At 42.0% G+C, this 57671-nt stretch carries 58 protein-coding genes, 2 pseudogenes and 3 riboswitches (1 of these 63 running past the window's edge); of the genes and pseudogenes, 29 read left to right on the top strand and 31 right to left on the bottom strand.

From position 1 onward, the window contains the following. From Q0541_RS01485 to Q0541_RS01475, 3 genes are all read right to left on the bottom strand, one after another. Positions 1 to 1689 carry the 5' portion of a serine/threonine-protein kinase gene (locus Q0541_RS01485; RefSeq protein WP_298904534.1) on the bottom strand. The gene continues 66 nt to the left of window position 1, outside the view, so 1689 of the gene's 1755 nt are visible here — the first part of the coding sequence; the start codon lies at positions 1687 to 1689; its stop codon lies beyond the left edge, outside the window. A 123-nt stretch (positions 1690 to 1812) separates the two neighbouring features. Then, positions 1813 to 2001, bottom strand: a complete 189-nt coding sequence (gene rpsU / locus Q0541_RS01480; RefSeq protein ID WP_012407716.1) for a 30S ribosomal protein S21 — start codon at positions 1999 to 2001, stop codon at positions 1813 to 1815. 112 nt (positions 2002 to 2113) lie between these two features. Beyond that, positions 2114 to 2434, bottom strand: a complete 321-nt coding sequence (locus Q0541_RS01475; RefSeq protein WP_273762368.1) for an RNA-binding protein — start codon at positions 2432 to 2434, stop codon at positions 2114 to 2116. 622 nt (positions 2435 to 3056) lie between these two features. Between Q0541_RS01475 and Q0541_RS01470 the strand changes: the two are divergent. Beyond that, a pseudogene (locus Q0541_RS01470) lies at positions 3057 to 3801 on the top strand (IS1 family transposase). 46 nt (positions 3802 to 3847) lie between these two features. Here Q0541_RS01470 and Q0541_RS01465 read toward each other — a convergent pair. The 11 genes from Q0541_RS01465 to Q0541_RS01415 all read right to left on the bottom strand — a co-directional run bounded on the left by Q0541_RS01465 (position 3848) and on the right by Q0541_RS01415 (position 16328). Beyond that, positions 3848 to 4006 (bottom strand): hypothetical protein, encoded by a 159-nt coding sequence (locus tag Q0541_RS01465; RefSeq protein WP_298904521.1) that lies wholly within the window; start codon positions 4004 to 4006, stop codon positions 3848 to 3850. A gap of 277 nt (positions 4007 to 4283) precedes the next feature. Next, entirely contained in the window at positions 4284 to 5303 is a 1020-nt protein-coding gene (locus tag Q0541_RS01460) for an ABC transporter ATP-binding protein (protein WP_298904520.1), read from the bottom strand. Beyond that, positions 5300 to 6391: an iron ABC transporter permease gene (locus Q0541_RS01455; protein WP_298904519.1), complete on the bottom strand. Its 1092-nt coding sequence runs from the start codon at positions 6389 to 6391 to the stop codon at positions 5300 to 5302. The genes Q0541_RS01460 and Q0541_RS01455 overlap by 4 nt, the downstream gene beginning before the upstream one ends. 2 nt (positions 6392 to 6393) lie before the next feature. Next, complete coding sequence (locus tag Q0541_RS01450; protein ID WP_298904517.1) at positions 6394 to 7611, bottom strand: ABC transporter substrate-binding protein; 1218 nt, start codon at positions 7609 to 7611, stop codon at positions 6394 to 6396. 107 nt (positions 7612 to 7718) lie between these two features. Then, positions 7719 to 8591: a ferredoxin gene (locus tag Q0541_RS01445; RefSeq protein WP_298904515.1), complete on the bottom strand. Its 873-nt coding sequence runs from the start codon at positions 8589 to 8591 to the stop codon at positions 7719 to 7721. A gap of 34 nt (positions 8592 to 8625) precedes the next feature. Further along, on the bottom strand, positions 8626 to 10665 hold the full coding sequence (locus Q0541_RS01440; RefSeq protein WP_298904540.1) for a TonB-dependent receptor: 2040 nt from the start codon (positions 10663 to 10665) through the stop codon (positions 8626 to 8628). A gap of 417 nt (positions 10666 to 11082) precedes the next feature. Further along, positions 11083 to 11233: riboswitch (cobalamin riboswitch) on the bottom strand. Positions 11234 to 11458: 225 nt separating this feature from the next. Then, positions 11459 to 11917: a hypothetical protein gene (locus Q0541_RS01435; RefSeq protein WP_298904514.1), complete on the bottom strand. Its 459-nt coding sequence runs from the start codon at positions 11915 to 11917 to the stop codon at positions 11459 to 11461. Positions 11918 to 12051: 134 nt separating this feature from the next. After that, complete coding sequence (locus Q0541_RS01430; protein WP_298904512.1) at positions 12052 to 12516, bottom strand: hypothetical protein; 465 nt, start codon at positions 12514 to 12516, stop codon at positions 12052 to 12054. Beyond that, positions 12503 to 13558, bottom strand: a complete 1056-nt coding sequence (cobW, locus tag Q0541_RS01425) for a cobalamin biosynthesis protein CobW (RefSeq protein ID WP_298904510.1) — start codon at positions 13556 to 13558, stop codon at positions 12503 to 12505. Before cobW ends, Q0541_RS01430 begins: the two co-directional genes overlap by 14 nt. Positions 13559 to 13919: 361 nt before the next feature. Next, a riboswitch (cobalamin riboswitch) is annotated at positions 13920 to 14063 on the bottom strand. A gap of 997 nt (positions 14064 to 15060) precedes the next feature. Beyond that, a complete protein-coding gene (locus Q0541_RS01420; protein WP_298904508.1) occupies positions 15061 to 16062 on the bottom strand; it encodes a methyltransferase domain-containing protein in 1002 nt (333 codons plus the stop codon). Next, positions 16038 to 16328, bottom strand: a complete 291-nt coding sequence (locus Q0541_RS01415; RefSeq protein ID WP_298904506.1) for an alpha/beta fold hydrolase — start codon at positions 16326 to 16328, stop codon at positions 16038 to 16040. The genes Q0541_RS01420 and Q0541_RS01415 overlap by 25 nt, the downstream gene beginning before the upstream one ends. Positions 16329 to 16648: 320 nt before the next feature. Further along, a riboswitch (cobalamin riboswitch) is annotated at positions 16649 to 16792 on the bottom strand. Between the two features lie 236 nt (positions 16793 to 17028). On the opposite strand from Q0541_RS01415, the gene Q0541_RS01410 reads away from it, so the two are divergent. Continuing rightward, the gene (locus Q0541_RS01410) at positions 17029 to 19284 is read left to right on the top strand and encodes a ribonucleoside-diphosphate reductase subunit alpha (protein WP_298904504.1); all 2256 of its coding nucleotides are present in this window, start codon (positions 17029 to 17031) and stop codon (positions 19282 to 19284) included. Between the two features lie 35 nt (positions 19285 to 19319). Here Q0541_RS01410 and Q0541_RS01405 read toward each other — a convergent pair whose 3' ends face one another. Continuing rightward, on the bottom strand, positions 19320 to 19688 hold the full coding sequence (locus Q0541_RS01405) for a four helix bundle protein (RefSeq protein WP_298904502.1): 369 nt from the start codon (positions 19686 to 19688) through the stop codon (positions 19320 to 19322). 114 nt (positions 19689 to 19802) lie between these two features. On the opposite strand from Q0541_RS01405, the gene Q0541_RS01400 reads away from it, so the two are divergent. The 3 genes from Q0541_RS01400 (at position 19803) to Q0541_RS01390 (ending at position 21755) form a co-directional block, all read left to right on the top strand. Beyond that, on the top strand, positions 19803 to 20837 hold the full coding sequence (locus tag Q0541_RS01400; RefSeq protein WP_298904500.1) for a ribonucleotide-diphosphate reductase subunit beta: 1035 nt from the start codon (positions 19803 to 19805) through the stop codon (positions 20835 to 20837). Positions 20838 to 21090: 253 nt separating this feature from the next. Then, positions 21091 to 21405, top strand: a complete 315-nt coding sequence (locus Q0541_RS01395) for a hypothetical protein (RefSeq protein WP_298904498.1) — start codon at positions 21091 to 21093, stop codon at positions 21403 to 21405. A gap of 101 nt (positions 21406 to 21506) precedes the next feature. Next, positions 21507 to 21755 (top strand): hypothetical protein, encoded by a 249-nt coding sequence (locus Q0541_RS01390; RefSeq protein ID WP_298904496.1) that lies wholly within the window; start codon positions 21507 to 21509, stop codon positions 21753 to 21755. Positions 21756 to 21902: 147 nt separating this feature from the next. On the opposite strand, the gene Q0541_RS01385 is transcribed toward Q0541_RS01390, so the two are convergent. Both Q0541_RS01385 and Q0541_RS01380 read right to left on the bottom strand, forming a co-directional pair. Then, positions 21903 to 22028 (bottom strand): DUF4346 domain-containing protein, encoded by a 126-nt coding sequence (locus tag Q0541_RS01385; RefSeq protein WP_298904538.1) that lies wholly within the window; start codon positions 22026 to 22028, stop codon positions 21903 to 21905. A 67-nt stretch (positions 22029 to 22095) separates the two neighbouring features. Further along, entirely contained in the window at positions 22096 to 23190 is a 1095-nt protein-coding gene (locus Q0541_RS01380) for a hybrid sensor histidine kinase/response regulator (protein WP_298904493.1), read from the bottom strand. A 588-nt stretch (positions 23191 to 23778) separates the two neighbouring features. On the opposite strand from Q0541_RS01380, the gene Q0541_RS01375 reads away from it, so the two are divergent. The 6 genes from Q0541_RS01375 to Q0541_RS01345 all read left to right on the top strand — a co-directional run bounded on the left by Q0541_RS01375 (position 23779) and on the right by Q0541_RS01345 (position 29251). Then, complete coding sequence (locus Q0541_RS01375) at positions 23779 to 24498, top strand: response regulator transcription factor (protein ID WP_298904491.1); 720 nt, start codon at positions 23779 to 23781, stop codon at positions 24496 to 24498. 238 nt (positions 24499 to 24736) lie between these two features. Beyond that, positions 24737 to 26425, top strand: a complete 1689-nt coding sequence (locus Q0541_RS01370) for an NAD(P)H-quinone oxidoreductase subunit 4 (RefSeq protein WP_298904489.1) — start codon at positions 24737 to 24739, stop codon at positions 26423 to 26425. A gap of 207 nt (positions 26426 to 26632) precedes the next feature. Beyond that, positions 26633 to 26821: a hypothetical protein gene (locus Q0541_RS01365; protein WP_298904487.1), complete on the top strand. Its 189-nt coding sequence runs from the start codon at positions 26633 to 26635 to the stop codon at positions 26819 to 26821. Between the two features lie 529 nt (positions 26822 to 27350). Continuing rightward, positions 27351 to 28265: a homoserine kinase gene (thrB, locus tag Q0541_RS01355; protein WP_298904485.1), complete on the top strand. Its 915-nt coding sequence runs from the start codon at positions 27351 to 27353 to the stop codon at positions 28263 to 28265. A gap of 42 nt (positions 28266 to 28307) precedes the next feature. Beyond that, complete coding sequence (locus Q0541_RS01350; protein WP_298904483.1) at positions 28308 to 28817, top strand: hypothetical protein; 510 nt, start codon at positions 28308 to 28310, stop codon at positions 28815 to 28817. Next, positions 28790 to 29251 (top strand): hypothetical protein, encoded by a 462-nt coding sequence (locus Q0541_RS01345; protein WP_298904541.1) that lies wholly within the window; start codon positions 28790 to 28792, stop codon positions 29249 to 29251. Before Q0541_RS01350 ends, Q0541_RS01345 begins: the two co-directional genes overlap by 28 nt. Here Q0541_RS01345 and Q0541_RS01340 read toward each other — a convergent pair. Beyond that, positions 29244 to 29621, bottom strand: a pseudogene (locus tag Q0541_RS01340) (ISKra4 family transposase); the annotation flags it as partial. The gene Q0541_RS01345 and the pseudogene Q0541_RS01340 overlap by 8 nt on opposite strands. A gap of 13 nt (positions 29622 to 29634) precedes the next feature. Between Q0541_RS01340 and Q0541_RS01335 the strand changes: the two are divergent. The 3 genes from Q0541_RS01335 to Q0541_RS01325 all read left to right on the top strand — a co-directional run bounded on the left by Q0541_RS01335 (position 29635) and on the right by Q0541_RS01325 (position 30730). Further along, positions 29635 to 29784 carry a Uma2 family endonuclease gene (locus Q0541_RS01335; RefSeq protein WP_366941796.1) on the top strand — a complete coding sequence of 50 codons (150 nt, stop codon included), beginning with the start codon at positions 29635 to 29637 and terminating at the stop codon, positions 29782 to 29784. Between the two features lie 559 nt (positions 29785 to 30343). Then, positions 30344 to 30550, top strand: coding sequence for a hypothetical protein (locus tag Q0541_RS01330; RefSeq protein ID WP_298904481.1), 207 nt, complete (start codon positions 30344 to 30346; stop codon positions 30548 to 30550). Between the two features lie 9 nt (positions 30551 to 30559). Beyond that, on the top strand, positions 30560 to 30730 hold the full coding sequence (locus tag Q0541_RS01325) for a hypothetical protein (RefSeq protein ID WP_298904477.1): 171 nt from the start codon (positions 30560 to 30562) through the stop codon (positions 30728 to 30730). A 199-nt stretch (positions 30731 to 30929) separates the two neighbouring features. Here the strand turns inward: Q0541_RS01325 and Q0541_RS01320 are convergent, their stop codons facing one another. The 3 genes from Q0541_RS01320 to Q0541_RS01310 all read right to left on the bottom strand — a co-directional run bounded on the left by Q0541_RS01320 (position 30930) and on the right by Q0541_RS01310 (position 33384). Then, positions 30930 to 31280, bottom strand: coding sequence for a DUF1257 domain-containing protein (locus Q0541_RS01320; RefSeq protein ID WP_012407317.1), 351 nt, complete (start codon positions 31278 to 31280; stop codon positions 30930 to 30932). A 142-nt stretch (positions 31281 to 31422) separates the two neighbouring features. Then, positions 31423 to 32934, bottom strand: coding sequence for an AAA family ATPase (locus Q0541_RS01315; protein ID WP_273762402.1), 1512 nt, complete (start codon positions 32932 to 32934; stop codon positions 31423 to 31425). 96 nt (positions 32935 to 33030) lie between these two features. Continuing rightward, the gene (locus tag Q0541_RS01310) at positions 33031 to 33384 is read right to left on the bottom strand and encodes a hypothetical protein (protein ID WP_298904456.1); all 354 of its coding nucleotides are present in this window, start codon (positions 33382 to 33384) and stop codon (positions 33031 to 33033) included. A 395-nt stretch (positions 33385 to 33779) separates the two neighbouring features. On the opposite strand from Q0541_RS01310, the gene Q0541_RS01305 reads away from it, so the two are divergent. The 4 genes from Q0541_RS01305 to Q0541_RS01290 all read left to right on the top strand — a co-directional run bounded on the left by Q0541_RS01305 (position 33780) and on the right by Q0541_RS01290 (position 37423). Further along, positions 33780 to 34310: a hypothetical protein gene (locus tag Q0541_RS01305; RefSeq protein WP_298904454.1), complete on the top strand. Its 531-nt coding sequence runs from the start codon at positions 33780 to 33782 to the stop codon at positions 34308 to 34310. A gap of 163 nt (positions 34311 to 34473) precedes the next feature. After that, positions 34474 to 35628, top strand: coding sequence for an NAD-dependent epimerase/dehydratase family protein (locus Q0541_RS01300; protein ID WP_298904453.1), 1155 nt, complete (start codon positions 34474 to 34476; stop codon positions 35626 to 35628). 76 nt (positions 35629 to 35704) lie between these two features. Continuing rightward, a complete protein-coding gene (locus Q0541_RS01295) occupies positions 35705 to 36130 on the top strand; it encodes a DUF4291 domain-containing protein (protein WP_298904536.1) in 426 nt (141 codons plus the stop codon). Positions 36131 to 36292: 162 nt separating this feature from the next. Next, entirely contained in the window at positions 36293 to 37423 is a 1131-nt protein-coding gene (locus Q0541_RS01290; protein WP_298904450.1) for a glycosyltransferase family 1 protein, read from the top strand. A gap of 491 nt (positions 37424 to 37914) precedes the next feature. Here the strand turns inward: Q0541_RS01290 and Q0541_RS01280 are convergent, their stop codons facing one another. Then, complete coding sequence (locus Q0541_RS01280) at positions 37915 to 38190, bottom strand: hypothetical protein (protein ID WP_298904448.1); 276 nt, start codon at positions 38188 to 38190, stop codon at positions 37915 to 37917. A gap of 649 nt (positions 38191 to 38839) precedes the next feature. Between Q0541_RS01280 and purC the strand changes: the two genes are divergently transcribed. The 7 genes from purC to Q0541_RS01245 all read left to right on the top strand — a co-directional run bounded on the left by purC (position 38840) and on the right by Q0541_RS01245 (position 47895). Then, positions 38840 to 39577 carry a phosphoribosylaminoimidazolesuccinocarboxamide synthase gene (gene purC / locus Q0541_RS01275; RefSeq protein ID WP_298904446.1) on the top strand — a complete coding sequence of 246 codons (738 nt, stop codon included), beginning with the start codon at positions 38840 to 38842 and terminating at the stop codon, positions 39575 to 39577. 335 nt (positions 39578 to 39912) lie between these two features. Next, positions 39913 to 42465 carry a BamA/TamA family outer membrane protein gene (locus Q0541_RS01270; protein ID WP_298904444.1) on the top strand — a complete coding sequence of 851 codons (2553 nt, stop codon included), beginning with the start codon at positions 39913 to 39915 and terminating at the stop codon, positions 42463 to 42465. 217 nt (positions 42466 to 42682) lie between these two features. Further along, complete coding sequence (gene lpxC / locus Q0541_RS01265) at positions 42683 to 43531, top strand: UDP-3-O-acyl-N-acetylglucosamine deacetylase (protein WP_298904442.1); 849 nt, start codon at positions 42683 to 42685, stop codon at positions 43529 to 43531. 98 nt (positions 43532 to 43629) lie between these two features. Then, complete coding sequence (fabZ, locus tag Q0541_RS01260; protein ID WP_298904439.1) at positions 43630 to 44154, top strand: 3-hydroxyacyl-ACP dehydratase FabZ; 525 nt, start codon at positions 43630 to 43632, stop codon at positions 44152 to 44154. Positions 44155 to 44461: 307 nt separating this feature from the next. Further along, positions 44462 to 45280 carry an acyl-ACP--UDP-N-acetylglucosamine O-acyltransferase gene (lpxA, locus tag Q0541_RS01255; RefSeq protein WP_298904437.1) on the top strand — a complete coding sequence of 273 codons (819 nt, stop codon included), beginning with the start codon at positions 44462 to 44464 and terminating at the stop codon, positions 45278 to 45280. Positions 45281 to 45396: 116 nt separating this feature from the next. Then, entirely contained in the window at positions 45397 to 46566 is a 1170-nt protein-coding gene (gene lpxB / locus Q0541_RS01250; protein ID WP_298904435.1) for a lipid-A-disaccharide synthase, read from the top strand. A 75-nt stretch (positions 46567 to 46641) separates the two neighbouring features. Further along, positions 46642 to 47895, top strand: a complete 1254-nt coding sequence (locus Q0541_RS01245) for a DNA cytosine methyltransferase (protein ID WP_298904432.1) — start codon at positions 46642 to 46644, stop codon at positions 47893 to 47895. 34 nt (positions 47896 to 47929) lie between these two features. Here the strand turns inward: Q0541_RS01245 and Q0541_RS01240 are convergent, their stop codons facing one another. From Q0541_RS01240 to Q0541_RS01210, 7 genes are all read right to left on the bottom strand, one after another. Next, on the bottom strand, positions 47930 to 48892 hold the full coding sequence (locus Q0541_RS01240; RefSeq protein ID WP_298904430.1) for an aldo/keto reductase: 963 nt from the start codon (positions 48890 to 48892) through the stop codon (positions 47930 to 47932). Positions 48893 to 49021: 129 nt separating this feature from the next. After that, positions 49022 to 49381 carry a PIN domain-containing protein gene (locus Q0541_RS01235; RefSeq protein WP_298904428.1) on the bottom strand — a complete coding sequence of 120 codons (360 nt, stop codon included), beginning with the start codon at positions 49379 to 49381 and terminating at the stop codon, positions 49022 to 49024. Next, positions 49369 to 49602 (bottom strand): hypothetical protein, encoded by a 234-nt coding sequence (locus Q0541_RS01230; RefSeq protein WP_298904426.1) that lies wholly within the window; start codon positions 49600 to 49602, stop codon positions 49369 to 49371. The genes Q0541_RS01235 and Q0541_RS01230 overlap by 13 nt, the downstream gene beginning before the upstream one ends. Positions 49603 to 49843: 241 nt before the next feature. Next, a complete protein-coding gene (locus tag Q0541_RS01225) occupies positions 49844 to 49957 on the bottom strand; it encodes a type II toxin-antitoxin system HicA family toxin (protein WP_298904424.1) in 114 nt (37 codons plus the stop codon). Then, a complete protein-coding gene (locus tag Q0541_RS01220; protein ID WP_298904422.1) occupies positions 49950 to 50165 on the bottom strand; it encodes a type II toxin-antitoxin system HicB family antitoxin in 216 nt (71 codons plus the stop codon). The genes Q0541_RS01225 and Q0541_RS01220 overlap by 8 nt, the downstream gene beginning before the upstream one ends. Positions 50166 to 50259: 94 nt before the next feature. Continuing rightward, the gene (locus Q0541_RS01215) at positions 50260 to 51636 is read right to left on the bottom strand and encodes a hypothetical protein (protein WP_298904420.1); all 1377 of its coding nucleotides are present in this window, start codon (positions 51634 to 51636) and stop codon (positions 50260 to 50262) included. A gap of 293 nt (positions 51637 to 51929) precedes the next feature. Then, positions 51930 to 52451 carry a hypothetical protein gene (locus Q0541_RS01210; RefSeq protein WP_298904418.1) on the bottom strand — a complete coding sequence of 174 codons (522 nt, stop codon included), beginning with the start codon at positions 52449 to 52451 and terminating at the stop codon, positions 51930 to 51932. Positions 52452 to 52694: 243 nt separating this feature from the next. Between Q0541_RS01210 and nfi the strand changes: the two genes are divergently transcribed. The 3 genes from nfi (at position 52695) to Q0541_RS01195 (ending at position 56032) form a co-directional block, all read left to right on the top strand. After that, positions 52695 to 53360 carry a deoxyribonuclease V gene (gene nfi, locus Q0541_RS01205; protein ID WP_298904416.1) on the top strand — a complete coding sequence of 222 codons (666 nt, stop codon included), beginning with the start codon at positions 52695 to 52697 and terminating at the stop codon, positions 53358 to 53360. 107 nt (positions 53361 to 53467) lie between these two features. Further along, on the top strand, positions 53468 to 54016 hold the full coding sequence (locus Q0541_RS01200) for an FHA domain-containing protein (protein ID WP_298904414.1): 549 nt from the start codon (positions 53468 to 53470) through the stop codon (positions 54014 to 54016). 57 nt (positions 54017 to 54073) lie between these two features. Further along, positions 54074 to 56032 carry an FHA domain-containing protein gene (locus Q0541_RS01195; protein WP_298904412.1) on the top strand — a complete coding sequence of 653 codons (1959 nt, stop codon included), beginning with the start codon at positions 54074 to 54076 and terminating at the stop codon, positions 56030 to 56032. On the opposite strand, the gene Q0541_RS01190 is transcribed toward Q0541_RS01195, so the two are convergent. Further along, a complete protein-coding gene (locus tag Q0541_RS01190; RefSeq protein ID WP_298904410.1) occupies positions 56024 to 56383 on the bottom strand; it encodes a hypothetical protein in 360 nt (119 codons plus the stop codon). The genes Q0541_RS01195 and Q0541_RS01190 overlap by 9 nt on opposite strands. A gap of 365 nt (positions 56384 to 56748) precedes the next feature. Then, complete coding sequence (locus tag Q0541_RS01185; RefSeq protein WP_298904408.1) at positions 56749 to 56997, bottom strand: hypothetical protein; 249 nt, start codon at positions 56995 to 56997, stop codon at positions 56749 to 56751. 135 nt (positions 56998 to 57132) lie between these two features. Between Q0541_RS01185 and Q0541_RS01180 the strand changes: the two genes are divergently transcribed. Then, positions 57133 to 57671, top strand: a 539-nt coding sequence (locus Q0541_RS01180) for a tetratricopeptide repeat protein (protein ID WP_298904406.1), incomplete at its 3' end; no start/stop codon positions are given.

The raw sequence follows: 57671 nt of genomic DNA, 5'->3' as shown, positions 1-57671 counted from the left end.
GATCAAGAAGCCCACAGAACCAAAAAAAGTCAGAGGTAAGTATAACTCTGACCAGGCTGGTTGACTAGAAAATTGGAAGATCGGAGGTGCTAACTTCAAAAGAATCAAAACTGCATAGGCGATCGCACTGCCAAAGGCAGCGAACACAGCGTACACTATGTGATGGCTGCGAAGACCTAAACTCAAGGTGAGTAGGCAAACTGCCACCAAAATTACTGCCACTAAGCCCTCGCCGCTGTCTTTTGGTGTGATTAATTGCAAAATCAACCAGCCAAAGCCATAGCTAATCATGCCCATTAGCGACGCCACTAAAAAGCGCCGCCGTTGACCAAAACACCCAGATACTGTTAGTCCCCATGCGGTTCCCCAGCCTGCGGCGACGAATACCAAAATATCTGCCCCGAAGACTGGTTGAGTATTTGGCACTAATTGGTTTAGCTGACTCAAAATCAATTCCACAACCTGACGACCCAAGCTGGTGCGATATGCCAAAATAAAACCAGCGATCGCACCAAAGCAAGCGCCGATACTAGTCAGGATCATCGCCCAAATCGTCGCTAAACAAGCTTGGAAAGTTTTGATGATTGCCTGAGCAATAAAAATAACGGTTTTAGTTACAGCTTGGCTAAAGTTAGCTAAAGCTTGTTTAATAGCTTGTGTTAGTAGTCTAAATCTCTGGGAAGCTTGCGTTGAGGCTTGCTTAACGTTGTTCCGTAGTTGGGAAAATAACCCTGACGGCGGTAATGGTCGAGAAATCTTCGCCAACCGTTTTTGAATCATAGCTGCATTTGCTGGACGCGATCGCACATCCTCCTGCACCATTTCATCAAGCAAAGAAGCTAGTTGCGGGTTGACATTTACCGCAGTTCGCCAGCGCAATTTCCCCGTTTGCTGATCTTCCAACTCTAACGGGTATTTGCCTGTTAGTAGTTCAATCACCGTTCGACCGAGGGCATAAAAATCAGCACTTGGCCCGACAATACCTCCAGTCACTTGTTCTGGTGGACTGTAGCCCGAAGAAAATAATCGGGTGGAACTAGAGTGACGTAGCTTTGAGGCGCTAAACTGTTTTGCCCCTCCAAAATCAATTAGTACCACGCGATCGCCCTCTGTTTGCCCTTGAAGCGGGGTTACAGATGGCGAAGAGTCCAACATTAAATTAGAAGGTTTGATATCGCGGTGAATAATCTGACGTTTATGTAATTCCTGTAAAATCTGTACAGCTTGGGCGAACCAGTTTAAAACCAAATCCTCTGGACACCCTTGGGGAAACTTTTTTAATATCTCCTCTAAAGTCCGCCCATTGATTTTTTCCATTACCAGACAAGGCAGTTGGCGTGGTTTGGGATTAAACAATTTTACGTGAAAATACCCATCGGCATCAACTCTGGGGACGCCTGGATGCTGCAAGCTAGATAAAACTGCCGCCTCTTGGGTAAATAATTCCAGTGCCTTTGGTGAATCTTCTACCAACACTTTCAGTACTTTTTCGGTTTGAGTTTTTTCATCCCAAACCGTGTAAATTTGAGCAAATCCTCCCGACCCCAAGGGCTGAAGTGGAACATAGCGGTCTAACAACTCTAGCGGTGCGCCACAGCTGTTACAAAATTTGTTTCCCCAAGGCTGAGGATAAGGACGTTGACAATCAGGATTTATGCAGTGAACCGCACTCTGAGTGATGTGGGACACAACCGCTACAATACAAAGGCTGACTTGATTTTAGCGTTTCTTTAGGTTTCCTGATTTTAAAATAGGCAAAAGGAAAACCCTCATAAAATCTATGAGGGCATTCGTTTAGATGTATGTCAGTCCTTAATTACGAAAACTTCTCTTACTCTGCCTGTGCTTGGCAACTTCTTTGCGCTTGCGTTTTTCTAGGGGTGTTTCAAAATGACGATGCTTTCTCATGTCTGGAAAAATTCCAGCCTTGGAAACTTCTCGCTTAAATCGTCGTAAGGCTGACTCAATGTGTTCATTGTCACCTACAATTACTTGGGTCATTATTTCTCCTACTAAGTTGACTTCATCAATAGCTATGCAGGCAGTAGCAGTACAAAAAAAAGACAGACTCTTCGTCTGACCTTAAGACTCTTGGTAAATTTTTTTTCCAAGGTTAGTAGCGGGAGCGTCCGCCACCGCCACCGCCGTATCCTCCTCGGTTACCACCAAAGGAACCTCTATCACCTCTGTCTTCTTTAGGTTTAGCCTTATTCACTTTCAGGTCACGACCCATCCACTCAGCACCGTCTAGAGCTTCAATGGCAGCTGTTTCTTCGGCTTCAGTTCCCATTTCCACAAAAGCAAAGCCTCGTGGACGACCAGTTTCACGGTCAGTAGGTACTTGAACCCGCTTTACAGTACCATATTCTGCAAAAATACCACTTAAATCCTCTTGTGTAACGTCATAAGAGAGGTTACCTACATAAATTGACATCGATTCTCTCCAAAATCATCACTGTGTAGAGATTTTAATTTCTCTGAGAAGTCTGTAAATACTAAAAGGAAAAAGCCCTTCAATACTAAAACCAAAGACATCACCGAATTAACTCTCCTAAATCTAGGATGACATAGGAGCCAACTCTCTGCATCCAGTAGATAGTTAACCAGTGATGCGATCGCTTAGGTGCGATCGCCTCCCCCCACCTACCCTAAGTACAGCCCATTGCAAAAAAGGTTTGGAAATGCAAGAAGATAAATTCTGTAGGGTGATAAAGGAAATCAGACATGGAGGGGCGCATCTTTAATATCCGAATTGAACGTTTGACTGCATTAACCATGAAGCATTACTCCCAAATTTTAATATGAAAGGCAAAGTCAGGCAACAAATAAAGGCTATGTCGGCTTGTACTTCTTTGGATAACCCGCTATGAAAGCAACTGCGGTCTTCTCCCAGCTTGAAGGAGCATCGTCCAAAAGTTGCGGAGCAAGTGGCGTGAGAGGCTAAGGGTTGAACTTCTCCTATGGCCGCGGTTACGCAAACGATGATTTTGAATTTTTGGCGTTGCATAATTGAAGTATGAATTCAAGCGTAGGCGTAGCCCGTCGTAGACATCGCTATGCAATGTCCAAGGTGTGCATCAACTCATATTCGCTCATATTGGCAAAAAAGCAAGTAAACTTGCATTACATTTGTGCTCAGTGTGGTCGTCAGTTTATAGATTCTTATGAGTTGCAAGGTTATTCTGAAGAAATAAAACGTGAGTGTTTAGAAATGTATGTGAATGGTCTAGGCTTTCGAGCTATAGAACGGGTCAAGAATGTGCATCATACAACTGTAATAACTTGGGTAAAGAAAACGGGTGAGATTTTACCTAATTCACCAGAAAGGGATGAAATACCTGAAGTTACACTCTTTTGATGAATTAGAAACTTTTGTCGGTAAAAAAAACAAAGTTTGGTTGTGGACAGCAGTAAATAAAAGCTATCCAGGGATCTTAGCCTGGGTTTTAGGAGACAGAAGCTCTGAAACATTTAAATTACTGTGGTTGATTATTAAATGTTGGAATTCGGATTTTTATGTAACAGATGGTTATCCAGTTTATCCTAGTTTCATTAGTAATGAAGACCACATTGTTAGCAAAACATATATGACAAGAGTTGTTCGCGCAGCGTCTCCCTTTGGGAGAAGGTGAAAATAGTAGGTTAAGGCATTATCTTGCTCGTCTACATCGTAAAACTTTCTGCTACTCTAAAACCGAAGAAATGCTGAAATATTCAATTCGATTAGTAATATATTATCTCAAGTACGGTTCGGTGGCGCTGCGGGCGCTGTGCGCCCGCAAGCTTGAGGCGATCGCTTGATTCATACTTCGATTCAGCAACGCCGAATTTTTTTATGACATTTTGGCTATGTCTGCTTATCATCACCTTTCCAAGCCGTTTCCAATTCGGCTTTGACAACTTGAGCGGCCTCATGTTTGCCTACTGCCTGCAAGCCAAATAAAGAACGCCCATAATGGGGATACTTTTTTAAACTCTCTATAATTACCCTTAGCCAAAAGCACACTGCCTAGAGATTCCCGCGTGGGAAAGTAGAAGTCTGGTGATTCCAGGTAATCAAGTCCGGTATGATTTAGGTTACGTTTGAGAACAGATTCCAAAACAGAATTAAAACTTGTCTAAAAGTAATCTATAAAGATTGCAACGCTTTTTTAGCAAGCAATAACTAATCAACTGCAATGATTACTATTATAACATAAACTTATTTTTGCATTTACTATTGCTACTTCCTTTTATAGTCATCCACTAGTGCAACTTTTGATAACGTTTATCGGACAGCATTTTTATAAACAATCCAAAAATTTAATCATTTCATACAACGAATGATGAGTGTACACACTCTGGCTGTTTGTGATTTTCCACAAAACTTGTTTAGATTTTGTTATCACTTCTACTGAGATTGGTAAGCTATTTTTATTTTGATTAACTTGGAAACCTGCACGTTTTAAAGCACGAATAGTCCACACAGACGCGATACCCTCACCCTCACCTATCAAATTAATTTCTCCCTTGTCGGATGTATGGAGATGAAATTCGCCAGAAGCAACATCAAACTCTACACCTTCACTCTCGAAAGTATCAGCAAACGCACCACTCAACACTAAATCTTCCGGTGCACCAACGTGTAAAATGCCATTAGTTGATAATAGCCAAACTTTATCTGCAATCCGCAAAGCTAAATCTAAATCATGGGTAGAAAGGAGAATTGCTTGATTAGTTTCCCGTACTAACTGGCGCAACAATTGCATAATTTCTACGCGTCGCGGTAAATCGAGAAATGCTGTTGGCTCATCAAGTAACATAACAATAGGTGATTGAGCCAAAGCACGCGCAATCATAATTTTTTGACGTTCACCATCACTTAATTCGCTAACTTGGCGTTGTGCTAAGTGTACTGCTCCTACAGATTTAATTGCCCAATGTACTATAGCTTCATCTTGGGGTGTCAAATTTCCCCACCAGTCAGTGTAAGGATATCGCCCCAAACTCACCAAGGTGTAGGCTGATAGCATTCCCACATCAACTTTCTCAGTGAGTACCAAACTCAGACGTTTTGCTAATTCTTGTGGTTTTAAATGATATATGTTTTCTCCCAAGAGTCGCACTTGGCCTGCTATGGGTGGTTGCATTCCGGCGAGCGATCGCAGTAATGTAGATTTACCCGCACCATTGGGGCCAAGTAAACAAACCAGTTCCCCAGTTAAGAGAGATAGAGAAATATCAGACGCAACACACCGAACAGTTTTTCGGGATGTCTTGTAACCAATAGTCAGGTTGTGAGTTGTTAAAATTGCATCATTCATGAGGGAAAAGATTTTTGGGAATTACGCCGCAGAATTACCCAAGTGACAACAGGAGTTCCAATTAAAGCGGTGACAGCATTTAAAGGTAAAACCATCTGACTTACCCAAAGTTGGGAAAACAAATCTGCAATTAGCGCTAATATTGCACCCATGATTATTACACTAGGGATTAATATTCGATGGTCGGAAGTATTGAATAGACTACGACACAGATGAGGAATTGCCACACCTAAAAATGCTATAGGGCCACAAAAAGCAGTAATTCCACCTGCTAACATAGATGCACTAGTAATAATAGAAAATCTGGTTTTTTGCACCGTTAAACCTAGACTACGTGCATAAGATTCCCCAAGTAAAAGTGCATTCAAAGATTTTGATTGCAGCACTGCTAAGAATAAACTCAAAAGGATCACTGGAATTAAAACAACTAACTGTTTCCAAGTCACCCCAGCAAAACTACCAAAAGTCCACATTATATAACTTTGAATCTGTTCTTTTGAGCTAAACTGCAACAAAATACTAACAATTGCACTCGTAGCATAGCCAAACAATAAACCTAAAATCAGTAGCGTCATTGTATCTTGCACTCGGCGAGAAACAACTAACATCATTCCTAAAACTGATGCTGCACCGAGACTTGCAGCTATGACTAAACCAAAATCACCTAAATACCCCAAATTTGCTAATAATGTTGGTGTACCGATAGCACTTGCTGTCAGCATAACTAACGCTACACCTAAACTTGCACCAGAACTAATACCCAATACAAAAGGCCCTGCTAAGGGATTTTTAAATAAAGTTTGCATTTGCAAGCCACTTACACCTAAAGCTGCACCAGCTAAAGTTGCAGTTAAAGCTTTAGGTAAACGAAATTTGAGAATAATATTAGCCCATGTCGTTTTTTCTATTTCTTGTCCTAGCAAAATTTGGACTACTTCATTAATAGGAATATCAACTGAACCTAAAGCTAAGTCTAATAAAAAGGCAAATATTAAACCTATCAGTAAACTTGAGAAAATAACAATTTTTAGAGCCAGAGCTTTTTGGTTTAGTAAGGCTATTTTAAATTTAGATTTTTTAATTAACATTATTAAATAAGTTTGCCGTAATAAAATAGTTTATGATTAGGTAATATATCTGGATGCAGTATCTTAAGCAAGTCAGATAAAACGACATCTGGGTTACTAATACCATCTTCCCAGTAATCATTACCCCCATTTTCATTGACACGGGCATTATTATTATAAAGATTTCCCTGTTTCACAGCCTTAAAATCAGCATAACGATTATCTTCTGCAACTAAATCTTTTAAAGTATTCCAAGATTGACGAAAATTTAACCAGTAATCAGCATTGGCTGCACGTTCCAAAACGACTTCAAAAGATAGAGGTAAACTACCAGATGATTTATCATTACTCCAGAGGTAGTTTGCTCCTGCGTCAGCCAGATATTTGGCTACGTAACTTTTGCCCCCAGGTGTATACCAAGTTCCTTTAAAGTTAAATCCAACAAATACAGTCGGACGATTTTTTACAGACTTGGCTTTTTGAGCTATTTGTTCATATTTATTAGTAATTTGATTAAAGATTTTTTCTGCTTTTTCTTCCTTATTAAAAAACAATGCCGTAAATTTCAGCCATTCACTTCTTCCCAATGGTGTGTCTTCCATATATTCTGCATTTATCCCCACTTTCAAACCTGCCTCTGTGAGTTTGGCATAGCTATCAGTTTGGGGATTTCCACTACCATAAGTTGTTACCAAGTCAGGATTTAATTCTAATAATTTCTCTATATCCACATTTTCATTATTACCTATTTGTGATATTTTCCCAGCTTTGATTCTTTCTACCACATCAGGGGTATTTATTTGCTTACTATTACTAACGCCAATCAATTTATCAACTACTCCTAACTTTGCTAAGTGGGGTAAATGAGTAGTAGAAAGAGAGACTATAGAATTTACTGGTACTGTAATTACCTGTGTTTGATTAAATCCTTGTGGCGTAGGAGTTCCACATTGAACTAGAACATATTGAAAACCTGTCTTAGCATTTTGCCAAGGGTTTTTGATTGTGACGACTTTGTAGTGTTTATGATACTCTACTGCCAAGCCTGTTGCATGGGTAATCTTGATTTTATTGGGAAAATAATCAGTTTTTAGGTCATATTTTTGAATACAGGCGTTATTGTTGGTATTAGTAGATATATTAATTACTGTACTATTGCAGGCAATTATTAAAGTTGCTATTAAAAGTAATTGGCATAAAAAAATTATGGGTTTTGGATGAGGGTTTTTTATCAATTTCATGGGTTAAATAAAAATATTATTTTTTCCCGCAAAGAGTTAGAGTAAAAAAGGATGATATAAATTAAAAGTGCTTTATATCTTTGCGTGAGATTAAAAAAAAGGAGAAATTAGACGGAATCTGGTGGATAGCGGTATTCAGTAACTTTGTTACCTTTTACTAAATGTTCATTAACAATAGTTTCAGCTACATTTGGGTTAACACGAGTGTACCAAGTTCTATCATTTGAATAAAATACAACTGGCCCTAGTTGGCAAACTTCTAAACAGCCAGATGTCCTCACTTCCACTTCCACACCTGCTTTTTCCACCGCTGATTTTAAAGCATCAAATGTAGGTTGCCATTTGCGGGAAGGAAGACAGCGAGTTGAAGTGCAAACTGAGATATAAGAATGTTTTAGGGGATTTTTGGTAAATGGTATAGGTTTGTTTCCCAATACATAGATATCTCGCAGTTCCTGATAAAGAGCTAACTTTGATAAATTAGGCTTACCTTCTGGTAATAAATTTTCACCTTCTACATATGGATTTGGCAAGAAAATAGTCATCAGGTTTTCATCTGCACCATTCCAAAAATCGATTCCCCAACTTCTAGGGATACCTTCTGCATTAAACCGTCGATAAAATGCAGCACGATTTACTTGACGTTGTTGCCTTAATTCTAAAGGAGTCTTACAATAAGGGCCACCTAAATTAGCCTCAATACATAGGTGCAAATGCCAGCCTTCTGTGACTACTGTGAGATATCCATCATAGAGGATACAAATTTTGGGTGGAGCATTAAATTCTAATTCTAATACACCTCCTTGAACAATATGCCCTACCCCTACCTGCTGCCAATTGTGCTGAAATAAAGTGTAAAGTAACGATGACAAAACATCACTCCCACAATCAAAATATTCATATTCAATAGACCCTTCCGTAGATAAAGTCTCAGTGACAACTTGATTTAATGGTGTTACCCAAGAATTGAATTCAGCCATGAGATATTCTCCTTATATTAGTCACCTTATTCCATCAGAATGTTGAACTAAAACCAACTTGAAAAACTCTCCCCCCATCAGGAAAACCAGGGAATAATTGGTATCTCTGGTTAAAGATATTATCTACACTGCCTGTTAACACTAATGTATCACTGAGACTAACCCGCATTTTCCAATCAAAAGTAGTGTACCCAGATAAAGATTCTGTATTGGTATTGTTTATTGAATACGCACCTAAAGAATGCATTAGTATTCCAGTATATAAACCTTGGCGAGTTTCGTAAGAAAGTCCTGCATTTAAACTATCTGCACCGGCGAACCGTAATTCTTTATCAACTTCGGCAGAATTTGTACTTCTCAAAATCCGCGGATCATTTGCTGTATAATTAACAAAGGCATAAATATTCTTCGCTAGCTGCAAATTTAAAACTGCTTCGATTCCTGTAGTACGAACCTTACCAATATTTTCGTAAGTAGCTACAGGAACATCAAAGTTATAGGCGATTAAATCTGATATTGTGTTGTTGAAATAGGTCAAGCGTAACAAACCAAAATTACCTAACTTCTGGTCAATTCCGATATCATAACTATCGCCTTTTTCTGGACGGAGATTAGGATTACCAACGTAACTACCACCATTCGCATATAAACTAAAAAGATTCGGTGCGCGGAAATTCTTGATATAATTAGCTCTCACAGTGGTAGAGTCGGTAAGCGCAAATTTTGTCCCGACACTCGGTGATGTAAATGAACCATTTGTCAAGCTGCTAAAATCCTGGCGTAAACCTAAGTTGGCAGTGAAGCTAGGCGTAAAGTTAATTTCATATCTAGCAAATAGCGCCCCTTGACTAATACTATCGTCGTAAGTGACTGTTTTTGTATTAACAGAAAAGTCAAATGTACTGTTAGTAGCTGCTACATTGCGGTAATCAAAGCCATAAACTAGGGTTTGATTATTAGCAAATTTCCAACTGTGTTGTGTTTGCAATCCATAAGAAGTTTGCCCGTTATCATATCGTGCTTGGGATGAATTGCGACTATCATAGCGAGTGTTAAGGAAATCTGCGTAAACTTTTGCTGTTAGCAGTGAATCATCCCCACTTCCTAGTTTTGAGTTCCAGGTTAAATCGGTGAGAACTTGGTCTGTGTATTTGCGATCGCTATCCGTCAACGAGTTAAAATAACCTTGACCATATAATGGTTCAGGAATGGGGACTCCTCCTGGTACTCCTTGGTCTTTGCCTAAATATAGGGTTGAGAGGGTTAGGGTATTGCGAGAACCTAAATCCGCCTCTAACTTGACATTAAAGTTATTGTAGAGAGTATCATTATTTTCCCTGGTTCCCTCAAAGTTCGCTTCTGGGATGGAAAAAGGATAATTATTTTCGGCTTCGGTACGGTTGTAACCTACAACCCAAGAAATATTCCCTACTTTGCCGCTATTGTTGATAGTCTGCTGATTTAGCCCATAAGCGCCAAGGATGACTCCTACTTGTGTTGTCACTTTTTCTGTGGGACGCCGAGTGATAATGTTAATCACTCCCCCAATCGCATCAGAACCATAAAGGGTAGAACCACCACCTGGTAATACTTCCACTCTTTCAACAATATTGGTAGTAAATTCTGAAAGGTCAAAACCACCGGAACCTAGATCGTTAATCGGTCTACCATCAAGCAAAATCAAGACTTGTGCAGAGTTAGAACCTCGGATAAATTGACCGCTTAAGGCGTTTACTTCCGTGCCAACTGTACCATCAGGCAAAATACCAGGAAGAAATTTTAGTGCTTCTCTGACAGTTCTAGCACCTTGCGCTTCCATTTCTTCACCGGTAATGACGTAAACCGGACGGGTGGAATCTTTCACTGTCCCCTCGCGGCGAAAGGGTGAGTAAACGGGTTCATTCAATAGCTTGTCGATGACTGTTAATTCAATATCTGGTTCTTCTGTGGATGCTGGAGTCTTCTCAGGTGTTATTTGTGCAACTGGTTGTAAGTCTTTTGCAGTACCTTCGTGCTTGGAAAACTCAGATATTTGTGGAACTTGATTAGCGTAGGCGTAGCCCGCCCCAGGCATCGCTACATTTCCTTTACATACCATCCCATAGATTGCGGTAAAAACGAAGATTTTTGAGAAAAATTCACAATAAGTAACTATCGGGAAAGTGGACATGAAAAAAGTGGACATGAAACTCCTCGTTTTCAGTAAATTCAGGTATTTATTTGTGCTATGAGTTTTTGGGATTTAGGCTTCAACTAGCTTGCTGCAATGCTGCCATACCTAAATCATGGTGGATACTATTTGGATAGCAAAAAAGACATTGTGGTATTCTTTATGGATACCAAAATTCCTACAAGATTATCTAAAATTGAGTGTTGCTACTAACAGCGAAGCGAAGTAGTAAAACTTGCAGAGGGTACTGTCTTAAAACGATACTTGTACCCATGAAATTCATTAATTATATATATCATCTGTACCTCGCAGATAAGTGTTTTGTGTCTAGAGTGAGTCGGCGGGTATTCTGACTTTGAGACACGTTACATTCGTCTCATTACAGCTGCGGGACAGCGCCGGATTTACACCGAACTTTCCCCCTTGCACCTGATGGCTGCTCCCCATCAGAACCGACAGTTATGTGTCAGATTACCACACTTACTGTCTGCATGTAAATTCAGTTGATAACAATTTTGATTATTAATATTACTTACTGAATATAGACAAAATTTAATCAACCACTGTTTGAATAAATAATTTTGAAGTTTTTAAGGCTAAGGTATTTGAGTTTTTAACTTTGCTATTAAAACTCTATATATCACAATTGGGACAAGGTAAGAAAACCAGAAAAATTCTTTTTTATTTTGGATGAGTCTCACTGTATTTTTGTTCCTAGTGAGAGGGGATGCTGAGGTTGGAATTCTGTCCATTCTTTGCATACAGTTTGGTAACATTGCAGTGGTGTAATTGGTAGATTAGTTAAATAGAAAAACTCAGCTTGATGACCATACTCTAATAAAAATACAACATCAGTCTGCGGATTATACTTATCTACAGCTTCGAGAATAATATGAGCATTCATGAAGTGTCTTTGCAACAGTACGGTATCGGGTGCTACTAACCAAGCATTTAAGAAAGCTGCGAGATTTTTACGCGGGATAAAATGCGCTTTAAATGTTTCGCCAGCCATACTTAAATGCGGAGAGTTGGTACTGCAAATTATGACACCACGTTCTCCCCCTAAATAACCGATCCAAGCGTTGTAACCAATTGCTAATATATTGGTGGCGATAAAAGCTTGTTGCCAATCTTTGGTGTTTATTTCTGGGGTCATCTTGATTAAACTCCTTTTGATAACTGCCAGGAATTTGTGAGTCCCATGTAATAATCTATCGTCGCATTTTGGTAGTGAGTAGGTTTGGGAGTATTGCTTGATTTTGGTTTGAGCATTGGCAAATAAAGTAAGTTTTAGGGCATTAGACTTGGATTAAACTCTGACCAACGCTTGCAAACTTGTTCGTAGCAATCGGGTGGAGTAATTTTTAGTTGGTGTAAGAAATTAACCTCAAATTGAGGTTCAGCTTTTAGCACCAGAAGAATATCTTGATGGGGATTGTATGTTGCGATCGCTGGGAAAATTGATGAAATCATCGATGAGCAGATTGATTGTGATATAAATCCGCCATCCTGAAACGAACGCAAGTAAAACCTAATCAGATCGGAGGGGAGAAATTGGAGGGTGAAGGGAACTGCATCAAGACTTGTAATTGTAGGGTGAGTAACTTGAGTATCCAGATCACAAATAACAACTCCCCGCCCAAATGACTGAAATCCCTTCCATCCTGTGTAACCGATTACCAGCAGATTGTTATGGATAAAGCTGTTTTGCCAGTAACCAAAATTTCCTTCCCAGACACTCTTAGAAGGTCGCATTCACTTCCTCCCCCAACACCAATGACTCAATGCGAACCTGCTCAAGTTCCCGTCCAATCAACACTAATCGTGTTTGACGGGGTTCATGGGGTTGCCAAGTCCGGTCATAAAAGTAGTCAAATCGATTACCAACACCCTGTAATACCATACGCATGGCTTTATTCGGAACTGCCACGAATCCCTTAATTCGGTAAATTTCTTGCTGTTGTACCAATGTTTGCAAGCGTTTAACCAAGACAGCCGGCTCAAATGCTTGGTCTAGCAGTAGTTGCACTGCATTAATCCCTTCATCATGTTCGTGTTCGGCTTCGTTGTCGTGGTGACTGGGACGACTATCTAAGTTATCTTCTACCGCAGCGTTGAAACCGAGTAACAAATTGCTACTGATTTTACCGTCCTGACAAGGAATGACTTTTACACCAGGAGATAAACTCTGCTTTAGCCAATCCTGCACTCTAACTTGCGTTTGTTCATCAACGCGATCGCTCTTAGTAAGCAACACTAAATCAGCACAAGCCAACTGATCTTCAAATAGTTCCTCAATCGGTGTTTCGTGTTCTATGCTAGAGTCGGCTTGTCGCTGTGCTAAGAGGGCTGCTAAATCGCTTACATATTGATTAGTTGCCAACGCTTCACAGTCCACCACAGTGATTACGCCGTCCACTGTAGCCCCTGTACGAATCTCTGGCCAGCGAAATGCTTGCACCAATGGTTTTGGGAGTGCTAGTCCAGAGGTTTCAATTAACATACAGTCAAGGTTCGCCCGTCGCTTCAGTAATTCTTGCATTGCTGGTAAGAATTCCTCTTGCACCGTGCAGCACAAGCAACCGTTAGTGAGTTCAACAATATTACTGTTGGGGTCTTCTTCATCGTCACAAACTTGGCAATCACGCAATAGTTCGCCATCAATTCCGATTTCTCCAAATTCATTCACCAAAACAGCAATGCGTCGCCCTTCATTGTTTTGCAGTAAATGGCGAATTAGTGTCGTTTTACCTGCGCCTAGAAATCCTGTAATTACTGTGACGGGAATTTTGTGCATATAAATGTTGTTTGTTGATTAATTTTGCAATCACAAGAAAGAAGTTTCAACCGCAGATATCATGCTGTAGAGACGTGGAATTTCCCCTCTCTACTAATTTGCAGGTGATGTGGAAGGTAATTGAATTTATTCGGCGTGAACATTAGCTAAATAAATAAGCGTATCCATCTTTTTCGTGAATAGTTACGCCAAAGAGAATTAGTGCGAGCGATCGCGCAATTTATACCCAGAATTAACAACCTACCATCTCATAGAAAGCTGTAACCTGTAGCGTTTTGATATGTGTGGCTATGAGAATGTAAAGTCTAGTAGTTGTAGAAATCTTCATAAAAATACCTATCTGTGCCTCGCAGATGTACAAAATTTACAAGTCAACTTCGGCGGGCATTCTGACTCACAAGGCAAGCCTTGATTACAGCTGCGGGACAGCGCCGGATTCACACCGGACTTTCCCCGTTTCCTCTAATGGCTGTTCCCCACTAGAACCGAGATTCTTTTGCATATTAACACAAAAGTGCGCTCGTGTTGAGTCATAAATGAATAAAGAGTGCTGAGTTAAAAAATCGGGTCAATTACTCAAGACTGTGGATTCTTCACTGCAATAAGTAGTGAGTACTTTCTACTTCACTCAGCATTTCTGAAAAAATAGCGATCGCGGTAAGCTAAATTGTATCTGGGTCGATATTTAACTCCCGCAATTTTGCTGCCAAACGTTGTGCTTTTTGAGCTTGCTGTTATGCAGGCGATCGCATACGCAGCGTTACCATCCGTTGGGATGCTGAATTTTTATGAACATTTGTAGGGAGTAGTCATAGCTTACTACAACGGTTACATCCATTTTTGGAGAGCGATCGCAATTATAAATAGACATAGGAGTGAAAATTAATTCTGCGTAGACATCTAAGGCCATTTTGCACATTTGGGATCCTCCCGGTTTTAGAGAGGGCGAGAAATTAGCAATAAATTATTTTCCGTGAATTCTTGGTGGTTGCCTGAATTTAACAAACAACTACCCGAATTCAATAAACAACTGCCCGAATTCAATAAACGACTGCCCGAATTCAATAAACGACTGCCCAAATTCAATAAACAGCGGCGATAATGTTGGTTTATACCATTTTTTTGTGAGGCTGCGCCAAATTTTCTTGGCTTCTTATTTCTTTCTTTGTGTCCTTCTCTACGAGACGCTGCGCGAATGCGTCCTTTGCGGTTCGTTCCTCATTTCGTTTGCCGCATCTTCATACAGAATTGGTATTAGCCGCGTTCAGCACTAGTTCAGTCTTTTTCTCAAATTCTGCTTCTTGTTTTCCTTTACAAAATCAGAAGCTAAATGTTTAACGCTACCGTGTCATTGCTCACTTCCTCGCCAGATATAGCCTCAAGTTGTGGCTATATCTCCACAGCCCGGTCATCAGTCGCAGCAGTAGCCTTCGTGGGAAAGACCAATAAATGGAAACTCAAAATTGGTCATCATGCGTAGGCGCAGCCTGCCGCAGGCATCGCTACCCAACCAAGCTTGAGGGAGTTCCCTTAGCAAGGTTTCTATCCATCAATTCTGTACTTCCGTTCGCCCGCACAGCGCGGAACATTCCAAATCGACACAGCCCTACACCAAACGCCAAACGCATCAGCAAAAACGTTGGCACCTCGCGCACAGACTTGACGAAACCAGACAGTCCATAACGCAGAAATCCGCTCGGTCGAACCACCCCTTGCCAGAGCGAATCTAACCAAGAAGGAAGCGTTTCTTGCGTCCAGTCTGCCGTAATTACCTCTCCCTCGACTAAGGAAGTCTCTGCTAAAAGCTCAGAGAATCCCTCAATGCTAGAAAAAGCTGGATGAGACCACTGATCTAGCAGTTGTCGCATCACTGGTTTCTCCCAAAAATTTAGCGGCTTTTGGCGGTCATCCCTCTGATTCCAGTCAGCTACAACCAACACTCCACCTGGCTTTAGCACCCGGATTAATTCTTTAGCAAAAACAGCTTTATCTGGCATGTGGGGGCCTGCTTCAATTGACCAGACCACATCAAAACTGGCATCTGGAAACGACAATGCCATCGCATCATCAACCGCAAACTGGGCGTTTACCTCTTGGGGCGTTAACTCCTGGGCGCGTTTCACCTGCTGTGGGCTAATCGTAATCCCTGTGACAGCAAACCCATAATCTCGCGCTAAAATCCGGCTGCTGCCCCCAATACCACAGCCAACATCTAAAACGGTAGTACCAGGAGGTAATTTTTCTATTCCACCCCATTTAACCATTTCATGTACAAAGTCAGATTTAGCAGCCAAAAAATCCTTCTGTCGTGGCGGCGAACCGTAATGACCGAGGTGAATGTGTTCCCCCCAATAAAACTCTAAGATGCCGTCAGCAGTCCATTGATCGTAGGAATCGGCAACTGTGGCTGAGGATTGATACTTGCGGGCAGTCAGCAAATAAGTCGCAATTCCTACTACCAAAAGCAGAAGAAAACCAATTAGAAAATATAATGAAGTTGACATTGTTTTGAACGCTCCTCTACGTAAGCCGCGAGATTGTCGAACGTGTATTCAAAGTCATTCGTACTCGGCGCATCACTGTAGCCGAAACCCACATAGTCTGGTGCAATCACATGGAACCGATCTGCTAGTTGCGGAATCAGATCCCGGAACATATGCGAAGAGCTGGGGAAGCCATGCAGGAGCACAATGGTTGGCGCGTTTTTAGAACCCGCTTCGCGATAGAAAAGCTTCTGTCCCTGTACGGTGGCGTGATTATAAGTCGTCATGACAGTGTGTCCACTCTTGATTCTCGCGTTTCATCTAATGTATCTGCTTAAACCTTTAATCATATTATGGCGAAGCCATTCAAGTGGACTTATAAAGGCAAAGTATTAGCTGTTTAATGGGTGCGCTATTTCCGCCGTGTTGTACTAGTAAATTAGCAATTTCTATGGATAATTAATTTCATATTATGAATTAATCGCCTACCATCTCATAGAAAGCCGTAACCTGTAGCGTCCTGATATGTGGGGCTATGAGAATGTAAAGCCTAGTAGTTGTAGAAATATTCATAAAAATACTTAATCTGTGCCTCGCAGATGTACAGAATTTACAAGTCAACTTCGGCGGGCATTCTGACTCACAAGGCAAGCCTTGATTACAGCTGCGGGACAGCACCGGATTTACACCGGACTTTCCCCGTTTCCTCTAGTGGCTGTTCCCCACTAGAACCGAGATTCCCCTGCATGTTAACACAACAGTGATTTGCTTGCATAAAAATCAATGGTCGATCTATACTGGCATTCGTCATTAATCGGAGCAAGTTTCATTCTTTACCAAAGCTTGCTCTGGATTTTTATTGGACAATTCTTTTGCAATTTTTCAACCCAACAAACTTTTTCGGGTTGCCAGCGTTTTGTGACATAGCGCTGACAATTTTTTTCCATTTTTGCAATTATTCTTCTACAATTTATCAACACATCTTGTATGCAAGCTCCATCTACACTCTCAAACAGCTCCACAACGGATATCCATGTCATTCGTCGTGATGGAACGACTACACCGTTGGAAATTAATAAAATTCGCACAGTGGTTAATTGGGCTTGTTGTGGACTTTCAACAAATTCCATTGCTCTAGAAGCACATCTGACAACTCGATTGCGTCCCGGCATTACCACGCGAGAAATTCAAGATAATTTAATTCGCTGTGCCTTGGATTTGTGTAGTCCTGAAGAACCTGATTGGCGCTATGTAGCTGGCCGCTTACATATTTGGAGTTTGTGGAAAGAAATAACAGTTAGCCGTGGCTATCAGTACGGGTACTATGCTCGGACTGTACATTTCAAAGTTCTAGAAGGACAATACGATCGCCGCATCTTGACCTACTCTCCTGAAGAGTTAGAAATTGCTAATACTTGGATCAATCCCGACTGGGATGCCGATTATGATTATGCGGGAGCGGTATTACTGACGAAGCGATATCTTTTGGCGAATGAGTTGCCTCAAGAAGCATTTTTGACTTGTGCGCTCTTGATTGCCTCCGTGGAAACACCAAATAACCGATTAACCTGGGCAAAGCAATTTTATGAAGCGTTAGCGAATCGTCAAATATCTTTAGCAACACCCATTCTGGCGAACTTGCGGATTCCCAATGGCTCCCTTGCTAGTTGTTTCATTACGGCAATGGACGACAATTTGGAAAGCATTTTTGGCGGCATTCATGATGCGGCTCGCATTTCCAAAAATGGCGGCGGTGTGGGGGTGAATCTGTCTCGGATTCGAGCAACAGGTAGTTGGGTGATGGGCAAGGCAAATGCATCAGGTGGTGTAGTTCCCTGGATTAAGTTGTTAAATGATACAGCGATCGCAGTTAATCAAGGTGGACGCAGAGCCGGTGCTGTCACTGTGAGTCTAGATGTTTGGCATATGGACTTACCTGAATTTTTGGAAATGCAAACCGAAAGTGGGGACGGGCGACGCAAAGCTTATGACGTGTTCCCGCAATTGGTTGTCAGTGACGAATTTATGCGGCGAGTAGCAGCAGATACAGAATGGACTTTAGTTGATCCTTATGAAGTACGAACTCGTTTAGGCATTGAACTAGCAACACTATGGGGTGAAGCATTTGAACGTGCCTATCTTCAAATCGAAGCCAGTTTAGATGACTCGATTACGCTTTACAAACGGGTGAATGCGCGTCTTTTACTCAAACAAGTGATGCGAACCCAATTAGAAACCGGGATGCCTTATCTGTGGTTCAAAGATACCGCGAACCGAGCTAATCCTAATCAGCATCAGGGCTATATTCCTGGTGGAAACCTTTGTCAAGAATCATGGTCAAATGTGAAACCTGGTGAAGAAGCACATACGTGTAATCTCGTTAGTATTAATCTTGCAAATTTAGAAAATGAGCAGCGAGCAGAGATTTGTCAAATTGCAGTACGTATACTAGATAACACCATTGAACTGACCTCACCACCCTTTGCTGCTAGTGCCACTCACAACGCCAAATATCGCACAATTGGGGTAGGCTGTATGGGATTAGCCGATTGGTTAGCAAAACGTCATCTTACCTACACCCATCTTCAGGAAATCAGTGATTTATTTGAAGACATTGGTTACTATTGCACCGCAGCATCAATGGAACTGGCGAAGGAACGGGGTGCGTATCCTGCTTTTGGGGGTAGTGAATGGAGCAAGGGACGTTTAATCGGAGCAAAGCCTGTGGATTGGTTTAAGCAACACGCTAGTCAACCAGAACGCTTTTTACAACTGAGTCAGGATATCAAACAACATGGGATTCGCAATTCACATATTACTGCGATCGCACCTAACACTTCTTCATCTTTAGTTCAGGGTTGTACAGCCAGTGTTTTACCCGTTTACAGCAAATTCTTTTATGAAAAGTGGGCCAAGGGTTCAGTACCCATCGCACCGCCTTACATTCGGGATAATCTATGGTTCTATGTCGAAAATAAGACACTAGATCAGAAAAAAGTGGTGAAAGCGATCGCTACAATCCAACAATGGATTGATACAGGAATTTCAATGGAATTGCTATTTAACCTAAATACTGGAGTCTATTTCCCTGACGAACCAGAGCGCTCTCTTACCGCTGTTGATATTTTTGAAACTCTAATGCTGGCTTGGGAATTGGGTTGTAAAGCAATCTACTACATTCGCACTGTGCAGAAAGATAGTTTCAAAGAATCGAACGAGCAATGTGTTGCTTGTGCAAACTAACTAGGGAGTAGGGAGTGGGGAGTAGGGAGTAGAGATTAAGAAAGTTTTGCTTTCAAGGATTTTTGTAAACCTCGAAACATTCGTTGTATTTCGTCAGTTTTGGTTAGAATTTCTTGGAGTTTAGAATTGGTTATGTATTCCAATTGTTCGGCTACAATGAGTTGGGTTTCAAGTTCCGCCAAAGAACCGAGAGCGATCGCTATAAATCGAAGGAATTCTTGTGTTGAATCTCTAGCATGACCTTCTGCCAAATTTGATGGGATCGATACTGCCGCCCGTTGCATTTGGCTACTCAAACCATATGTTTCAGACTTAGGAAAATCTCGTGTTAATAGATAAACTTGCTTGGTCAAACTTATACCCAACTGCCAAACTTTCAAATCCCGATAACTATTAATTGTCATAGATGCTGAATCAGTGTATATATCTTTTTTAATCTTACTCCCCACTCCCCATTCCCTACTCCCTACTCCCTACTCCCTTTCAACTGAAAAATGTACCAACCAAGACAATCATTAATGCCAATTAATCCCGTTTTCAATCCGAACGGGAGTGATAATACAGCAAACCGTTTAATATGGTTCGGGGAAACTACAAATTTAATGCAACTCAATGATGTTCGCTATTCCTGGGCTGTGTCTCTCTACCGTCAAATGCGAGAGAACTTCTGGGTTCCCGAAAAAATAGACATTACTCAGGACGTAACAGATTATCTCAATCTCACACCTGGAGAACGACGTGCATTTGATGGCATTCTCAGTTATCTGACTTTTCTCGATTCGGTGCAAACCTGTAATGTACCTCATATCAAAAACAGTATTACCGCACCAGAAATTGCATTGTGCATGGCGGAACAAATTTCCCAAGAAGCAATGCACAATCAGTCTTATCAATACATCATTGAGACGGTGATACCCAGCGATCGCCGGACACACGTCTATGATTTTTGGCGGAGCGATCGCATTCTCAAACAACGATGCGAATTCATCGCCGGACTATACCAAAAGTATGTCGATAACCCGACACCAGAGAATTATTTCATATCGCTGTTAGCAGATTATTTGTTAGAAGGATTGTATTTCTACAATGGGTTTATATTTTTCTACAATTTGTCATCACGGATGCTCATGTCTGGGAGTGCCGATATCTTTAGAATGATTAACCGAGATGAACTCTCTCATGTGCGGCTATATCAAAAATTGATTCCAGAAGCGATGCAAGTTTTCCCCCACAGCCGCGAACAAATTTATGAAATGTTTGCTCTAGCTGTCGAGCATGAATGCAAGTGGACAGAACATATTGTTGGAGATGATATTCTTGGCATTACAGCTAACAGTACAGAACAGTACACAAAATATTTGGCAAATGCTCGCTTGAAGGCGATCGGTTTAGAGCCATTATTTCCAGAAGCTATCTACAAAGAAAGCCCCTATGCTCACTTGCAGCGTTTCTCAGATACTAAGAAAGAAGCTCACACAAAGGCAAACTTCTTTGAGGCAAGTGTAACTAGTTACGTCATGTCTTCAAGTATTGAAGGTTGGGATGATTTCTAAAAGGGGTTTATTATTAATTTAGATGTAGAGACGCGATATATCGCGTCTTTAAAAATGCGTCGGCTACTTTTTGGTAATCATCAAGTATGTTTGATAAAAAGACAGGTAAACTTTATATTTCTTCAAAAAGCCATGTTATGTGTTAACCTTATCGCAAGTATGGTGTCGAACTTACCATAACGATGACCGTGTACTGTATCATCATGGTCGTGTTAACATATCTACTGCTATTTTTGCTTGAATATATCCAAATATGAGTGTTCCACAAATCAATACGGGTAAGCATCCCCAACAGTTTTTGAACGTGTCACAGATATTACCTCTTCCAAGCGATACCCCTTTTGGGAACTTTGCTTTGAAGTACCTAAAGATTGTCGGTCGTATCGATCAAGTTAACTCACTGATACAAGATGTATTTTCAAGTTTCTCGCTAGCCCATCAGTCGCAGGGGTTTGATGAAAACTTTTTTCGCCATCAATTAATTGCAGAAGAGGTCATTTATTGGTTAAGAAAGACCGCTGATGAACTGATTAGTTACAATATGTTCTGTATATTCAAGAGCAAATAGGGCAGTTTCCAACCAAAGTTGAGGTTGACTGTATCGGTTTGCTTAATCACCAAAACACTTTACAGACATTCAAGGAAAATTTTGCAGCCCACCTATCATTTTTGAAAATTCTTAACGAAGTTTCAAATGCTTATAAACATTCCTTTATTAATAGTGAAATATCCTCTATAGGTACTGAAGAACCGTATGTATTTGCTCTTGCACTTAAAAAAAATGACTTAGGAAATCAACCTGAGTTTCATAGTGTCCCATTTGCAGAGTTAGTGGTAGGATTTGACAGCTTTTTTCAAGATTCGGTTGAAGAACTCAGAAAATGTAACTTACCTCACCTGAGTAATCCAACATCCTAGTTTAGCGAACGCAACCGGTAAGGAGTCGTCAAGAAATAACTTTTACAAGTTTATATCTAGGAAGCTTTGTGAGAAAGCATTTCTAACTCAATAAATGTCAAGGTTATCTCGTGACAAGCTCCAAGTTATCACAAAGCCTATTTAATCCTATACGTAGTCTTGTGCTGTCACCAATGCTAATTCTGCTCGCATAAACTCACGTCCCAAGTAAGCCGTATGATCCAATCGGCTCACCGATTTCAGGCGCAATTTTTGCGATGTTCTCGTTGCGATCGCTAACTCGCCTCACTAACTGACACAGATTGCGTAGGCGTAGCCCGTCGTAGACATCGCTGGTGTCTTAGTTTTCACCAGCTACAGGTAGACGGATAGTGAATATACTACCCTGCCCTGGCTCAGATGTCACATCGATTGTGCCTTGATGTGCTTCAATAATACAGCGAGATAGATATAGTCCCAAACCACTACCAGAACGCTGGTGTTTACCTTGACGAAATCGCTCAAATAATATTGCCTGGTCTTGTTTAGAAATTCCCGGCCCCGTATCTTGGATATCAATAGTCACATCTGCTGGAGTGAGATGGCTATGAATATCTACAGAACCTTTATCTGTAAATTTGATCGCATTGCCGATGATATTTGTTAAAACTCGCCGCAGTTCTACGCGATCGCCCATGATGGTGCTTGCAGTTTCACCTCTATCAATGTTTACAACTAATCCTTTTTCTTCAGCTAAGGGAGTTAATTCTTGGGTAACTTCACTAACTAATTCCTGAATATTGCAGGGATAAATTTTTAAGGTTTTACAGCCTGCCTCATGACGATAAACTTCTAGCAAGGTATTTACCATTTCCAGCAGGTCTTGGTTACTGCCAATCATGGTATCAATTATTTCTTGCAATTGTGGCGAAACTTCGCAAAACCTACCTGACAGCAATAATTTTAACACGCGGTTGGAGGCTACCAGCGGTATGCGTAAATCGTGAGTAAAACGCGAGACAAAATCTGTCCGCAGGTTAGCCATCTGATCTCGTTCGTCGATACTATGTTTGAGGCGCAGGAGCGATCGCACTCGTGCATGTAATTCATCAGGATCGAATGGTTTACGAATAAAGTCATCTGCACCAGCATCAAGTCCTTCAACAACGCTAGACTCATAGTGAGCTGTAAGCAGCAGAATTGGGATAAATGGCAACGCCGGATTCTGTCGGATGCGTCGAGTAAATTCATAGCCATCCACCTCCGGCATCATCACATCTAACAGAATTATGTCTGGTGGTGACTCCTCAACCATAGTCAGAGCAATTTTGCTATCTTCTACCAAGTGAATCTCATAGTCCTTATCTTCTAGGACTGCTTCTAAGACCAGTAAATTGTCAAAAACATCATCGACAACGAGAATTTTATCTTTTTTGACAGTTTTAGTTAAAGACATGGCTAAATAAAAAAGAAGTGCTTGGCTATCCCTAGCAAATCTAGTAATAGCTTACTTTACCAGCGCTGAGATTATTAAGGATTGACATTTTCCTTTAAAGTTTCCCAAATTAAATATCTGATAAGTGTACGTAATTACACTGTATCTTTAATAAAAAATGTATTTATTAAAGAATATTAATTTTTTACAAGTATCTTAGCTGTCCGATTATCCAACCAATATCTCTGCCTGGATGCTAGGGTGAGGTAGTTTAATCCTTTTTATGTGCATCATCCTAGCTACTGCAAGGGCAACTATTTAGTAGTCACCCACTCTTGCTTGCTAACTAGGGGATTTTCAGGGAGGAGTTGTTTATCATAAAACATTTATCCTCAAGTAAATGTATAAAAATATTTTTTGCTCGAATTATATTGTCATATCGAAACTCTTGCTTTAGAAAAACTTCCGAGATAAGGTTATTTATGTCCAATGGTAGATGAACTTAAGGTAATAATACCAAACGCATTGCTTTTTGTATAAAATCCCGAATAGAAGAACGAGATTATTTTAATCTGTACTTTAGATAGATAACAGTAAAATTAAGCAACTATGAGTGAAATCAAGATCCTCGTGATTGAAGATCACAACCTTACGAGAATCGGCTTACGGGCTGCTTTGCAAACCGATCCAGAGTTAAACATTGTTGGTGAAGCAGCCAATGCAGCAGAGGGCATCAAGCTTCTGAAAACTCTCAAGCCCGATGTTGCTACTATTGATATTGGCTTGCCTGACATGGATGGAATTGAGCTAACACGCACATTTAGGCAATATCAAGCCGAGAATGAAGATTATACAACAAACCTGCTAATTTTAACGATGCAGAATAGCGAACAGGCAGTTTTAGCAGCATTTGCAGCAGGCGCAGATTCTTATTGCATGAAGGATATCGAAACTGAGAAACTAGTAGAGGCTGTACGAACGACCTATGCAGGTAGCTCATGGATCGATCCAGCGATCGCAGACCTTGTACTACAACAAATACGTCAAGATTTCCCCGATGGTAGCAGAGGAGCAGCTGGAAAAAGAGTCTTGATTGAAGGTATTGACCCAGATGTTGAGAAAAATATAGTCAGCTATCCTTTAACTCATAGGGAGATGGATGTTTTAGAGTTGATTGTCGCTGGGTGTGACAATGCAGAAATTGCTAAAAGGCTCTATCTAACGGTCGGAACTGTAAAAACTCATGTTCGAGGTATTCTGAATAAACTCTGTGTTGCTGACCGTACACAGGCTGCTGTCCGGGCTTTGCGGGCTGGATTAGTACCATGAGTGAGTAAATGAACTACTCAGATTGCAATTTCCCCAGTAATTTTTAATTCCTTGAAAGCGGGTACTGAACTATCTACCTCAAAACTGCAACTTTTTGAATCGATGCTGCGCTAACAAAGTGCTTGTTCATAATTGTTTTTCGGTCAAAGCGGTTAATAGGGACTAAACTCTATGAAGATATTGTTACAAATTTGAGTAGAATGACATAATTGACAAATAAGTATTTTTTCTCATATACATGATAGCGGATCAATTTCCCTGGCTTACCGCGATTGTCTTGCTGCCACTCGTTGCTTCCTTACTCATCCCTGTGTTGCCTGATAAAGATGGCAGGCGCGTGCGGTGGTATGCACTGGGTGTAGGTATTGCAGACTTTGGTTTAATGTGCTATGCCTTTTGGAAGCATTACGATGCCAGCAGTGCTAGTTTTCAACTCGTGGAGAATTATGCCTGGATGCCTCAGTTAGGTTTGAACTGGGCGGTATCAGTCGATGGACTTTCAGTTCCCCTTGTGCTTTTAGCAGGATTTGTCACCACACTCTCAATTTTTTCGGCCTGGCAAGTTAATCACCGACCCCGCCTCTTCTATTTTCTGATGCTGGTGCTGTATTCTGCACAGGTAGGGGTGTTCGTTGCCAAAGATTTGCTGCTGTTTTTCATTATGTGGGAAGTAGAGCTGATTCCCGTCTACCTACTAGTCTGCATTTGGGGTGGACAAAGGCGTCGTTATGCGGCTACGAAATTTTTGTTGTACACCGCAGCGGCTTCTATATTTATTTTGGTGGCAGCCCTGGCAATGGGGCTATACGGCGGCGGTAACATGACATTTGATATCACCGCCCTCGCCAGGAAGGAATATCCTCTTGGTTTACAACTGCTACTTTATGCAGGGTTGCTGATTGCATTTGGTGTCAAGCTTGCTGTTTTTCCGATGCATACTTGGTTGCCTGATGCCCACGGCGAAGCATCCTCTCCTGTATCGATGATTTTGGCTGGTGTATTGCTGAAGATGGGCGGATATGGACTAATTCGCCTGAATCTTGAGTTGCTTCCCGATGCACACATTTACTTTGCGCCCGTTTTAGCCATTCTGGGTGTTGTGAATATTATCTATGGTGCATTGAACTCCTTTGCTCAGACCAATATGAAGCGGCGTTTAGCTTACTCGTCGATTTCCCACATGGGATTTGTATTGCTTGGGATTGCATCTTTCACTGATTTGGGAATCAACGGCGCGATGTTGCAAATGATTTCACATGGTTTGATTGCATCAGTGCTGTTCTTCTTAGCAGGTGTTACTTACGATCGCAGCCATACAATGGTAATGAAAGATATGGGCGGTATTGGTCAAGCCATGCCCAAAGTCTTTGCCCTGTTTACAATCGGAACGATGGCATCCCTGGCACTTCCCGGTATGAGCGGCTTTGCTGGCGAACTCTCGGTATTCGTTGGTCTGACAAGCAGTGACGTTTACAGTTCGACTTTCTGTACTGTAACGGTTTTTCTAGCAGCAGTTGGAGTCATCCTCACACCTATTTATCTACTTTCCATGCTGCGAGAGGTATTTTATGGTCAGAGTGCAGCACCCATCTGCGACATTAATAATGCAGGCTCAGAAAATCAAGAAGATGAGGGAACAGTTTGTTTTGGTACAGACTGTCTGGTGCCAGAAGAGGCAGTCTACGACGATGCTAGACCGCGTGAGGTGTTTATCGCTGCCTGCTTTCTGTTGATGATTATTGGTATTGGTTTCTATCCCAAGATGGTGATGCAGATGTACGACGTGAAGACTGTTGCAGTGAATGCTAATCTTCGCCAGTCTTATGCCATAGTCTCGCAAAGCAATCCCCAGATTTATGCCAAGGGTTTCTTGGTTCCACAAATTTCAGAGGTTGAAGTAGTACCCGTTTTGGGAACTTTGAAGTAACCTTTTTGACTAATATACTTGTTGAAAAGAGTGAGCGCTAGGTATTTTTCTGAGGAAAAACAGATTATTGATAGCCGATAACTATGGGTAGGCTATCAATGCCAGATTGGAGTTATATTGATGTTAATGGTGGACTCTACACCCGACCAGAGCGTTCAGTTGATTAATGAGCAGTACGGTAGTTAATAATAAACTAAAAATCAGTCTATGAATACCACAAAAGAAAAAGTTCAATCTCTGCTGAACCAATTGCCAGATGATTGCTCAATCGAAGATATCCAATACCATCTGTACGTAATTGAAAAAGTTAGCCGTGGATTAAAAGCGGCCGACATAGAAGGAGCGATCGCACAAGAGGAAGCTGAAGAACGTTTGAGCAAATGGCTTATCAAGTAGTTTGGTCTTCTAAAGCAATAGAAGATGTAAAAGCAATCGCCATATATATATCTTGTGACTCGACTGCTTATGCTGCGGCAGTGGTTTAGAGGATAATTGACGTAACTCGTCACTTAAGTAACTTTTTTTTCTTAGGTAGAATAGTACCAGAGTTTGGCGATGATACTATTAGGAAAAGTTTGTATATAGCTATCGAATCATCTATCGAATTCAGGGTGAAACTTTAACTATTGCAGCAGTTATTCATGGAAAAAGGCTATTGGATAAACTGGATACAGATTGACGGGAAGTCACAAGCAACATTCAAGATAAAACTAATTTGAATCATTGAGAAAGCGATGTCTACAACGGGCTACGCCTATCGCTAATATCATGTCCGCTTGATTGGTTATTAAACCGCACTACCCGCAGAATAGGGGATAAATAAAACTATACTGGGTTTTGTGACTACTTACAGACAATTGCTATAACTCATGAGCAAATCAACCACTTACATGAGATGCTGGTTGATGATTAGTGAGTTTTGCCAATGTCTGTTGTTTCTGCTATCACTGTTACCGTTCCGGCCACAACTGCTAATTTGGGGCCTGGTTTTGATTGCATCGGTGCAGCTTTAAAGCTGTACAACGAGTTCAAGTTCACTCGCCAAGAAGAGGGTGAGCTAATTATTCATGTCACTGGTACGGAAGCTGAACGAGTCCAAACTGATGAGAACAATCTCCTCTACCAAGCATTTGTCAAGTTCTATCAACATATAGAGCAAACACCGCCGATAGTGAAAATAGAGATTAAATTAGGTGTCCCACTGGCGAGGGGTTTGGGTAGTTCGGCGACAGCAATTGTTGGTGGCTTAGTTGCTGCTAATCAACTTGAGGGTGCGCCTATGAGTCAGTCGCAGATGATGGAGTTAGCGATCGCAATGGAAGGACATCCTGATAATGTAGTTCCAGCTTTGTTGGGAAGATGTCGTCTTGCTGCTACTAGTGGCGCAAGTTGGGAAATTTGTGATGTTCCCTGGCATAAAGATGTTGTACCAGTTGTGGCTATTCCTGATTTTGAACTTTCCACTTCAGAGGCGCGGGGCGTTCTCCCAACTGAGGTGAGTCGCGCCGATGCGATTTTCAATATGGCACATCTGGGGTTATTGTTGCGCGGCTTGGAAACTGGTAACGGACAATGGTTAAAGACAGGTTTGCAAGATAAGTTGCATCAGCCCTATCGCAAAGCTTTGATTCCTGGTTATGATGCCCTAAACATAGCAGCAGTTAGTGCTGGTGCTTATGGTATGGTGATTAGTGGTGCGGGGCCGACACTGTTAGCTTTGGCAGATAAGTTACACTCAGAGGCTGTGGAGGCGGCGATGTTAGCTGCTTGGCAACAAGAAGGAATTACAGCTGAGGTGCGATCGCTTTCTCTCGATACCCAAGGCGCAAAAAGCTTTTAAAAAATCAGATTACTATTTTACTCAGCACTTAAAACTCGATTTATGGAGCAAATTCAGGATGAAATGGCGGCGCTTAAATCTCAAATTCAGATTCTCCTAGAAGAACGCGCTGCACTCACTATTAATAATGTAATCTCTGCCGAAAATGATTCACCCCAGGCAATGGTTGAAGCGTACCGCCGTCAAGCCAGGGAAAATGCCCAATTATCAGTTGAACTCCAGGGCATCGATGCAGCGATCGCAGCCCTGGAAGTCCAGATAAAACAAAAACAAGGTAAGTTAGTGCGTTGGCAAGTTGAATCAAAACAACTTACTCAACAGCAGCAGCTAGAAGAAGCGAAAGAAGTGGCACAGGTTCATGCTCAACGCATTAATCAACTAGCAGGTGAACTGGCGACAGAAGTCCGTTTACTCAAGGCTTGTGCCAATCAACTGAGTCCAATGTATTGGCAGATTTATTACAAGCCCTTCATTACTGGGTTCAAGACAATCTCTGTTCCCTATGTTCGATCAGATGGGGAAGTGTGGACAATTGTCAACCGGATTGTTTAGCTCCCGACTTTTTTGATTGGCGTTCTGGAATGTTTGAATTTCCCATAGATGCAGAAACTCTAAAGCAAGAATTATCACGGATATTCCCGGCAGGAGACTATGAAAAATATACTACTTTAACAGCAGAAGAAAGAAATAAAGAAATAATAACAATTCAAGAACTAATTGCAGAACACCATCAAACAGTTAGCTTGAAAAGTAAATTACTGTTTAACCTGGGGAATTTGCTTTTGATTGAACAAGATTATAAAGGTGCATTTTACGCTTATAATGAAGCGATAAAAATTCAAAGCACTTTTTACGAAGCTTGGCATAATCGTGGTACTGTGTTATTCCTTATTTTTATAATCAACATTTTTCAGAAGAAGACTTTAAACTTTGTGAAGAAGCTCTTAGCAACGGGAGCATCCCAGTTTGGCGAAAACATCAAATAGCTAGCTTTCCATTGAGGTAAGCACAACGCACAGAAAGCACTTGATTAACATTTTTAGCTTTCCACTGTGCCCCAGTTATTTTCATCCGAGTGCCGAGAAGTTTGATAGCAGATTCTACCGCACCTGACCCCACAGAACAGATTTGCTCGGCTTGGCAATAGCTGTAGTTGACAATTCTCAGGCGGTGTCGCTCAAGATAAGTACAGAAATTCTTCGCCTGCTTACCCTTGCAATCGGCAAACAACGCCTGGGCTGCCTCGACTTGCCCTTGCCACAATAGGGTTTCGGCTTTTTTGAGCCGTTTGATGGAACCAGCAACTTTGTAGAGATTTTCTTTGAGATGAAACCAGTCTAAAATTTCCCATCTTTGGTTAGCGATCGCAATGACCGAAGACCAGTTTTACAAGTTTTGTCAGTTAAACCCCGATTTTCGCATCGAACGTAATGCTGCTGGAGAATTAGTTATTATGCCTCCAACAGATGCAGAAACTGGACAACGTAACTTTGAAATTATTGGTCTACCTAAAAAGTAAAGTAATTTACAAAAAATAATTAATTCCGAAATCTAGCAAATCTATAGAATCCCAGAGAGATTATCTCTGAGATTTTTTCACTAATATATTAATTACATCATATATACCTGATCTCAAAATTACTAATACATATATTAAAAACAAAGGTCTAAATATAAAATATAAAGTAATACCATCAGTTATTAAATTAGGCACAGCTATACGTTTAGATATACGTTTAAGCATTTTTTATAATTACAATTTTAATTATTCAGAATAACTAACATAATTAAAAATTTAATAACTCAGTAATTTTACTCGTCAATTTTATAAAAATTAGGAGTATAACAGTTAATGAAATTAATCTAATTTATATGTTTATAAAAACAATCTTATTTTTACCTAATTTTATCATCTCATTATTCTTATTACTTATACTTAATAGTTGTAGTCCAAAATCTGAAATGGTTTGTTACGATTCAGCAGCTACAGATTGTGTATGCTATCCAAAAAATGTTTACAAAATGTGTTACCCAGAGTCGCTTGATGGATATGGAGATTGTGAATACAGAAATAAATCTTGTTCAGAATAATTGTCACTTGCAAATTGATAAAATGCGATCGCTGGGAAGCCATACCACCAGAACTGCGAAAAAAAAAAGCAAAAGAAAATTATCAACAAGCGATTATGTTGTGTAAAAAAAATCAATTAATAGATTCTGATGTTTACAGAATTAGCAAGGGACACTTACAAGAAATTAACAGTTATTTGCAACTTAATAATTGAAATCAACAGATGAAAACTAGTGTTGATGTTGAAGCTTTTTACGGAAATCGCTATCAAAGTGATTTTATAAACTGGTGCTATAAAACAGACTACGAACCAGATGATGCTGGTGCTTACGATGCTTGGATAGAAGAAAAACGGGAAGAAAGAAGCAGCTACTTTACTGATGATGATGACTAGTACAATTTAACAATGATCCTAATCAATTGTCTTGCTAGAAAAATGAGAGACTGTAACTCTTCAGATAAGATTGGAGGTTAACTAGACTCATAAATAAAAAATCGGGACTGAGAAATAAATCTCAGTCCCGATAAAAAAGCGGGCTAACCGCTATTTATATGGTTAACCCGTGCAGCTTTGGGAACGCGCAGAGAAATTGTTATTGCAATACCAACTTCACATTGGCGTTTTGCAGACCGCGTTGTTTTACTTCAGCCAAAGTTTTGTTAACGGCATACTTTTGGTTGATAGAGTTGATCAACTCGGTTTGATTGTGCTTCTTAGCAACTCCCCACAGGTCAGCGATTAGGTCAAAGGAACCATCGCTGTTGCGAGACCAGCCGAGATCATATTCGCCATCCAACATAGCAACGATGTCGGAACGGACACGCTGGCCGTTATAACCACGGACATCAGCTTCAGTCTTTACGCTGATACCGAGGTCGCGCAAGGAAGCCTTGAGGATTTCGGCATCGGTGATTTTGGTACGCAGGGTGCTAAAGTGAGACATTTGGGGTTTCCTCCAATGAGAAGATTGAGAAAAACGACAACGGTTTGTTTTGGGCGAAGCCGCGCTTAACAGGATGCGGCTTTTCTTATAACTGCTAGCATTTTCAGCTAGCCTTTCCCCCTGGGATGGCAGAGGAAAGCTTTTAGAACTCCATTCGCTGATATTCAGCTACGGAGGATGCTGCGGGGCGGGCTCGCTGTCTGGCCCAATCTCTCAGAGCCGTTACTTGTTCTTGCATCGTTCGAGACAGCGGCAATGTTGCCTTCAGTGCAGCAATAATATCTAGTTGGGTGAACTCCCGATCTTGGGCAAAAGCTTCATACATTGCCGCAACGATCGCTTGCTCAACTTCTGCCCCAGAAAAGCCATCAGACATCTTAGCTAGTTGCTCAAGATCAAATCGAGAGATGTCTTCACGGCGCTTGGTCAGATGAATATTGAAAATCTGCTGCCGTTCTTCCGGTGTTGGCAGATCCACAAAGAAAATCTCATCAAAGCGTCCTTTCCTCAAGAACTCGCCAGGTAAGCGTTCTACTCTGTTGGCGGTTGCCATCACAAACACTGGTGACTTCTTATCTTGCATCCATGTGAGGAAAGAACCGAAGATTCTACTTGAAGTCCCCCCATCAGAATCGGAGGAACCTCCACTACCAGCAAAGGATTTATCCAATTCATCGATAAACAAAATCGCTGGGGAAATAGATTCTGCTGTTTTTAGAGCGTTCCGCAGATTTGCCTCACTTCGTCCCACCATTGAGCCGTCATAGACTCGCCCCATATCCAACCGCAACAGTGGTAAACCCCACAGCCGGGAAGTAGTTTTGGCAATTAATGACTTACCGCAACCGGGAACTCCGAGAATTAGCATCCCCTTTGGTTGAGGCAAACCATACTCTCTGGCTCTTTCTGTGAAAGCGTTGGAGCGTTGCTTGAGCCATCTTTTTAACTCTTCTAAGCCACCTACAGCATCAATGGTTTCATCTTCTTCAATATATTCTAAGATCCCATTGCGCCGAATTAGTTGCTTTTTCTCAGATAAAACTATATCTACTTCATCTTCCGTTAAACGCCCTGTAGTTACCTGCGCCTTCCGGTAGACTTTCTCAGCTTCATCTTTAGTTAGACCCAAAGCTGCTCTGAGAAGCTTTTCTCTGGCTTCTGTTGTCAGCCGCCGACCACGATTTTGGTCTACATGCTGAGTCAGTACTTTATTTAACTCTGCCATATCTGGCAGTGTAAAGTCGATAACAACAACTTCTTTTTCCAACTCTATAGGTACTTGTTGCATCGGCGACATCAAAATGATGTTCTTTTGCGTACCTTTAAAGCTAGCGATCGCATCACGTAACGATCTGTTTGTTGCAGGCGCATCAATAAAGGGATGTAAATCTTTAAGAATAAATATACTTGGTTCTTTCTGCCGGATTATCCACTCAATCGCCGCCTCTGGAGACACGGTATTATGTTGGGTGACATTCCGGGGTTGACCATACTCCACAATCCCGTGTGTTACTGTCCAAACAAATACCCGGCGCTGGGGCTTTAACAACTGGGCGATTGTGGAGACTGCTTGCTCGGCCCGCTCTTCCTCGGAGGTCACAAGGTAGATTAAAGGGTATTGAGCTTGAATTAAGATATTGAGCTCTTCTTTCATACATCGACCTACTTGAGACCTTATAGAGACAGTAGAGACATTGCTTCTGGTAAAGACAATTGAATCATGAATAAATAATTCATAATTCCTATCTATTTAGCAAGGAACTAACTCTTCCTCACTCTTAGGATGGGTTTCATCTTTATCCATCTCATCAATAGAAAGATGTTCTTGACCAACTACTCCTGGTTGATTGCCCAAAGTTATCAGTTCCCCATCACGTAAGACTAATGAGCTATCACAAGTTGGGCATGAATAAACTCTATGAGTCCGCCCACAAGAAGAATCTTCTACCTCGTCAACCAATTCTGAATTAGACAGGTAAAAAACGAGGGCACGTTCCGCAAGTTCTGACATTGGCTCTGAATCGACTGCTGAACGAATCTTCAACTTTCTGTGCAACTCTGGCGATAAATACAAAGTGACCTTTTGCTTAGTTTGCGTTTGCATATAACTCTTTAACGGTCTTACCCGGGTATGTATATCAAGTTATCGGTTTCTTGATTGGTTGTCAAGACGGCAAAACGTTTTAACGGCAGTTTCGTTACATTTATTTATATTTTGGATTTAGATGCTGTTTTAACTAGTACAGCGGGCGTGTAAATCCATCTACCATCTCAATTAAGAAGACTTGCAGCTTAACAAGGGGCAAAATCCCCTTGTTAAAGGTAGGCAAACTGACGCCACAGTGTACTAATGACATCGTTACCAAACTGAGTTATTTACAAAACAGTTATCTGGCTGGGGTTAACTAAATTTAATCAAGCAGCAGTATAGTATGGTGGCTCTAACTTGCCCCTGATATTTCTATAAAATCAATAATTTTGGCAAAATGCGTAATATAAATGACTACTGCTAATAAAACCTGTAGTTTGGGGCGAAGAATTTATCGGTTTGCCTCCAGCGTTAGCAAAGCCATTGCCCTGTTCATAATCCTGTGGGGTTGTACTGCAAACGATTTTAACGCCGGAGCTATCACATGGAAAACTTATAGCAACTCCCGTTATGGCTTTGAATTTCCATATCCAAGTAACTGGACTTCATTAGCAGCCCCAGAAAATGATGATGGAATTGTATTTATTTCACCCCAGAACAAAACAGTGGAAATTCGGGGATGGGCAAGTCAGCAGCTACCAAATTCGATTGTTACAGACCAAAATTCTGTGAAAAAGATAAATCCCAACTTTCAGACTGCCCAAGGAGTATCTGGGATACTGGTTGTAGAGGTTGACAAAGGAGTAGGTTCGATGACACTGACACTAACTCAGAGTCAAGTGAAATACTACTGGCAGGGACGAAGCAAGAGCCAAGAATTTCAAGATTACTATCGTTTGTTTTATTACATTGCCCAGCAGTATCGGATTTCCAAGTCCTGAGTTAGGAGAGACGCGAAAAATCTTTGTCTGTACAGGAATTAGGAGAATTCCTCTCATCTTCCCCTCCCCCCTGCTGCCTAAATCGACATCTCCGCCTGAATGATGATTGAGAGGGGACAGAAACCTGGTAGATTTAGCTATCAGCGAGTAAAAACTGGTGAAGATGAAAGTCCTGGTTATTGGTGGTGATGGATATTGCGGTTGGGCAACTGCTCTTTACCTTTCCAATCGAGGTTATGAAGTTGGAATTTTAGATAGTTTAGTGCGGCGGCATTGGGATAATGAACTGGGTGTCGAAACTCTCACTCCGATCGCACTAATTCAGCAACGCCTCCAGCACTGGCAAGATTTGACTGGCAAATCTATCGACCTGTTCATCGGCGATATTACTAACTACGAATTTCTCAACAAAGCATTACATCAATTTCAGCCAAACGCCCTAGTGCATTTTGGAGAACAGCGTTCGGCTCCATTTTCGATGATTGACCGCGAACATGCAGTTCTTACCCAGGTCAATAACGTAGTTGGTACGTTGAACTTGTTGTACGCCATGCGGGAAGATTTCCCAGACTGTCATTTAGTGAAGCTGGGGACGATGGGTGAATACGGTACACCCAACATCGACATAGAAGAAGGGTACATCACCATTGAACACAATGGACGCAAGGATACCCTACCTTATCCCAAGCAGCCTGGTTCAATGTACCATTTAAGCAAAGTCCATGACAGTCATAACATCCACTTTGCTTGCCGGATTTGGGGATTGCGGGCAACGGATTTAAATCAGGGTGTAGTTTATGGCGTCTTAACTGAAGAAACGGGGATGGACGAACTGTTGATTAATCGGCTTGATTACGATGGCGTTTTTGGTACAGCACTGAACCGCTTCTGCATTCAAGCAGCTATTGGACACCCCTTAACGGTTTACGGTAAAGGCGGGCAAACTCGCGGATTTTTGGATATTCGGGATACAGTCCGATGTGTGGAATTAGCGATCGCTAACCCTGCACAACCTGGTGAATTTCGCGTATTTAACCAATTTACTGAACAATTCAGCGTCGGTGACTTGGCATTGATGGTGAAAAAGGCTGGTAACGCTATGGGATTGAATGTAGAAATCAATCACTTAGATAATCCCAGAGTCGAGAAAGAAGAACATTACTTCAACGCTAAAAATACCAAATTACTCGATTTAGGTTTACAGCCTCACTTGCTTTCTGATTCTCTACTCGATTCTCTGTTAAACTTTGCCATCAAGTATCAGAAACGAGTTGATCACAAACAAATTCTGCCCAAAGTCTCTTGGCACAGAAATTAGGGTAAATTCCTGCGTGCGGCTGATAACAGAACCTTATTTAACTCAAGTCAGTAATTGACCTAAAAATGGTCATCATATCTTAGCACAATATGACGACCATTCAATTGTTGTTTATCAAGCGTATCGTCCAGCTATTGGTGATTTCGCCGCCACCTACAGTTATTTTGGTGGTGAGTTCAGTTTTGACCGCATGAGTTGGATAAAACCTAACTTCCTCTGGATGATGTATCGTTCTGGATGGGGTACAGAAAATGGGCAAGAGGTAGTGTTAGCTATTTGGATTAAGCGTTCAGCTTTTGATGAAATTTTAGCGGCGGCTGTTCATTCCAGCTACGTTCCAGAACTTTATCCCAATAAAAGTGAATGGCAAAGAGCATTGAAGCAATCACAAGTCCGCCTACAATGGGACCCAGACCATCACCTATCGGGGACAAAATTAGAACGACGCGCTATTCAGTTAGGGTTACGTGGTCAAGTGCTAGTTGCTTACGCCAAAGATTGAATTGTGAATATCGAGGACATCTCGGACTTTGTACAAAAACAGCGGCAAAACATTAAATCTGACTGTGCAGAATTGATTACACCACGGGAGACAGTTTACTCTGTGTTTGATACCGAAACGCAAGCAAACCTGAGATTATCTGCCTGTACTAAATAGTTTTTTATGAGAATTGCTCTATTTACCGAAACCTTTTTGCCCAAGGTTGACGGCATTGTGACGCGCTTGTGCCATACCGTTGACCATTTACAGCGCAGTGGTAATCAAGTGCTGGTGATTGCCCCTGATGGAGAGATTACAGAATATAAAGGCGCTAAAGTTTACGGCGTTACTGGCTTTCCTCTGCCATTGTATCCAGAGTTGAAAATGGCACTTCCCCGCCCAGCCATTGGTTACGTCTTAGAAGAGTTTAAGCCAGATGTTATTCATGTGGTGAATCCAGCAGTTTTGGGTTTATCTGGGATATTTTATAGTAAAATTCTCAAAATACCCTTAGTGGCGTCTTATCATACGCATTTACCCCAATATCTCCAGCATTACGGCTTGGGGATGCTGGAAGGTTTTCTTTGGGAACTGCTCAAAGGTGCTCATAATCAAGCAGCTTTGAATCTGTGTACCTCAACAGCAATGATGGAGGAACTGACAGCACACGGTATTGAACGGGTAGATTTATGGCAGCGTGGGGTGGATACAGAATTATTTCACCCCGATTTGGCTAGTGTAAAGATGCGATCGCGTCTATCACAAAACCATCCAGAAAGTCCATTGCTACTTTATGTTGGGCGGCTTTCCGCTGAAAAAGAAATTGAGCGCATCAAACCAATTTTAGAAGCCATTCCCGAAGCGCGGTTGGCACTGGTTGGGGATGGCCCCCACCGTCAAGCATTGCAAAAACACTTTGCTGGCACAAACACTTATTTTGTTGGGTATCTCATGGGGCAAGAGTTAGGTTCTGCCTTTGCTAGCGCTGATGCCTTTATTTTTCCCTCCCGGACAGAAACATTAGGCTTAGTACTACTAGAAGCGATGGCTGCTGGCTGTCCGGTGGTAGCAGCCCGTTCGGGGGGAATTCCTGATATTGTGACAGATGGGGTAAATGGATATCTTTTCGAGCCAACGGCAAATGTTCAAGGAGCCATCGCTGCCACTATTCGCCTTTTAGAACAAAAACAACAACGAGACATCATCCGTCAAAATGCTCGCCAGGAAGCAGAAATCTGGGGTTGGCCATCTGCCACCAGGCAGCTACAAGATTACTACCAAAAGGTGATATTTTCTGAACAGTTGACAAAATAGGGGAGTGGAGAAGCAGGAGGCCAGGAGTGGGGAGAATAACCAATGCCCAATTTGAGTTTGCGCTTGGAAGTGGTAACTAAGGAATATGATTGTGATATTCTTTTTGCAGCGATCGCATTTAGGTGCGCTAGTTAAATAAAATTCGCGTCAAAGGGAAACACCAGGCGGTGAATATCTAGGAGTTAATTGGCGATCGCAGCACCCCTCTAGATGCCAACATTCAAGAGTTTCTGTTTAACTATCATATCCGGACGCACTGCTTATTTATCGCGCACTTCTCACAAGCGATCGCCTGTTTTGAACCCGCCAAATGCATCCTACCCAAAGACCGAGCTGTTGATATCCACCAGCAATATGCGTATAATTAATTACAAAAAAAATCATCAGAGTCCTGGAATGGTATTTGGACAATGCTTACTAAGTAGTTTTGAGTTAGAAGTTAGGAGTTAGGAGTTATGAGTTATCACTCCTAGCGTCCCCGCCTCTCCCCTTCAACCTTGAACCTCTCCCTGGTCATCCTGAAACGGGTCTTCGCCAATTCTTAGCTCTTTTTTTGAGCGTTTCAACTGTTTCCATAGATCCTTTATTTGTTCGTAAGCTGCACCTGGAGGCAGTTTTCCACCTGTTTCTAAGTTGCAAATGTAGCTTACTCGTTGGGCAAATTCCTGTAGATTCGCATTAAAAACCAAGTTTTCTGGCTTTACTTGACCGTAGTAGCGACCACGAGGGTAGAGAAAATCATCCTTGTTCACTATTTTTTTCTCCAAATTATTCAACTCCCTTTCTGTTTAAATGTCTAAAGCTGAATCACTAGCTACCCTAATCTTTCTTTTGTCAGACTGGGGGAAATCAAATCATCCAACTCCTTTTCCAATTGGTGATGCAGAAATTGGTTGATTCAGATTTTGAGACTAGAAGATAAAGCTTGAAATACTTTTAGCGTAAATGTTACAAAAAAATTCCCTGTTAAAATGACTAGAGAGTATATTTCACTTTTCTCCGAGCTATCAATTTCTTTCATCTTAGTTTATGAAGCTCAGATTGTAATTAACTACAGTTGAAACCCTGACTTACAAACTATTAAAAAATACCCGTACTCTTTATTAATCTTTCTTTGCAAAAATAACTACTAATTTTATTGAGTGAAACTACTTAGATAAACTAAATTTACTATGCACTAAAGCTAACTGTCGTCTGTTAAAAGTTAGAGATTCAGTTCCGAATGTTTGGCAACTGGCTAATGAGGGCGTTGGGCAAAACAGTTCTGAGTTCCGAGTTCTGAGTGAAGAAGTGAGATTCCGCACTCAGTACTCGGCACTCAATAATCACCAATGACTAATAGTTAATAACTAAAGATAAAATGGTGAAGCCCGAAACGACAAAAATCGTCCATCGCCTAGAACTTTACCTGCCACCATGTCTGTTAATTCCAAGTTATACGAAGGCAAAGCGAAAATTCTCTATACAACTGACGATCCCGAAGTCTTGTTGGCTGATTTTAAGGATGACGCCACGGCGTTTAATGCCCAAAAACGTGGCAGTATCCAAGGAAAAGGAAAAATTAATTGTAGCATTTCCAGCCAGCTTTTTAAACAGTTGGAGGCAAATGGTATAAAAACTCACTTTATCGATAGCCCTGCCCCAAATCAGATGCTAGTGAGAGCAGTAAAGATTTTGCCCTTAGAAGTAGTTATCAGAAATATTGCTGCTGGGAGTCTGTGTCAGCAAACAGGGTTATCGGTGGGTACAATTCTGAAACAGCCTTTGGTAGAGTTTTATTACAAAAACGACCAATTAGGAGATCCTTTATTGACACGCGATCGCCTGTATCTGCTAGAACTAGCTACTGCGGAACAAGTAGACGCAATAACACATCTAGCATTGCACATCAACAAATTTCTCAATAACTTTTGGCAGCGGTGCGGCATTACCCTAGTAGACTTCAAACTAGAGTTTGGTTTGGACTCACAACAGCAGTTGCTCTTGGCCGATGAAATTAGCCCCGACACCTGCCGTTTGTGGGATACCGCAGAAAAGGACTCAAACCGCCGGGTAATGGACAAAGACCGCTTTCGCCGAGACTTAGGAAATGTAGAGGATGCCTACCAGGAGGTTTTACAAAGAGTGCTAAAAGCAGTAGAAACTACAAGTTAAACAGGTAAAAACCAAAAGGTAAGAAGAAATTATCAGAGAAGGCAGGAGACAAAAGCAAAGAATTATGAATGAAAACTTTAGTCGTGGGTCATTAGCCAGTTTAAAAAGAAAAATTGTCTGTCACCTCAGGTAGTGCGAGATCCAAAACGTCCAAGATCAATCCCACATTTAAAAGCGTGGGATTGATCTTGCCTCTTGAAATTTGACTTTTGCCTTTTGCCTTGTAAAGTAAAAAAGCAAAAGAAAAAATTATGTCTTGAGTTTTACCTTTGGCATGAGGGCATTATTGCCTTGTGATGGTGTGTGTGTGGTCGTGAAGAGGAATCATAAGTAAAATGCGTTTATCTCCCGTATTGCTGGCAGCAGTAGCAATTGCAGTCCCTTTGGGCGGTTCATTGAGTGCAAATGCAGAAACCGCCAACAGTTCAAAACAGACAACAGAAGTTTTGACACTAGAAAAAAATCAGCAGCCAGAAAAGGATACTGGTCAGGGTAACTCTAGTAAAAGTCTAGTATCTCGACCTAATCCCACAAGAGTTATAGAGGGGGAGCCTCTCCAATCCCGCATTGTCGCAATTTACCCTGCAAATCCAGCAGCCATCGCGACATCAAAGGTAATAGTACCAACCTCCACAACGCCAACAACTGCACAAACCCCTCAAATCATCAATCCCAGCCCTACTCAACAGCCATCTCCCGCTCCAGACATTCCACCGCCAGAAATTCAACAACCAACGCCTTCCCCAACTCCTGAAACCACTCCAGTCCCAGAAAATGTCAATCCACCGACAACGGAACCTTTATTACCCACAACTCCACAACCATCAACCACTCCAGACATTCCGCCCCCAGCTAGTCAACAAAGAACACCTGCCCCAGCCCCAGGCGCGACTCCCAGTCGGCAGAATATTAACCCGCCGACAACTCCGGGAAATACTCAACCCAACACAGCCCCAGGCGCTACTCCCAGTCCGCAGAATATTAATCCGCCGACAACTCCGGGAAATACTCAACCCAACACAGCCCCAGAAGCCAATGATCCCCGCGTATTGGTATCAGAAGTAGTAATTAGATCACAGGCTGGGCAACTATCACCAGAACTAGAAGACCAAGTTTACAAAGTAATTCGTACCCAACCAGGACGAACGACAACCCGCAGCCAACTACAAGAAGATATTAACGCCATCTTTGGTACTGGCTTCTTCTCTAACGTCCAGGCAACGCCAGAAGATACCCCCTTGGGAGTGCGGGTGAGCTTTGTTGTGCAGCCTAACCCCGTCCTCAGCAAAGTAGAAGTGCAAGCCAATCCTGGCACTGGTGTTGCTTCTGTACTACCAGCTAATACTGTGGATGAAGTATTTCGGGAGCAGTATGGCAAAATCCTCAACTTGCGTGACTTGCAAGAAGGCATCAAGCAGTTAAACAAGCGATATCAAGACCAAGGTTACGTGCTAGCCAACGTGATTGGAGCGCCCCAAGTCTCTGAAAACGGAGTTGTTACGTTGCAAATAGCAGAAGGGGTAGTAGAGAATATTAGAGTCCGGTTCCGTAATAAAGATGGTCAGGAGACAGACGAGAAAGGACAACCGATTCGGGGACGCACACAGGATTACATCATTACACGAGAATTGGAGTTGAAGCCAGGTCAAGTATTCAATCGCAACACAGTGCAAAAAGACCTACAGCGCGTGTATGGAGTAGGACTGTTTGAAGATGTGAATGTGTCCCTTGACCCTGGTAGTGACCCCAGCAAGGTGGATGTAGTAGTGAATGTAGCTGAACGCAGCAGCGGTTCTATTGCGGCTGGGGCAGGGATTAGTTCTGCTAGCGGACTTTTTGGAACAGTAAGCTATCAACAGCAAAATCTGAACGGTAGAAACCAAAAGCTGGGGGCAGAAGTACAGGTGGGAGAACGGGAACTGCTGTTTGACCTGCGGTTCACAGACCCCTGGATTGCAGGAGATCCCTACCGGACTTCTTACACAACAAATATTTTTCGCCGCAGTTCCATTTCATTGATTTTTGATGGCAAAGATGAAGATATTAGGACGTTTGACCCAGATAATCCCACTAATACAGGTTCTCAGGATCGCCCCCGCATTCTCCGTATAGGTGGTGGTGTCACCTTTACCCGTCCCCTGTCTGCCAATCCTTACAAAACTTCCGTCTGGACTGCCTCAGCGGGTTTACAGTATCAACGAGTTTCTGCCCGTGATGCTGATGGCAATCTTAGAAAAACAGGAGCGGTATTTGATGATAATGGAAACCGCATCAGTGATGAAATTCCACTGACTTTATCTAGTAGCGGTCAAGACGATTTACTACTGCTGCAACTGGGGGCACAGCGCGATCTCCGTAATAACCCTCTGCAACCCACTAGCGGTTCTTATCTCCGCTTCGGCGTTGATCAGTCGGTTCCTATCGGACTAGGCAACATTTTCCTCACCAGATTACGGGGTAGCTACAGCCAATATTTACCCATCAAACTGATTAGCCTCAGCAAAGGGGCACAAACCTTAGCATTTAACCTGCAAGCAGGAACCATCTTCGGTGACTTGCCTCCCTACGAAGCTTTTACCCTTGGCGGTAGCAACTCCGTCCGGGGTTATGAAGAAGGAGCATTAGCTAGTGGACGCTCTTATGTGCAAGCATCAGTTGAGTATCGGTTCCCAGTTTTTTCAGTAGTCAGCGGCGCACTATTTTTTGATGTCGGCAGTGACCTGGGAACTAGTACTAGGGCAGCTGAAGTGTTGAACAAAAATGGTAGTGGCTTCGGCTATGGTCTTGGCGTTCGCGTCCAGTCTCCACTGGGGCCAATTCGGATTGACTATGGTATCAACGATGACGGTGATAGCCGGATTAATTTCGGTATTGGCGAAAGGTTTTAACCAGTTAGGAGTTAGAAGTTAAAAGTTAGGAATTATGAGTTTTAATTCCTCACTCCTCACTCTTAACTCATAACTTTTTTGGATTAGCTTGCTAATTTTCACATTTACCTCAATACTGTTCCGATAAAGGGATTAATCACATTTTTAGGGAAATATCAGGGATTTTACCAAAACAGACGATGAACAATACTAAAAGAAATATATTGACTTTTCGGCTATGCAACAGCACACTCTAGCCGCCCAAATTATCCAAACAGGGGTCGGACTGCATAGCGGTGTGAGTACCCAGGTGCGGATACTACCAGCTGAGGCAGGAAGTGGACGCTACTTTGTGCGAGTGGATTTACCAGATTTGCCGATCATTCCAGCCCAAGTTGCGGCAGTTAGTCACACTGTTCTCTCAACTCAGTTGGGCAAGGGTGAGGTATCTGTTCGCACGGTAGAGCATTTGTTGGCAGCACTTTCTGGTATGGGTGTGGATAATGCCCGGATTGAAATTGATGGCCCAGAAGTTCCACTTTTGGATGGTTCAGCAAGTGTGTGGACAGCCAACATTGCCCAAGTTGGCTTAGTATCACAACCCGTTAACAACCAAGTTCCCTTGGCTGTTACAGAACCAATATGGGTCTATCAAGGGGATGCCTTTGTATGTGCCCTCCCAGCACCAGAAACCCGCTTTAGTTACGGTATTGATTTTGACCTGCCTGCCATTGGTAATCAATGGCATAGTTGGTCACTAAGTGCTGAACTAGGAAAAGCTTCTGCTAGCTTTGCTGCGGAAATTGCTCCTGCCCGTACTTTTGGGTTACAGCATCAAATTGAACACTTACAAAAAACAGGGTTAATTAAAGGTGGCAGTTTGGATAATGCACTTGTTTGTGGATCAGAAGGCTGGCTAAATCCACCATTAAGATTTGCAAATGAGCCAGTCCGTCATAAAATCTTGGATTTAGTAGGAGATTTAAGTTTACTGGGAACTTTTCCTAGTGCTCATTTCTTAGCGTATAAAGCCAGTCATAATTTACACATTCAACTGGCTCAAAGAATTTTAGATTTGGGATTTTAGATTTTAGATTAAAACTAAAGCCTAAAATCTAGGATTATTAAGCTTTGGATATACGCCTGCCTACTCAACTTTCAGATGAAAAATCAACTACACGGCCAATGTCAATCCTCACTGAAGTGAATACCATCAATACAACTACATCTACCGAACCACAGGCTATAAATGAGACTACAATCAGTTCTGAGATTAAAACAAGTTTTACATCTGAAGAAATTCAAAAATTGCTACCCCACCGCTACCCATTTTTACTTGTAGACAAAATAATTGACTACGTTCCAGGTAAAAAAGCTGTTGGGGTTAAAAATGTCACTATCAATGAACCCCATTTTCAAGGACATTTCCCTGGACGTCCACTGATGCCAGGGGTGCTAATTGTCGAAGCAATGGCACAAGTCGGGGGCATTGTCCTGACTCAAATGTCTCCGGAAGAAGACGGACTGTTCGTCTTCGCTGGTATCGATAAAGTCCGCTTTCGCCGCCAGGTCGTACCGGGGGATCAACTAGTAATGACGTTGGAACTGTTATGGGTAAAACAACGTCGTTTCGGTAAGATGCAAGGTCGTGCCGAAGTTGACGGTCAACTTGCTTGTGAAGGGGAATTAATGTTTTCTCTAGTTAACTAAAAGTTTGCTTTCGTGGTATTGGGCATAGCCGTGAAGTGCCCTTACTGAATCCTGAAAAAGGATAACAGTTAAAAATATCTACAACAGCATCTGATGATTTCTTGATTTTCGACGCCCTCTCTACGAGACGCACTCACAAACACACTTAACTTGCTTTGCCCGACACTTTCGTTCACTGAAATACTTCACGCTCTACCAGTCACCTCGATGGGACGGCAGTAGGTACAACTCTCTTAACCAGAGTAACACGCTGCCTGAGAAACCCCGTCTGGCGCTGGCTTATCAAGACAGTTCTGGAGATTCACCCTTGAAAACGCTAATTCATCCAACTGCTGTAATTCATCCTAAATCGGAACTCCACCATACAGTGCAAGTCGGTGCCTATGCTGTGATTGGAGCGCATGTCAAAGTGGGCCCTGAAACAATAATCGGCGCTCATGCTGTGCTAGAGGGGCCTTGTGAAATTGGGGCGCAAAATCAAATTTTTACAGGTGCAGCCATCGGCATGGAACCTCAGGATCTCAAGTTTGTGGGAGAACCAACCTGGGTCAAAATTGGTGATAACAACTTAATTCGTGAGTACGTTACTATTAACCGTGCTACTGGTGCCGGTGAAGCGACGGTAATAGGTGATGGGAACCTGCTGATGGCTTATGTCCATGTGGCTCATAACTGCGTGATTGAAGACCAGGTAGTGATTGCTAACTCTGTGGCGTTGGCAGGTCATGTCCATATAGAGTCACGCGCTAGGCTGAGTGGGGTTTTAGGTGTCCATCAATTTGTGCATATTGGTAGACAGGCAATGGTAGGAGGCATGGCACGTATTGACCGGGATGTGGCCCCATATATGCTAGTTGAGGGAAATCCGGCGCGGGTACGAACTCTCAACCTTGTCGGACTTAAACGCTCTGGTATGGACTCAGCAGATTTGCAAATGCTGAAAAAAGCCTTCCGCATTCTCTACCGTTCTGATTTGTCCTTTAAGGATGCCTTGGAACAACTGGAACTGTTAGGGGATAGCGAAGAATTGCAGCATCTGCGCCGCTTCCTGCTACTTTCTCAGATGCCAGGAAGACGTGGCTTGATTCCCGGTAAGGGGAAAAAAGGCGCGAGTGATGAATCGTGAATTTTAAGTTATGAGTTATGAGTTGATGAATTAAATTTTTAACTCCTAACTCCTAACTCCTAACTCCTAACTATTCACTCCTCACTTTTAAGTTTTTACTAATTACCAATTATCAAATGCGGATATTTATCAGCACTGGCGAAGTATCTGGCGATTTACAAGGGTCGCTGCTAATTACAGCGCTGAAGCGTCAAGCTGTGGCGATTGGGTTGGAATTAGAAATTGTGGCATTGGGTGGCGAAAAAATGCTTGAGGCTGGGGCAATTCTGCTGGGCAATACCAGTAGTATTGGCTCAATGGGTATTTTAGAAGGGCTGCCTTATGTTTTACCGACTCTCCAGGTGCAACGAGCGGCGATCGCTTCCCTAAAGCAAGATCCACCTGACTTGGTGGTGCTGATCGATTACATGAGTCCAAATATAAAAATTGGGACTTACATGAAACAGCATCTGCCAGATGTGCCTGTAGTATATTACATCGCTCCCCAAGAGTGGGCTTGGTCAGTCAATTTGCGTAGGACTGACAGGATTGTTGGCTTTACAGACAAGCTGTTGGCAATCTTCCCACAAGAAGCCCGTTACTTTCGGGAGAAAGGCGCAAAAGTTATTTGGGTAGGGCATCCTTTGGTTGACGGAATGCAAGACGCTCCCAGTCGCCAAACAGCTCGTACAACATTGGGGATTGCACCAGAACAGATTGCGATCGCACTCCTTCCCGCCTCTCGCCACCAAGAACTAAAATATCTTTTACCAATTATTTTTCAAGCCGCCCAAACTCTTCAAGCTAAATTACCTGAAGTTCATTTTTGGATTCCCCTATCTCTGGAAGTCTATAGACAGCCAATTGAGGAGGCTATTGAGCGTTACGGTTTGCAGGCTACAGTTGTATTAGGTCGACAAAAGGAAGTTTTTGCTGCTGCTGATTTAGCTATTAGTAAATCTGGTACTGTCAACCTAGAACTGGCTCTGTTAAATGTGCCGCAAGTTGTAGTTTACCGCCTCAGTTCCCTGACTGCTTGGATAGCTCGTAACATCCTCAAAGGTTCCATAACCTTTGCATCACCACCCAATTTAGTAGTGATGAAGCCGATTGTGCCAGAATTTTTACAAGAGCAAGCCACACCAGAGAATATTATCCAAGCAGCGATGGAACTGCTACTCAATGCCCGTCGAAGACAGCAAACTTTGCTAGATTATGAAGAAATGCGGCAAAGTTTAGGAGAAGTTGGGGTGTGCGATCGCGCTGCTCAAGAAATTTTGCAAATGCTATCGGAAACTGGGGACTAGGGAATGGGGACTGGGAAAATTTTGTATATTTAAAACGTGATACCCAATCCCTTTAGAGGTGTCATGGCTGATGAGATGAAAAAACAAAGAGCGATCGCAGTTGATTTGTTCGCTGGCGCCGGCGGTATGACTCTTGGCTTTGAGCAAGCTGGCTTTGATGTGCTAGCGTCCGTGGAAATCGACCCGATTCACTGTGCAACACATGAGTTTAACTTCCCTTTTTGCTCAGTTTTATGTAAAAGTGTTGAACAGACAACTGGGGAAGAAATTAGGAATCGGTCTCGTGTTGGCGATCGTGAAATTGATGTGGTAATTTGTGGCTCACCATGTCAAGGATTTTCCTTAATTGGTAAACGGGCTGTTGATGATCCACGAAACTCTTTGGTGTTTCACTTTCATCGACTGGTTTTGGAGCTAAAACCAAAATTTTTTGTGATGGAAAATGTGCGGGGGATCACAGTTGGCGAACATAAACAAATCCTCCAAACCTTAATTAGCGAGTTTAAAATTTACGGCTATAAAGTAGAAGAAAGTTATCAAATTCTCAACGCTGCACATTACGGAGTACCACAGTCCCGTGAGAGATTATTTCTCATAGGCGCAAGGGAGGATCTAGAGTTACCGAAATATCCTCAACCGATTACTAAACAAGCATTACCAAATAATTTAAATTCTCAAAAAATATCTGACATTCCATTGAGTCCTACAGTATGGGATGCAATTGGAGATTTACCTGAAATAGAAAAATATCCTGAGTTACTAATAAGAAATTGGGTAACAGCAGAATACGGAAAGCCTAGTAACTACGCTCGTATACTTCGCGGTATCAAATGCCTAAACGATGATTATTCTTACAAACGTGAATATGATTTGCGAATACTTTCTTCAAGTTTAAGAACAAAACATTCAGCAGAAACTATTCAACGTTTTCAGGAGACTCAACAAGGAGAGAGAGAAAAAATTAGTCGTTTTTATAAGCTGCACCCTGCTGGTGTCTGCAATACTTTAAGAGCCGGAACAGACAAGTACAAGGGTTCTTTCACATCTCCTAGACCGATTCATCCATTTACGCCCCGTTGTATCACAGTCAGAGAAGCAGCAAGATTACATTCTTACCCCGATTGGTTTAGATTTCATGTAACTAAATGGCACGGATTTAGACAAGTCGGTAACTCTGTACCACCCCTACTAGCAAAAGCTGTGGCGGCAGAAATTATTCGCAGTTTAAATATTTCGCCTTTTAAACCGAGTTTGGAATACAAGTTGCCAGAGGAAAAGCTACTACAATTTAATATGTCCCAAGCGGCACAACATTATCAGCGGGACTGATAAGAATACACTCCGTAATATGTACAAGGTTGGGCTAAGTCCAGGCACGGAAGAATGTACTATCTTCCCAGATATTAGCAGTCCGCCCTGCGATCGCTGTTAATTCTTCCTTTTTAAGGGGCACAAAAGCCCGCGCTATCTTGACATTCTTCTCTAATTGTGCAACTGTCTCTGCCGCAATCACGCAACAATGAACCCCAGGCTGAGACATTGTGTAACCTAAAGCTTGCTGCATACCTGTCAACCCACCTGATTTAAACAGCCGACCATAAGCCGGGACTTTCATCGCAATCACACCGACATTTTTTTCTTGAGCAACTGGTAGAACAACCGGGATAAATGGATGTGGGTGGTGTTTGTCAGCGGCATTCACCGGAATCAGTGTAGTGTGGAAAGGATAGCGACGTAACCCTTCGGCAATCACTTTAGGGTCGTGATGTCCGGTGATACCAGCAAAGCGCACCAATTTTTGTTGTATGGCTTCTTCTAAAGCTTTAATTGCACCAGATGGACTAAAGATGGTGTCGAGTTCTTCGGAAAAAGAAACGCGATGCAACTGCCACAAATCGAGATAATCTGTATTGAGACGTTTAAGCGATCGCTCCAATTCTCGCCATGCACCATCCCGATCTCTTTGATCAGTCTTGCTTGCTAGAAACAGCTTTGAGCGATGGGGTGGTAGGACTTTACCTAAATAATCTTCACTCGGCCCATAACTAGCCGCAGTATCAAAGTAGCGAATGCCAAGTTCCAGCGCTCTTTGAATAATTGCCACAGCATCACCCTCTTTTCCTTCCCAGGATAGCGGCGTTTGTCCTGCTCCTCCTAACCCGAAGATAGGCAGTTTTACTTCAGTGCGTCCCAGCAGCCGTTCTGGCATGGTTGCTGGTGGTGTTGCGATGTTGGTAGTATTTTGTAAAGCATTAGTTGCCACAATACCTCCTGTCACAGCAAGGCTGGTAATTAGGAAATTACGCCGTGTTTTTCCTTCTGTCATGATTGGCTTCGGGGGCGAAATTAGTTTTATTATAAATTCTAACTAGCGGGAATTAATCTCAGAAAGCAAAATTACTGATAGATCAGGAACGCTCCGAAAGCGATGATCATTAGTTAGAAAAGTAGAGCATTAAGTCAATAGTGCTGTTGCTGCATGGATAGCATCCGGTAATTTAATGTTAATCCTGGCATGGAGTTTAGCAGCTTCAATTAAAACCTGACGACTGACAGGAATCACTGTTAAATTCTGTGAATTGCTAATCAGTTGTTCGTAAGTTTTTTGTTGAGCTAAGTCCTGATTTTGGAAAGATTTTACCAATACTTCAGCAAGTGATAATTCACTAGTTACTACACTCAAGTTACCTTGATCAATACTTTGCAATAACTGAGTTAAATCTTGGACGAATGGCGGATATCCCTCTAAAGCATAGATCCAAATGTTTGTATCGAGGTAGATCCGTGTGCCTTGAATAGCATCTAAGATTCCCATGCATCTCGTTCTTGGCGAATAAAGTTATCCACTTCTTCGGGTGTGGCAAAACTGCCTCTAGCAGATCCGATAAAGCTAGTTAGAAGCTTTTCTGAATGCTTTGGGGGTGACTCCAGAAGTACTATCACCTCGACAGTTGCACCTGCTGGAAGTTCTGGAGAACAGATTTCTACTACACCACCAGGTTTGACGATCGCCTGTTGCCTGAATCCATTAAGCATGATAATTTATCCTTATTAGTATCGGAATATCGCATTTTATCAGGATAGGTAAGAATAAGAGCGATGTCTACGACGGGCTATGCCTACGCATTGCTTTTTCTATTTTAACTTTGAGGTGCGATCGCGCTTACAAATTTTCTATAAACTCTTCTGGCGTAACCTTTGCTTGCTTAAGAACACCACTGAGTGTGCCAACTTTTAACTCGCGGTGGAGTGGTACAACACAAACAATTTCTCCTTCTTAAGTTGGTTTTTTAAGTACAACATGACTACCAGTTTGTCTAGTTTGAATAAATCCTAAGCGCTCTAATGCACGAATTGCCTCATTGCCTGATATTCTTGGCAATCTAGGCATAGCTGACCTCTATACTCGTTACAAATCTGGGACTAGTATCAGTGTCGGTTAAAGGACATTCTTCTAGATATAACCTTGTAGCTTCTTTAAGATTAGTAAGAGCTTCTTCAATTGTTTCACCTTGGTCAACTGTGCCGACTTCAGGACATTCAGCAACATACATTTCTTCTTCTTTGTGAATAATGGCAGTTAATATTTTAGTCTTCATACTCTTTTATTCTGATACGGACAATCGAGCGATGTCTACGACGGGCTACGCCTACGCACTCCTTTTTCTAGTTTAGCTTTGAGGGGCGATCGCATTACTTGCCACCGACGGCATTTTTCTCAGCGTAGTTCAGATTTTTTTGATATTCTATGATTTTTTGCTGGACTATTGTATAATTTGGGCTAGAAGATGGCACAGTTTTCATAAGTGCGATCGCAGCTTGCCACTGACTCACAACTGTTTTCCACTCATCTGGAGATTTTGCTAGTTGGGTCAGTTTGGCAGCACTGGTTGCTTGATTAACAGCCTCTCGAAATCTATTAGTTTCAGGTGTGAGTGTTGTTACAATTGGAGTCGGCGACGTAACTTTAGAAGTTATAGAAGTTGGTACTTTTCCTTTCATTTTGGGAATTTTTGCTAATATATATATTCCGATGGTAACCAAGGGAATGAGCATAATTATCAGCAGTTTTTTCTTTAAATTTTTAGGCGTTTGATAATTATCTTGAGATAGTATTGCCGAATGCTGCTTTTTGCCTTTTTTGATTTGCGTTAGACCCATATCACCACGTAATCTGTCAATTTCTAAATCTGTGCAATCAATACTGTAGCTCTTAGGTCTAGTTTGAAAGTTTTGGAGTAGAACTTTCAGTTTAGGAATGAAGCGTTTGATTACTAAGTATTCTAATTGGTATAGATATGCAGCAGTGAACATCCAAATCATGAACCAACGTTGACTTAAAAAATCATTATTTTCAATGCTGTAAAAGATTCCGTTTGTTGCACGTCCTGTTAAATTTCCAGTACAACCATCGAAGTATTCCGATATTTTATTGTACAAGTTGCAACTAGAAAAAGCTAATTCCGAAAAGATAGTTAGGATTAGCATAAAAGATAATCCGATCACGATTGTGCCATAGAAGCCTGCCCATAAGCTATTCAAAGTAGGTATCCATTTAGGTAATTTATTAGATAATTTAGGTTTTTGCCAAATAAACCAGAAAATATGGTAGATAAAGGCTAAAAAAGTCGTTGGTATTAATAAACCGAATAAAACAGAAAATATTGATAATATAGGGCTGTTGCCGAGAACTGATATAAACACTCCGGTCAATCCAAAGACTATTAAACGTGTGCCAGGAAATGCTATGGGAACTAGAATAATCGCTCTGAACCAAGAACTAGGATAAGGAAACCAAACTGGCCATATTTGAGAGAGTGTTTCGTATTTTCCCTGTTTAGCTAGTTCTAAAATACTGGAATGTTTTTTAGTCTCCTCATTTTCAGGGGTCAAATTTAAATAATCTATCCAAGCTACTGAAGTTTGTCCTTTCCTTTTTCCATAGATTTTTACAGACTTAATAGGTTTAGCTTCTAACTTTATTATTAGTTTACAAATAAAAGTGACTGATGATTCTTGCTCTGGTACTTGAAAAGATTCCAGCATTACCTGTAAGCAATCATCTTTCAAGATTACTTTGGCAGTAATACTTTTTGATTGCCAAAGGTAATTGATTACTGAAGCGATCGCCTGTGCATCTCCTTGTTTAGCAAGTTCTAAAAGATTCGGCTGTGTCATAACCAATAAATCCGAAAAACTGAGATAATATCTTCTATCTCAGGGTTCCCGATTTACAGCCAAAAGCAACATTTTCAAAATCTTTCAAGTCCTATGTTTAAAATTTACTTAGATTTATTATACTTTTTGCAAACAACCAGATTTTTGACTCTTTCTCTGCACTTATACGTGAGGCAAATTAAATTCTAGCGTTCCTTTGTAATCACAGAGCTACCATTACTAATACTTACTTTCTGAATAAAAATGTCAGTACAAGATGATAAAATATCAGTACTTATTTTATTAGCAATAAATTCAAAATCTTGGTTTGTTAATCCTTGAGCAGTATCGCCACTGAAGTTAATATAAATAGTTAGATTTTGAGGGTTACTAGAAGACTGTTGCTCATCCCCTACTTCTATTTCAGCTTCTGCTATACCCAAATCAAACTCTTTACTCCAAGCTGGAAACTCCTTATCCGTTTGTTGTCCATAAACTTTCACTCTTTCAACAGACGCAGCCGCTAAAGCAGTTAACCCTTTGCGGATAAATGCAACTAAGGTTTGCCGATTTGGTACTTCGGCAGATTCTAGTATTACCTCTAAGCAAGCATCTTTGAGGGCAACTTTTGCAGTGATCCCTTTGGGGTATAGATGGCGGTTCATCAGAGATGCGATCGCCTGGGTATCTCCCTGTTTTGCAAGTTTTAGAATATTCGGCTGTGTCATAACCACTAAAAGAGAAAATCTAGGAAAATAAACTTATATTCTCAGGATTCCCTCTTGACAACCGTAAGTAACATTCTGATGCACAATATCAGCTAATCTGGGCTAAAATATCTACTATAAAGATAGCCTTTCACAGACTTTTGCAATAAATATATTTTCCCTGTATCAACATCAAAAACTATTGTTTTTGTGCTTGCCAAATTAACAGGATTAATATTAATTAGTTTAATTCCACTTTTCAATATGAAGATTTATCAAGATTATGCTTGGCCCTCAACGCTAGAAGAAGCCATAGTTATCCAAGAAAAGCTGCGCGATCAAGTAATTACTGAGGATCAACTGCAAGAACCTATCCAGTATGTTGCTGGAGTGGATATGGGTTTTGAAGCTGATGGAACAATTAGCCGGGCAGCTGTCGCAGTCCTGAGTTTTCCTGATTTGCAAGTAATCGAGACAAGCCTAGCACACCGTCCTACAAGCTTTCCTTATATTCCGGGGTTCCTCTCATTTCGAGAAATTCCAGCTGTTCTTGATGCCCTGGAAAAAATTAAAATAATACCAGATATGATCCTGTGTGATGGTCAGGGAATTGCTCATCCCCGCAGATTAGGTATAGCTAGCCATCTAGGGTTACTTATAGATATGCCAACAATTGGTGTAGCCAAGTCGTTGTTGGTAGGCAAGTATGAAGAATTGGCCCAAACAAAAGGCAGCAGGCAACCACTGATATATAAGGGTGAAACGATTGGGGCAGTTTTGCGATCGCGCACTGGAGTAAAACCTCTGTACATCTCCAGTGGCCATCGAATTAGTTTACCGACAGCAATTGACTATGTATTACGCTGCACGCCAAAATATCGGCTGCCGGAAACTACACGCATCGCTGATAAATTAGCGTCGGCAAAATAAAGCTTGTTGAAGTTTTTTTTAAATACTTGCTTGCGCCGACTCAATCGTGTTAGGAATCGCACAGAAAGAAGTTGAAGTAGCTAAATACGAGTTACGAAATTAGAACAATGAACGCACTGACTTTACAGTGGCACGATGCAGGTGAAGATAAAACTCAGAACATTTACGAACAACAGTCAAGTCAAAATCCTGGCAGTGTCCGCATCGGTCGCGACCCACTCCGGTGCGATATTGTTCTAAGTCACCCTACTGTCTCTGGTCTGCACGTTGAAATCTTTTTTCATCACCAGCAACAGGGCTTTTATATCAGGAATTTGCGATCGCAAAATCCCCCCATTGTCGATGGACGGCAATTAGTCCAAGGTGAAATGCCTTTAACTGAGGGCACTAGTATCTCTTTGGGACAAATAAAACTCAACGTTACTAGCATTTCGACGGGCAGCATTCCAGCAACAATTTTGCTCTCACCCCATCCACCAGTACACGGATATCACCACTATGCAGCCACACCCCCCGCACCACTGCCAGGAGTTTATGGTTTAGAATGCCCCAAATGTCATAAAGTTTCCCCAGGAGAGAATTTACAAATTGGCTGTCATTGGTGTGGGACATCTTTGGCTGCGGCTTTGAGTGTGTTAGTAGAACCGAGTAGTTGAGAAGGAGGGCAGAGGGCCAAAGGGGCAGGGGAGCAGGGGAGCAGAGGGGAATAACTAATGACAAATGATTTACAAATTAAATTGAGTTGGGAAGATCCAGCGACGGGAGAACGGCGAGAACCAATGTTGAGTATGCCGATTGCTTTTGGTCGAGAATTCGCTCGTTTACCTGCTGAACTCAGGGGAGGGCGGGTTTCTAGGATGCTGCTTAACAGTAACGAAGTTTCTCGCTACCATGCCCTAATTGACTGGGAACAAGACCATTTGGTGGTGATTGACCAAGGTAGCGTTAACGGTGTGTATGTCAACGGTCAACCACAAACCCGCAGTGTCCTAGTTAATGGCGATACGTTGCAAATTGGCCCCTATGTGATCATGGTGACATTTGCTGCTAGCGCCTCTGCACCAGATACCACCCCCCCTTCAACGATTCACTTCAATGCAAAGACCAATCTCCCAGACCCCAGTTTGCCTGCCGTTGAGCCGCTAAGGCCCTTGGCAAGTAATTTCCCGCCATTAGCGTTTCAGTCCCAAAAAGTCGCTGTGCAAGCACTTCATGCTACGGGTTTACCAGTAGATGAATCTGATTATCTAGCGATCGGGGCGGGACTGGGTAGCTTTTTTTGGGCTGATTTGCTGCGAATTAGTGGTATGCCTGCTGACAAAATTGTAGCTTTGGGATTAGAGGCGGAGCCTTATGCTCGTTACAAGCGCCTTTGTTTGAATTCGCAAATTCCCTTACATGAAAGACTGCGATCTAATTCTGACTCTTGTCCTGATAATATTTGGGGCTGGCCAAGTTATGCCTTGCGTGAGGCTTGGCATGATTTCACCAAGGGAGAGATGAAGTCAGCATTCAAGTATTTGTGGCAAGTGTTTGCTGAACCAACATTTGCAGAAACTTATACTCCGCGTGCGGGTAATGTTTTTGATTCCATAGATAGGGAGGCGAAGCGGATTGGCTGGAATCAAATTTATCGCTATGGGCGAGTTAGGGTAATTCGCAAAACTGATGATGGCAGGTACTGTGTAGCCTATTCTCGTGGCCCAGGAAATTATGCTTTTTTAGTTACTCGTTATTTACATTTAGCTACCGGGTATCCAGCAATTCAGTTTCTCCCAGATTTGCAAACTTATAGGGAAAAATATCAAGATTTTAAATCTGTCGTCAATGCTTATGAAGCCCATGATCATGTTTATCAGCAACTAGAGCAACGAGGTGGTACGGTATTGATTCGTGGGCGGGGAATTGTGGCTTCGCGGATTATTCAACGGATTTATGAAGCCAGAAAGCGAAATCAGAATATTGCAGTTTTGCATTTAATGCGATCGCCTAAACCCCAAGGCAACAAATTTCAAAATACCCAGCGCCTAGTCAAAAATCATTACGAATTTCAACCCTTTAACTGGCCTAAAGCTTGTTGGGGCGGCGAACTCCGGGCAATGTTAGAAAAAGCCACCCCTGATGAACGCAAGCGTTTACTAGCAGACTGGGGTGGAACTACCACCGCCGACCGCCACGACTGGCAGCAAATTACTGCCCAAGGCATCAGCGAAGGTTGGTATCAAATTACCTTCGGAGAGGTTTTGGATGTAGAACGAGATGCCCAAAACCGCACTATTACCCGTATCCGAGAGCAAAGCTTTGGGGAAATGAAGTTGCTAGCTGACTTTATTGTTGATGCTACTGGGCTAGATGCCAAAGTAGATGCCAATCCTCTAATAGCAGATTTGGTGAAACATTACAACCTCCCAGTGAATCACCTGGGGCGATTGGCTGTAGCGAACAATTTTGAATTAGTAGAAATGCGTAGTGATAGAGGTCAAATGTATGCTGCTGGGGCTATTACTTTAGGTGGCCCTTATGCAGCAGTTGATAGTTTCTTGGGCTTGCAATATGCCGCATTAGTCGCCGTTGATGGACTCGCCGCTGGACGTGCGCCTAGAGTTCAAAGGTTAAATGTTGTAAGTTCCTTTGGGCAGTGGTTGAAGTGGGTGTTAAATCAGTCACCTTAGTATTAGGAGGCAGAAGGCAGGAGGAATACAGTATTTAACTAGCTGTTTTGAGTACCAAATTCCAAATTTAAGGTTCAAAGGCTCAACGTTCGAGTAAAAAGGTTCAACGTTCGAGTAAAAAGGTGCAACGTTTGAGTAAAAAGGATCAACGTTCGAGTAAAAAGGCTCAACGTTCAGGCTCAAAGGCTCAACGTTCGAGTAAAAAGGCTCAACGTTCAGGCTCAAAGGCTCAACGTTCAGGCTCAAAGGCTCAACGTCGAGGTTCAAAAGCTCAATGTTCAGGCTCAGAGGCTCAACGTCGAGGTTCAAAAGCTCAATGTTGAGGTTCAAAGGCTCAACGTTCAGGCTCAAAGTCTCTAGTAACGGGCGATACCTTCAGCCCGCGTGCGATTCAAATCGCAGGCTAACACCATAAGTCAATTAAAACTGACATCTTGCATCAATCCCAACAACCGCCTCAAAATGAATTCTGAGGCTAATAGCTAAAGTCTTCTAAAGAAGACTAACAAAGAGTTTCAGTCCACTTGAGTGGACTAGCTTTGCACTTCGAGTCTTGGCGGGCTAGGATGCCAATTGAGAATGATGCAAGATATGAGTTCAAACTGACTCAAATTAACTAAAATTTAGTCCGTTTGAACGGACTTAGGCTATTAGCCTCGGAATTGATTCCGAGGCGGGATAGCAACGAAGCGAAGAATTTGCCTTTGCTAGTACCCCTACTTTGTTTTTTCGCTTGTCGGGCGTACTAAAGTTTTAACTAAACCCGTAATTGCGACAATCACAGAGCCAATTCCCCCAATCGACAATGAAGTTAAAATTGCCGCCGCGAGAATAATTTCAGTGGGGCTGTATCCGTCTCGCATCCAGGTAGATGGATTCTCTACTGATGTTGGTGAGGCGGGAATTAATTGCGAAGTTTGGGTGGTTTGATTGGAGTTGACTGGAATTGTTAAGGCAGTTTTCACGGCTGAACCTCTTCTAAATGTTTGCTATGTAAATCGTATTTCTGCCATAAGAAGAGGAGATTCCCTAGAAATGGAGACAAAGTAGAGAGAAGATAGAAATTAAGTAGAATCGAGAAGAAATCTCACAAGCTGTCTATGCAATGGGCTGATTTTTTAGCCAATGAAGCTGCTACTCATAGCTTGATTCGGCAATTTTTTCAAATGAAGTTGGATGAGTCAAGTGAGGCGGATAAGCTAAAAACAATCTTTGCAGCGCTTATGCTAGAGGTCGCAAAGCAAATTCCTCCACAGCCTAACCGTGAAGATATTTTCAACCTCACTCCCTTTATCTCCCACCTTGCAGAAGTTGCAACCCACCTATCCCAATATCTCAGCGATGAGGATTTAATTGGGCTTTTCAGAGGTTTAGGCTGGTTTTATTACGGTCAAGGACTTTATCAGCAAGCAGAACCTTGGTACAAACTATGTATTGAGGTAGCTAAAAATCATCTTGGTTTAGAACATCTCGCTGTCGCCGCTAGCCTGAACAATCTCGCAGAACTCTACCGTTCTACAGGACGCTACGGCGAAGCCCAAGCCCTGTATCAGCAAGCTTTGGAACTGACTAAACGCTTACTGGGAAAAGAACATCCACATGTCGCAAATAGCCTGGACAATATTGCAGTAATCTACAG

Source organism: uncultured Nostoc sp. (assembly GCF_937863485.1).
Classification (GTDB): domain Bacteria; phylum Cyanobacteriota; class Cyanobacteriia; order Cyanobacteriales; family Nostocaceae; genus Nostoc.
The sequence above is the reverse complement of the archived record's forward strand: the minus strand, read 5'-3'. Positions and strand labels throughout refer to the sequence as shown.

Excerpts from the sequence above, each read along its gene's own strand:
- rpsU (WP_012407716.1), bottom strand. The coding sequence starts at position 2,001 with ATGACCCAAGTAATTGTAGGTGACAATGAACACATTGAGTCAGCCTTA.
- Q0541_RS01475 (WP_273762368.1), bottom strand. The coding sequence starts at position 2,434 with ATGTCAATTTATGTAGGTAACCTCTCTTATGACGTTACACAAGAGGAT.
- Q0541_RS01460 (WP_298904520.1), bottom strand. The coding sequence starts at position 5,303 with ATGAATGATGCAATTTTAACAACTCACAACCTGACTATTGGTTACAAG.
- Q0541_RS01455 (WP_298904519.1), bottom strand. The coding sequence starts at position 6,391 with ATGTTAATTAAAAAATCTAAATTTAAAATAGCCTTACTAAACCAAAAA.
- Q0541_RS01450 (WP_298904517.1), bottom strand. The coding sequence starts at position 7,611 with ATGAAATTGATAAAAAACCCTCATCCAAAACCCATAATTTTTTTATGC.
- Q0541_RS01445 (WP_298904515.1), bottom strand. The coding sequence starts at position 8,591 with ATGGCTGAATTCAATTCTTGGGTAACACCATTAAATCAAGTTGTCACT.
- Q0541_RS01440 (WP_298904540.1), bottom strand. The coding sequence starts at position 10,665 with ATGCCTGGGGCGGGCTACGCCTACGCTAATCAAGTTCCACAAATATCT.
- Q0541_RS01435 (WP_298904514.1), bottom strand. The coding sequence starts at position 11,917 with ATGACCCCAGAAATAAACACCAAAGATTGGCAACAAGCTTTTATCGCC.
- Q0541_RS01430 (WP_298904512.1), bottom strand. The coding sequence starts at position 12,516 with ATGCGACCTTCTAAGAGTGTCTGGGAAGGAAATTTTGGTTACTGGCAA.
- cobW (WP_298904510.1), bottom strand. The coding sequence starts at position 13,558 with ATGCACAAAATTCCCGTCACAGTAATTACAGGATTTCTAGGCGCAGGT.
- Q0541_RS01420 (WP_298904508.1), bottom strand. The coding sequence starts at position 16,062 with ATGTCAACTTCATTATATTTTCTAATTGGTTTTCTTCTGCTTTTGGTA.
- Q0541_RS01415 (WP_298904506.1), bottom strand. The coding sequence starts at position 16,328 with ATGACGACTTATAATCACGCCACCGTACAGGGACAGAAGCTTTTCTAT.
- Q0541_RS01410 (WP_298904504.1), top strand. The coding sequence starts at position 17,029 with ATGCAAGCTCCATCTACACTCTCAAACAGCTCCACAACGGATATCCAT.
- Q0541_RS01405 (WP_298904502.1), bottom strand. The coding sequence starts at position 19,688 with ATGACAATTAATAGTTATCGGGATTTGAAAGTTTGGCAGTTGGGTATA.
- Q0541_RS01400 (WP_298904500.1), top strand. The coding sequence starts at position 19,803 with ATGCCAATTAATCCCGTTTTCAATCCGAACGGGAGTGATAATACAGCA.
- Q0541_RS01395 (WP_298904498.1), top strand. The coding sequence starts at position 21,091 with ATGAGTGTTCCACAAATCAATACGGGTAAGCATCCCCAACAGTTTTTG.
- Q0541_RS01380 (WP_298904493.1), bottom strand. The coding sequence starts at position 23,190 with ATGTCTTTAACTAAAACTGTCAAAAAAGATAAAATTCTCGTTGTCGAT.
- Q0541_RS01375 (WP_298904491.1), top strand. The coding sequence starts at position 23,779 with ATGAGTGAAATCAAGATCCTCGTGATTGAAGATCACAACCTTACGAGA.
- Q0541_RS01370 (WP_298904489.1), top strand. The coding sequence starts at position 24,737 with ATGATAGCGGATCAATTTCCCTGGCTTACCGCGATTGTCTTGCTGCCA.
- Q0541_RS01365 (WP_298904487.1), top strand. The coding sequence starts at position 26,633 with ATGAATACCACAAAAGAAAAAGTTCAATCTCTGCTGAACCAATTGCCA.
- thrB (WP_298904485.1), top strand. The coding sequence starts at position 27,351 with ATGTCTGTTGTTTCTGCTATCACTGTTACCGTTCCGGCCACAACTGCT.
- Q0541_RS01350 (WP_298904483.1), top strand. The coding sequence starts at position 28,308 with ATGGAGCAAATTCAGGATGAAATGGCGGCGCTTAAATCTCAAATTCAG.
- Q0541_RS01335 (WP_366941796.1), top strand. The coding sequence starts at position 29,635 with ATGACCGAAGACCAGTTTTACAAGTTTTGTCAGTTAAACCCCGATTTT.
- Q0541_RS01325 (WP_298904477.1), top strand. The coding sequence starts at position 30,560 with ATGAAAACTAGTGTTGATGTTGAAGCTTTTTACGGAAATCGCTATCAA.
- Q0541_RS01320 (WP_012407317.1), bottom strand. The coding sequence starts at position 31,280 with ATGTCTCACTTTAGCACCCTGCGTACCAAAATCACCGATGCCGAAATC.
- Q0541_RS01315 (WP_273762402.1), bottom strand. The coding sequence starts at position 32,934 with ATGAAAGAAGAGCTCAATATCTTAATTCAAGCTCAATACCCTTTAATC.
- Q0541_RS01310 (WP_298904456.1), bottom strand. The coding sequence starts at position 33,384 with ATGCAAACGCAAACTAAGCAAAAGGTCACTTTGTATTTATCGCCAGAG.
- Q0541_RS01305 (WP_298904454.1), top strand. The coding sequence starts at position 33,780 with ATGACTACTGCTAATAAAACCTGTAGTTTGGGGCGAAGAATTTATCGG.
- Q0541_RS01300 (WP_298904453.1), top strand. The coding sequence starts at position 34,474 with ATGAAAGTCCTGGTTATTGGTGGTGATGGATATTGCGGTTGGGCAACT.
- Q0541_RS01290 (WP_298904450.1), top strand. The coding sequence starts at position 36,293 with ATGAGAATTGCTCTATTTACCGAAACCTTTTTGCCCAAGGTTGACGGC.
- purC (WP_298904446.1), top strand. The coding sequence starts at position 38,840 with ATGTCTGTTAATTCCAAGTTATACGAAGGCAAAGCGAAAATTCTCTAT.
- Q0541_RS01270 (WP_298904444.1), top strand. The coding sequence starts at position 39,913 with ATGCGTTTATCTCCCGTATTGCTGGCAGCAGTAGCAATTGCAGTCCCT.
- lpxC (WP_298904442.1), top strand. The coding sequence starts at position 42,683 with ATGCAACAGCACACTCTAGCCGCCCAAATTATCCAAACAGGGGTCGGA.
- fabZ (WP_298904439.1), top strand. The coding sequence starts at position 43,630 with ATGTCAATCCTCACTGAAGTGAATACCATCAATACAACTACATCTACC.
- lpxB (WP_298904435.1), top strand. The coding sequence starts at position 45,397 with ATGCGGATATTTATCAGCACTGGCGAAGTATCTGGCGATTTACAAGGG.
- Q0541_RS01245 (WP_298904432.1), top strand. The coding sequence starts at position 46,642 with ATGAAAAAACAAAGAGCGATCGCAGTTGATTTGTTCGCTGGCGCCGGC.
- Q0541_RS01240 (WP_298904430.1), bottom strand. The coding sequence starts at position 48,892 with ATGACAGAAGGAAAAACACGGCGTAATTTCCTAATTACCAGCCTTGCT.
- Q0541_RS01235 (WP_298904428.1), bottom strand. The coding sequence starts at position 49,381 with ATGGGAATCTTAGATGCTATTCAAGGCACACGGATCTACCTCGATACA.
- Q0541_RS01230 (WP_298904426.1), bottom strand. The coding sequence starts at position 49,602 with ATGCTTAATGGATTCAGGCAACAGGCGATCGTCAAACCTGGTGGTGTA.
- Q0541_RS01225 (WP_298904424.1), bottom strand. The coding sequence starts at position 49,957 with ATGCCTAGATTGCCAAGAATATCAGGCAATGAGGCAATTCGTGCATTA.
- Q0541_RS01220 (WP_298904422.1), bottom strand. The coding sequence starts at position 50,165 with ATGAAGACTAAAATATTAACTGCCATTATTCACAAAGAAGAAGAAATG.
- Q0541_RS01210 (WP_298904418.1), bottom strand. The coding sequence starts at position 52,451 with ATGACACAGCCGAATATTCTAAAACTTGCAAAACAGGGAGATACCCAG.
- nfi (WP_298904416.1), top strand. The coding sequence starts at position 52,695 with ATGAAGATTTATCAAGATTATGCTTGGCCCTCAACGCTAGAAGAAGCC.
- Q0541_RS01200 (WP_298904414.1), top strand. The coding sequence starts at position 53,468 with ATGAACGCACTGACTTTACAGTGGCACGATGCAGGTGAAGATAAAACT.
- Q0541_RS01195 (WP_298904412.1), top strand. The coding sequence starts at position 54,074 with ATGACAAATGATTTACAAATTAAATTGAGTTGGGAAGATCCAGCGACG.